The 46,277-nt window shown below is 40.9% G+C and carries 51 protein-coding genes; 19 read left to right on the top strand and 32 right to left on the bottom strand.

The features are described from left to right. The first annotated feature begins 703 nt into the window (after nucleotides 1-703). Complete coding sequence (locus tag H6G69_RS30260) at nucleotides 704-883, top strand: hypothetical protein (protein WP_206757655.1); 180 nt, start codon at nucleotides 704-706, stop codon at nucleotides 881-883. Between the two features lie 579 nt (nucleotides 884-1,462). Here the strand turns inward: H6G69_RS30260 and H6G69_RS30255 are convergent. Together H6G69_RS30255 and H6G69_RS30250 are read right to left on the bottom strand one after the other, a co-directional pair. Continuing rightward, the gene (locus tag H6G69_RS30255) at nucleotides 1,463-1,606 is read right to left on the bottom strand and encodes a hypothetical protein (protein WP_190692797.1); all 144 of its coding nucleotides are present in this window, start codon (nucleotides 1,604-1,606) and stop codon (nucleotides 1,463-1,465) included. Between the two features lie 1,037 nt (nucleotides 1,607-2,643). After that, the gene (locus tag H6G69_RS30250; protein ID WP_190692798.1) at nucleotides 2,644-3,036 is read right to left on the bottom strand and encodes a hypothetical protein; all 393 of its coding nucleotides are present in this window, start codon (nucleotides 3,034-3,036) and stop codon (nucleotides 2,644-2,646) included. Nucleotides 3,037-3,916: 880 nt separating this feature from the next. Between H6G69_RS30250 and H6G69_RS34580 the strand changes: the two genes are divergently transcribed. The 3 genes from H6G69_RS34580 (at nucleotide 3,917) to H6G69_RS30240 (ending at nucleotide 5,182) form a co-directional block, all read left to right on the top strand. Next, a complete protein-coding gene (locus H6G69_RS34580) occupies nucleotides 3,917-4,045 on the top strand; it encodes a hypothetical protein (protein WP_277883501.1) in 129 nt (42 codons plus the stop codon). 286 nt (nucleotides 4,046-4,331) lie between these two features. Then, a complete protein-coding gene (parA, locus tag H6G69_RS30245; RefSeq protein WP_190692799.1) occupies nucleotides 4,332-4,964 on the top strand; it encodes a ParA family partition ATPase in 633 nt (210 codons plus the stop codon). After that, nucleotides 4,964-5,182: a hypothetical protein gene (locus H6G69_RS30240; protein WP_190692873.1), complete on the top strand. Its 219-nt coding sequence runs from the start codon at nucleotides 4,964-4,966 to the stop codon at nucleotides 5,180-5,182. The genes parA (H6G69_RS30245) and H6G69_RS30240 overlap by 1 nt, the downstream gene beginning before the upstream one ends. Before the next feature lie 162 nt (nucleotides 5,183-5,344). On the opposite strand, the gene H6G69_RS30235 is transcribed toward H6G69_RS30240, so the two are convergent. The 5 genes from H6G69_RS30235 to H6G69_RS30215 form a co-directional block, all read right to left on the bottom strand. Then, nucleotides 5,345-7,741, bottom strand: a complete 2,397-nt coding sequence (locus H6G69_RS30235) for a caspase, EACC1-associated type (RefSeq protein WP_190692871.1) — start codon at nucleotides 7,739-7,741, stop codon at nucleotides 5,345-5,347. Between the two features lie 9 nt (nucleotides 7,742-7,750). After that, nucleotides 7,751-8,128 (bottom strand): hypothetical protein, encoded by a 378-nt coding sequence (locus H6G69_RS30230; protein ID WP_190692869.1) that lies wholly within the window; start codon nucleotides 8,126-8,128, stop codon nucleotides 7,751-7,753. Nucleotides 8,129-8,723: 595 nt separating this feature from the next. Then, nucleotides 8,724-9,161, bottom strand: a complete 438-nt coding sequence (locus H6G69_RS30225; RefSeq protein ID WP_190692867.1) for a polysaccharide lyase family protein — start codon at nucleotides 9,159-9,161, stop codon at nucleotides 8,724-8,726. A 465-nt stretch (nucleotides 9,162-9,626) separates the two neighbouring features. Beyond that, nucleotides 9,627-10,598 carry a hypothetical protein gene (locus tag H6G69_RS30220; protein WP_190692865.1) on the bottom strand — a complete coding sequence of 324 codons (972 nt, stop codon included), beginning with the start codon at nucleotides 10,596-10,598 and terminating at the stop codon, nucleotides 9,627-9,629. An 82-nt stretch (nucleotides 10,599-10,680) separates the two neighbouring features. Continuing rightward, nucleotides 10,681-11,700 carry a protelomerase family protein gene (locus tag H6G69_RS30215; RefSeq protein WP_190692864.1) on the bottom strand — a complete coding sequence of 340 codons (1,020 nt, stop codon included), beginning with the start codon at nucleotides 11,698-11,700 and terminating at the stop codon, nucleotides 10,681-10,683. Between the two features lie 223 nt (nucleotides 11,701-11,923). On the opposite strand from H6G69_RS30215, the gene H6G69_RS30210 reads away from it, so the two are divergent. Continuing rightward, the gene (locus H6G69_RS30210) at nucleotides 11,924-12,091 is read left to right on the top strand and encodes a hypothetical protein (RefSeq protein ID WP_190692861.1); all 168 of its coding nucleotides are present in this window, start codon (nucleotides 11,924-11,926) and stop codon (nucleotides 12,089-12,091) included. Between the two features lie 107 nt (nucleotides 12,092-12,198). On the opposite strand, the gene H6G69_RS30205 is transcribed toward H6G69_RS30210, so the two are convergent. The 10 genes from H6G69_RS30205 to H6G69_RS30165 all read right to left on the bottom strand — a co-directional run bounded on the left by H6G69_RS30205 (nucleotide 12,199) and on the right by H6G69_RS30165 (nucleotide 17,611). Beyond that, entirely contained in the window at nucleotides 12,199-12,408 is a 210-nt protein-coding gene (locus tag H6G69_RS30205; RefSeq protein ID WP_190692860.1) for a hypothetical protein, read from the bottom strand. Nucleotides 12,409-12,419: 11 nt separating this feature from the next. Next, the gene (locus H6G69_RS30200; RefSeq protein WP_242072241.1) at nucleotides 12,420-12,920 is read right to left on the bottom strand and encodes a GIY-YIG nuclease family protein; all 501 of its coding nucleotides are present in this window, start codon (nucleotides 12,918-12,920) and stop codon (nucleotides 12,420-12,422) included. A 2-nt stretch (nucleotides 12,921-12,922) separates the two neighbouring features. Then, nucleotides 12,923-14,905: a hypothetical protein gene (locus H6G69_RS30195; RefSeq protein WP_190692857.1), complete on the bottom strand. Its 1,983-nt coding sequence runs from the start codon at nucleotides 14,903-14,905 to the stop codon at nucleotides 12,923-12,925. Next, nucleotides 14,902-15,138 carry a hypothetical protein gene (locus tag H6G69_RS30190; protein WP_190692855.1) on the bottom strand — a complete coding sequence of 79 codons (237 nt, stop codon included), beginning with the start codon at nucleotides 15,136-15,138 and terminating at the stop codon, nucleotides 14,902-14,904. Before H6G69_RS30190 ends, H6G69_RS30195 begins: the two co-directional genes overlap by 4 nt. Then, nucleotides 15,135-15,800: a hypothetical protein gene (locus tag H6G69_RS30185; RefSeq protein WP_190692853.1), complete on the bottom strand. Its 666-nt coding sequence runs from the start codon at nucleotides 15,798-15,800 to the stop codon at nucleotides 15,135-15,137. The genes H6G69_RS30190 and H6G69_RS30185 overlap by 4 nt, the downstream gene beginning before the upstream one ends. After that, nucleotides 15,793-15,984 carry a hypothetical protein gene (locus H6G69_RS30180; RefSeq protein WP_190692852.1) on the bottom strand — a complete coding sequence of 64 codons (192 nt, stop codon included), beginning with the start codon at nucleotides 15,982-15,984 and terminating at the stop codon, nucleotides 15,793-15,795. Before H6G69_RS30180 ends, H6G69_RS30185 begins: the two co-directional genes overlap by 8 nt. 109 nt (nucleotides 15,985-16,093) lie before the next feature. Then, complete coding sequence (locus tag H6G69_RS34575) at nucleotides 16,094-16,216, bottom strand: hypothetical protein (protein WP_277883502.1); 123 nt, start codon at nucleotides 16,214-16,216, stop codon at nucleotides 16,094-16,096. Nucleotides 16,217-16,284: 68 nt separating this feature from the next. After that, nucleotides 16,285-16,482 (bottom strand): hypothetical protein, encoded by a 198-nt coding sequence (locus tag H6G69_RS30175; RefSeq protein WP_190692851.1) that lies wholly within the window; start codon nucleotides 16,480-16,482, stop codon nucleotides 16,285-16,287. A 79-nt stretch (nucleotides 16,483-16,561) separates the two neighbouring features. After that, a complete protein-coding gene (locus tag H6G69_RS30170) occupies nucleotides 16,562-17,245 on the bottom strand; it encodes a hypothetical protein (protein ID WP_190692849.1) in 684 nt (227 codons plus the stop codon). Between the two features lie 3 nt (nucleotides 17,246-17,248). Beyond that, on the bottom strand, nucleotides 17,249-17,611 hold the full coding sequence (locus H6G69_RS30165; protein ID WP_190692847.1) for a hypothetical protein: 363 nt from the start codon (nucleotides 17,609-17,611) through the stop codon (nucleotides 17,249-17,251). Between the two features lie 296 nt (nucleotides 17,612-17,907). On the opposite strand from H6G69_RS30165, the gene H6G69_RS30160 reads away from it, so the two are divergent. From H6G69_RS30160 to H6G69_RS30125, 9 genes are all read left to right on the top strand, one after another. Next, entirely contained in the window at nucleotides 17,908-18,096 is a 189-nt protein-coding gene (locus H6G69_RS30160; RefSeq protein WP_190692846.1) for a hypothetical protein, read from the top strand. Nucleotides 18,097-18,142: 46 nt separating this feature from the next. Then, nucleotides 18,143-18,319 carry a DUF6888 family protein gene (locus H6G69_RS34900; protein ID WP_397327040.1) on the top strand — a complete coding sequence of 59 codons (177 nt, stop codon included), beginning with the start codon at nucleotides 18,143-18,145 and terminating at the stop codon, nucleotides 18,317-18,319. Continuing rightward, nucleotides 18,316-18,492, top strand: a complete 177-nt coding sequence (locus H6G69_RS30155; RefSeq protein WP_190692844.1) for a DUF6887 family protein — start codon at nucleotides 18,316-18,318, stop codon at nucleotides 18,490-18,492. The genes H6G69_RS34900 and H6G69_RS30155 overlap by 4 nt, the downstream gene beginning before the upstream one ends. Nucleotides 18,493-18,706: 214 nt before the next feature. Next, a complete protein-coding gene (locus H6G69_RS30150; protein WP_190692842.1) occupies nucleotides 18,707-19,327 on the top strand; it encodes a Uma2 family endonuclease in 621 nt (206 codons plus the stop codon). A gap of 162 nt (nucleotides 19,328-19,489) precedes the next feature. Beyond that, on the top strand, nucleotides 19,490-20,164 hold the full coding sequence (locus tag H6G69_RS30145) for a Uma2 family endonuclease (protein ID WP_190692840.1): 675 nt from the start codon (nucleotides 19,490-19,492) through the stop codon (nucleotides 20,162-20,164). Nucleotides 20,165-20,308: 144 nt separating this feature from the next. After that, nucleotides 20,309-20,584: a hypothetical protein gene (locus H6G69_RS30140; RefSeq protein ID WP_190692838.1), complete on the top strand. Its 276-nt coding sequence runs from the start codon at nucleotides 20,309-20,311 to the stop codon at nucleotides 20,582-20,584. A 472-nt stretch (nucleotides 20,585-21,056) separates the two neighbouring features. After that, nucleotides 21,057-21,278 (top strand): hypothetical protein, encoded by a 222-nt coding sequence (locus H6G69_RS30135; RefSeq protein ID WP_190692836.1) that lies wholly within the window; start codon nucleotides 21,057-21,059, stop codon nucleotides 21,276-21,278. Beyond that, on the top strand, nucleotides 21,271-25,032 hold the full coding sequence (locus tag H6G69_RS30130; protein WP_190692834.1) for a plasmid replication protein, CyRepA1 family: 3,762 nt from the start codon (nucleotides 21,271-21,273) through the stop codon (nucleotides 25,030-25,032). The genes H6G69_RS30135 and H6G69_RS30130 overlap by 8 nt, the downstream gene beginning before the upstream one ends. A 677-nt stretch (nucleotides 25,033-25,709) precedes the next feature. Next, complete coding sequence (locus H6G69_RS30125) at nucleotides 25,710-25,880, top strand: hypothetical protein (RefSeq protein WP_190692833.1); 171 nt, start codon at nucleotides 25,710-25,712, stop codon at nucleotides 25,878-25,880. 285 nt (nucleotides 25,881-26,165) lie between these two features. Here H6G69_RS30125 and H6G69_RS30120 read toward each other — a convergent pair whose 3' ends face one another. From H6G69_RS30120 to H6G69_RS30095, 6 genes are all read right to left on the bottom strand, one after another. Beyond that, nucleotides 26,166-26,471 carry an RNA polymerase sigma factor gene (locus H6G69_RS30120; protein WP_190692831.1) on the bottom strand — a complete coding sequence of 102 codons (306 nt, stop codon included), beginning with the start codon at nucleotides 26,469-26,471 and terminating at the stop codon, nucleotides 26,166-26,168. 8 nt (nucleotides 26,472-26,479) lie between these two features. Beyond that, on the bottom strand, nucleotides 26,480-27,526 hold the full coding sequence (locus H6G69_RS30115; RefSeq protein ID WP_190692829.1) for a caspase family protein: 1,047 nt from the start codon (nucleotides 27,524-27,526) through the stop codon (nucleotides 26,480-26,482). Between the two features lie 367 nt (nucleotides 27,527-27,893). After that, nucleotides 27,894-29,432 (bottom strand): formylglycine-generating enzyme family protein, encoded by a 1,539-nt coding sequence (locus H6G69_RS30110; protein ID WP_190692827.1) that lies wholly within the window; start codon nucleotides 29,430-29,432, stop codon nucleotides 27,894-27,896. Then, the gene (locus H6G69_RS30105) at nucleotides 29,429-30,763 is read right to left on the bottom strand and encodes a hypothetical protein (protein ID WP_190692825.1); all 1,335 of its coding nucleotides are present in this window, start codon (nucleotides 30,761-30,763) and stop codon (nucleotides 29,429-29,431) included. The genes H6G69_RS30110 and H6G69_RS30105 overlap by 4 nt, the downstream gene beginning before the upstream one ends. Beyond that, nucleotides 30,750-31,685, bottom strand: a complete 936-nt coding sequence (locus tag H6G69_RS30100; protein WP_190692823.1) for a MoxR family ATPase — start codon at nucleotides 31,683-31,685, stop codon at nucleotides 30,750-30,752. Before H6G69_RS30100 ends, H6G69_RS30105 begins: the two co-directional genes overlap by 14 nt. Then, entirely contained in the window at nucleotides 31,670-32,656 is a 987-nt protein-coding gene (locus H6G69_RS30095) for a hypothetical protein (protein ID WP_190692821.1), read from the bottom strand. Before H6G69_RS30095 ends, H6G69_RS30100 begins: the two co-directional genes overlap by 16 nt. 536 nt (nucleotides 32,657-33,192) lie before the next feature. Between H6G69_RS30095 and H6G69_RS30090 the strand changes: the two genes are divergently transcribed. The 3 genes from H6G69_RS30090 to H6G69_RS30080 all read left to right on the top strand — a co-directional run bounded on the left by H6G69_RS30090 (nucleotide 33,193) and on the right by H6G69_RS30080 (nucleotide 35,050). Next, nucleotides 33,193-34,125 (top strand): tyrosine-type recombinase/integrase, encoded by a 933-nt coding sequence (locus H6G69_RS30090; protein WP_190692820.1) that lies wholly within the window; start codon nucleotides 33,193-33,195, stop codon nucleotides 34,123-34,125. A 201-nt stretch (nucleotides 34,126-34,326) separates the two neighbouring features. Next, nucleotides 34,327-34,524: a hypothetical protein gene (locus H6G69_RS30085; protein ID WP_190692813.1), complete on the top strand. Its 198-nt coding sequence runs from the start codon at nucleotides 34,327-34,329 to the stop codon at nucleotides 34,522-34,524. Further along, nucleotides 34,505-35,050 (top strand): transposase, encoded by a 546-nt coding sequence (locus H6G69_RS30080; protein WP_190692812.1) that lies wholly within the window; start codon nucleotides 34,505-34,507, stop codon nucleotides 35,048-35,050. Before H6G69_RS30085 ends, H6G69_RS30080 begins: the two co-directional genes overlap by 20 nt. A gap of 259 nt (nucleotides 35,051-35,309) precedes the next feature. Here the strand turns inward: H6G69_RS30080 and H6G69_RS30075 are convergent, their stop codons facing one another. The 8 genes from H6G69_RS30075 to H6G69_RS34570 form a co-directional block, all read right to left on the bottom strand. Continuing rightward, nucleotides 35,310-35,666, bottom strand: a complete 357-nt coding sequence (locus H6G69_RS30075; protein WP_190692810.1) for a hypothetical protein — start codon at nucleotides 35,664-35,666, stop codon at nucleotides 35,310-35,312. 339 nt (nucleotides 35,667-36,005) lie between these two features. Next, nucleotides 36,006-37,274, bottom strand: coding sequence for an urea ABC transporter substrate-binding protein (gene urtA, locus H6G69_RS30070; protein WP_190692809.1), 1,269 nt, complete (start codon nucleotides 37,272-37,274; stop codon nucleotides 36,006-36,008). A gap of 305 nt (nucleotides 37,275-37,579) precedes the next feature. Beyond that, nucleotides 37,580-40,183, bottom strand: coding sequence for a caspase, EACC1-associated type (locus H6G69_RS30065; RefSeq protein ID WP_190692807.1), 2,604 nt, complete (start codon nucleotides 40,181-40,183; stop codon nucleotides 37,580-37,582). A 12-nt stretch (nucleotides 40,184-40,195) separates the two neighbouring features. Further along, nucleotides 40,196-40,576: a hypothetical protein gene (locus tag H6G69_RS30060; protein ID WP_190692803.1), complete on the bottom strand. Its 381-nt coding sequence runs from the start codon at nucleotides 40,574-40,576 to the stop codon at nucleotides 40,196-40,198. 133 nt (nucleotides 40,577-40,709) lie between these two features. After that, a complete protein-coding gene (locus tag H6G69_RS30055) occupies nucleotides 40,710-40,952 on the bottom strand; it encodes a site-specific integrase (RefSeq protein WP_313952438.1) in 243 nt (80 codons plus the stop codon). Between the two features lie 107 nt (nucleotides 40,953-41,059). After that, nucleotides 41,060-41,314 (bottom strand): hypothetical protein, encoded by a 255-nt coding sequence (locus H6G69_RS30050; RefSeq protein WP_190692801.1) that lies wholly within the window; start codon nucleotides 41,312-41,314, stop codon nucleotides 41,060-41,062. After that, nucleotides 41,314-41,946, bottom strand: coding sequence for a ParA family partition ATPase (parA, locus tag H6G69_RS30045; RefSeq protein WP_190692799.1), 633 nt, complete (start codon nucleotides 41,944-41,946; stop codon nucleotides 41,314-41,316). Before parA (H6G69_RS30045) ends, H6G69_RS30050 begins: the two co-directional genes overlap by 1 nt. A 286-nt stretch (nucleotides 41,947-42,232) precedes the next feature. Further along, entirely contained in the window at nucleotides 42,233-42,361 is a 129-nt protein-coding gene (locus tag H6G69_RS34570; RefSeq protein WP_277883501.1) for a hypothetical protein, read from the bottom strand. Nucleotides 42,362-43,241: 880 nt separating this feature from the next. Between H6G69_RS34570 and H6G69_RS30040 the strand changes: the two genes are divergently transcribed. After that, a complete protein-coding gene (locus H6G69_RS30040; protein ID WP_190692798.1) occupies nucleotides 43,242-43,634 on the top strand; it encodes a hypothetical protein in 393 nt (130 codons plus the stop codon). A 1,037-nt stretch (nucleotides 43,635-44,671) separates the two neighbouring features. Then, nucleotides 44,672-44,815 carry a hypothetical protein gene (locus H6G69_RS30035; RefSeq protein ID WP_190692797.1) on the top strand — a complete coding sequence of 48 codons (144 nt, stop codon included), beginning with the start codon at nucleotides 44,672-44,674 and terminating at the stop codon, nucleotides 44,813-44,815. 579 nt (nucleotides 44,816-45,394) lie between these two features. Here H6G69_RS30035 and H6G69_RS30030 read toward each other — a convergent pair. After that, nucleotides 45,395-45,574 carry a hypothetical protein gene (locus H6G69_RS30030; protein ID WP_206757655.1) on the bottom strand — a complete coding sequence of 60 codons (180 nt, stop codon included), beginning with the start codon at nucleotides 45,572-45,574 and terminating at the stop codon, nucleotides 45,395-45,397. Between the last annotated feature and the right edge of the window lie 703 nt (nucleotides 45,575-46,277).

Genomic DNA, 46,277 nt, shown 5'->3' with positions numbered 1-46,277 from the left:
CTTTCATTCCTTGTTCTCTAGAGAACAAGGAATGAAAGCAAGGACTATATTAATACTCTTGTATATGGATGTAGACGGAGCCGCCTTCTTTAACCTTCTTGTATAGGGATAACTAGGACATCCACCATGTCTGTACTTACCCTGATGTATAAGCATGACTTCACCGTTTTGTATAGGGATATCTGCATTCATACCCTTTTGTACTGGTATACTTGGCAGGCGTTGGCTATACCCGTCGCAGGCATCGCTATCCTTGTTTGCTTTAACTTAACCTCTTGTATAGGCATAATGAGGCTAACAAGTAGTATCACTATTTAAATTGTCTTGTACAGGTATGCTTAGACAGGCGATCGCTCTCACTTCTTTTACCTTCTTGTACACCCATGCTTAGGCTAATATCTGGCATCCATATACATTTCTTTTAGTACAGCTATGGCATAACGGCGATCGCGTTCATTCTCTTTACCTCTTGTACACCCATAGTTAGGTTCATCACTTGTATGGCTATACATTTCCCCTAGTACAGTAATAGCGGAGTAGACGAGTGCCTCCAATAGCCTGACCCTCTTGTATAGTTATGTTCTCCAATTCTTCGCCTTAAATTCTCATAACCATCCCCAACGTATTTTCCCAACTAATTTCCCACAAATAAAGAAACATCCAGGTTGACTAAATCTGGATGTCCATTTACTCATCCAAAGCTATGATTCATAGTTTCTCCCTTAAAAAAGCTGTTGCTTGCTTCGCTGTTTCAACTATCGCCTGGGCTGGTTACAACAGTGACTATATCCCTTTGGCGCAAGCTGTTGCACCTCCAGCAATCGCTTATTTGCTCAATAGCAGTCAAGACACATCCACTAAACCTGAAAGTAAAGATAAGTAGCACTATTGGGGCATCTACAATGTCCCACACAGCAACATCCGCTATGTTCAAAGTAGGCGATCACTATCTTTCTGCTATACCCTTTTGTACATAGATGAGCAGCATCACAGATAGTTAGTCAATTTTCAGCTACACCCTCTTGTACATAGATACCAAGGTAGGCGAGCGCGCGTTTCTCCTCTGGACTGCCCCAAATTTTGTTTAGACAGGAAAAAACAGTGCTTGCTTGTTTACTTATTTTTTGACTGTTTTTATTGACAGCAAAAAGTTAGCGCATTTCTAGCACTTTCTTTCACATTTATTTTTCTGTTAGCCGTTACTCCCAAGTCGATCTAGCCTGCCTACCAACACTGAGAAAAACTCAGATATGCGACATCCAGAGTTGAGGCCTTTACAGTTTGTTGACGACGCTTTGAGCTTGTCTCAACCGCCTTGATGGTTACTAGACCGTTCGAGGTTTTGCATTCCCCTTTACTGTGGGCAGTTACACAGTCAGTCATTGGCTCACTGTACGCATTGAGGGCATTTAAACACCGACCACACTTAGCTTTTAGCAGTGGTTGCCTTGCTAAAGGCATTTTACAACGAATGGCGATCGCTTCTCGCCTGCGTCCACACACCACTGTTTTTATATAAATTAGATTGTCTGTGGACGTAAACTAATCCTTTGGCTATTAACTTAATTACTGAAAGTTCACCCCACTGCCAATACGGTTCGCTCACAAGTTGCTTACCTCAGTAAGCCGAAAATCGGGTATCAAACCATATCAGTGCGCTACGGCAGATTTATGGTAAATCCCTGGTAGTTTTATGGCAGTTTTATGTGAAATCTATGGCACTTTTATGGCAAGCAGAGGTTTAGCAAGGCTGAAGCAACGGCAATTTTATGGCAGTTCTATGGCAGTTTTATGGTAAATCTCTGGTAGTTTTATGGCAATTAAAAGCGAAAATTGGCCGCACAGTACGCCTAAATTTTTTCGCAAGTTTTTTCCACTTTAAATTTGATTGAAGGCGAGCGCTCACAACAAATACTACTTAAATACTACTTCTGTCATATAAAATCTGCTTTCGCTACTCCAGCGCAATCGCCTCTGCTGCTATTTGTCGTGCTTTTGTAGTTTTTATGTAGTCGATTTGGGGGAGTAAACATGATTTTTACCCAAAAAAACTTTCCGTCAAAGATGGCGTACTGTGCCGCACAACCCAAAATCAAAACCCCACAAATTCACCACACTTAACCCACAAATAACCCATCAATTTCCCGTTAAACTACCGCAATTTACCCTGACCAGTTTGCTGAAGTTCCACTGATTTACCACAGTTAACCCATAGATTAACCATCAATTACACACAAAACTGCCCTAAAATTGCATCAAATCCGCATTTGCTCACTGGTGTGTTTTGCTACTAATTTTTGACAATACTGAGACAGGAAGAGAATTAGGGCGATCACTCCCCCTGACAACGCTACAACACGCTTAAACCAGATGCCACAACCTCAACTAAACCGATGGCCTCATCAATTCACACCAGTCAATCACATCCCCTACTCAAAGGCTGCGTCCACACGTCACTGTTTTTATATAAATTAGGATGTCTGTGGACGTAACCTAAATCCTCATACTGACCTTTTGGCTATTCACTTAATTATTTCAACCCTGAGCAGAATACTGCACAATGGCATTGACTCATCAATGGGTAGTTGAACAACTTTAGATTTGTGGAGTGGCTTTTTACTTGAGCAAGCGCACTCCCAGCAATTACGGCTGGTGAAATCGGAGGTGTTGGGAAAATTTTTTCGATAATTGGATACTTTCGCTTTTGACAGGTTCGCCAAACACATTGAGCTGGTAATCAGTCATGGTTAATGGTGTGGACAGCCAAAGCTCCCAATTAAGAGCATTAATACCGATCACCAAATGGTTGAGCCACCGCACTCTAGAGTCACTGTTCATATCCTCTAATTGCGTCTGGATGAGGCGTTGCCTCAACAAGTGCGAAAAATCTTCCGGTATTTCAATGTAGGTTTGTATCCACTGAGATACCTGATGAGAAAATAACCACTCGTTGAGCATTTGTGCTGTCGGTATCCGCCTGTGCTGTTTGTTAATAGACTTTGAGCCAATCGCTTTGCGTTTGCTAGCTCTTCCCATCGCTGTTTACTCTTTGCCAATGCTTGCGCTTGAAGTTTGCTTTTGGTGTAACTGCTGTGCTGAACTTCTTTTTACATCATACTTTTCCTCACTAGCCTACTGCCGCATAATACACCTTAATTTTGAAGCAACTTTTTTCCACCTCACACAGCACAAGCGGCGATCACTCACTTCCAATACTACTTAAATACTACATTCACAACACAAAATCTGCTTTCACCACTCCCTAGCGATCGCCTCTGCCACTATTTGTTGTGCTTCTGTAGTTTTTATGTAGTTAACTGGCGGCTAGGGATGATTTTTACCCAAAAAAACTTTCAAAACTTTTTGGCGTACTGTGCTGCACGAAAGCCTTTAATTGCATTCAACCATATTAGAATCATCTGCTCACTAGCACACAACTATTAGCGAACTATCTTAGAACTATGAGGAAGCCAAATTTTTTTGAGCAGTTTAAAAACTGTGATTTTAGAACCATTCGTGAAGTATTTTAGAACTATTTAGGTACTAAATTTAGAGCATCATAGAACTATAAAAGAACTATTTGCCAACCATTTACGAACTAATTTATAAATTCTTTTTTAAGATAATTATCAAAATTAAAATGTAAATTTATTCTTCAAAAACCTTGATGCGAATGTATCAGACTACAAAACTATTTTGAAGTCACTCAAAAAAGAACAAGCAATGAATTGCAATTAGCCGCAATCAAGCCGAACTTATGTACTGAATAAAAGTTGGTCAACGGGTATGTCGCATTGTTCTTTATTACCCCAGCACTTTTTAACGACGGCAATACCGCCGTTGACCATTTGCACGATGTAGCTTCTAAAATAGTTCAGCCCAAAACCTTTTTCTTTGACTCGTGCTTGAGTAATAATTGCTTACTGTAATCTTTACTAAAGTGGCGATTGCTGCTGATATTGTTGATAAAGTTGCCACAGCCGCGCTTGCTCAGTTTGAGTTAGCAACGGCCAAGCCTGATCAATCTTTGACTGACTTAAATTGATTTGTACACATATAAAAATACCCCTCCTTAGCTATTCTGGAAGCTTTGAAAGCTTGGAAGGCTCGGAAGGGTTGCGGATATGTCAAGTTAAATAACTAATAGCTTTAACAGCTTTGGGCATTAAACCACACTTAAACCGTCTGGAACAAGCTCAACCAAATTAATTGCCTCATCAAGCTTTTCTGACAAACTCAGCTAGTGACATCCCAAAATAGGCGATCGCTACCCCTACCCAAATAACAAATTTTCTGTAAATGTATAAGCACGATTCTCTTTATTTACAGAAATGATTATTTCAGTACAAAACCAGAAAGGGGGCGTGGGCAAGACAACACTAGCAATTCATATTAGTCATGGGCTGGTGTTGAAAGGTCACAACGTTTTGTTAGTCGATGCTGACCCACAAGGGTCGTCACGAGATTGGGCAGCAGCACGCGGAGAAAAGCCGCCATTTCCAGTCATAGGATTAGACCGTCCTACTATTCATCGTGACTTAACAACCCTTGCAAAAGACTATGACGATGTAGTGATCGATGGGCCGCCGCGAGTCTCAGAATTAGCCAGAAGTGCAATTATTGCAGCCGATTTAGTTGTAATTCCCATTCAGCCCAGTCCTTATGACATTTGGGCAGCAGATGAAGTTGTTAAACTTATCAAGGAAGCTTCTGTATTTAAAGAAAACATTAAAGCCGTATTTGTAATTAATCGCAAAATAGTAAATACTGCAATTGGGCGAGATGTAGTGGAAGCACTTGAGCAGTACCCTTTCCCAGTATTAAAGTCAGCCATCAGCCAGCGAGTTGTGTTCGCGGAATCGGCAGCATCAGGCAATACAGTGCTTGAAACTGATAAAAGTGGTTCTGCTGCCAAGGAAGTAAAAGCATTAGTCAGTGAGTTATTAAAGCTAGGGGTTAAATAATGTCACCGAAAAAGGTCAATTTTGGCAAAAAACCTGAAACTCAAGAACCCGTAGATTTAGACAAATGGGTTAGCGAGCGCCCCTCTGCTGTGTCCCAATCGGAGCAAGAACAACCCGAAAAGATGAAACGCTTAACTCTGGATATTCCTGAGTCATTACATAAAGCCATTAAACGTCAAGCAGTAGATGCAGGGGGAGCAAGCCGTTTCCAAAAATAGGCTAGAAGCAGAAGTAACTGAACAATAAAATTTTGATTAGGAATTTTTACCAACTTTTAATGATTGAATAGTTTCTTTCTTCATCCCAAAACTCTTAAAATAAATGTTACTCTGCTCGTTGTTCAAAAATACTTAGTAGAAAAATAAAAATAAATTTAAAAGTTATCTGTTGTTACCATTAGATTTACATAACCAATATATAAGACCCATTAAACTCCACCATAAAGCCATTAAAAATAGCAAACTATTACTATTATACTTGTCATATATATCAGAGGATATACAGCTATTAATCCACATAAAAGTAAATATTATGCCTCCTAGTAACCCAGCAAATAGACTGACATATCTAGTTTTATATTTTCTAAAAATTGTTGAAAATAACCAGAATAAAAACCAACATATATTCGTTAGAAAAACTCGTAGTTTATAGGATTCAGGAGATGTATATATAGAAAATACAAGCCATAATTGAAATGAACTGCCTAATAATGTGCCTAATCTTGTATTAAAATCATATTTGTTATAATTAATTACTTCAATTGATTTTGGTACAACTTCTTGTCTTCCAACCTGATGGTCTTGTTTAATTTCACTTTCTGAAGACAAAACTTCTATGATAGTTTCACTCTTTTCAATTAATTTCGCTTCAATTTGCGTTACTTCCTGAACAGAAAGCTCTAAAATATCCTGAAATCGCTGTAGTTCTTCACGGGTAGCATCACTAAGAGGATATTCAAACTGAATCGACTCTCTAAAAACCTGTTCATACTGCTGAAGCTTTTGTCGATGTTCCTCTAGAGCAGTAATAATTGGATTTTCAATTGCAGAAACATCCTTAAAAGTCAAATTTAACACTTGATAACGTTGGCTTAGTTGAGAGCGGTTGAAAGCACTGAGCGGATATTCTTGCTGAATAGCTTCTGTAAATTCCTGCTCGTATTGCCGTAAGTTTGCTTGATGCGTTTCAATCTCCGCATTAATCCGCCTCTCGATCGCCTTCACATCTCCATCACTCAACCCCAATGTCTGCCACGTCTGCTGCAACTGCTTGCAAGTCACCTCATCTGGATAATGCTTACGCTGCGTTGCCTTCACAAATGCCTGCTCGTACTGCTGGAGTTTCTGATGATAGGTTTCGATCTGCGTTGTGATTTGTGCTTCGATTGGCGCAACATCTACATCTGTCAGTCCTAATCGCTGCTGTTGTTGACGTAAGTCATTCCGGGTTGCCTCGCTGAGGGGATATTCTTGTTGCGTAGCAGTAAAAAACAGCCGTTCGTAGTCCTGGAGTTTCTGATGATATGCCTCTACCTCAGCCATAATCTGAGATTCAATCGCGGCAATATCCCTATTCGCAAGATCTAATTGCTGCTGGGTTTGCCGTAAGCGTTCGCGGCTTACCGTACTCAGCGGATACTCCTGCCGTAGTGCCGCCTTCAACGCTTGCTCATAGGTTTGTAGGTTTTGCTGATGCGTCTTAAACCGTGCAGTCACCTGTGCCTCAATCGGCATCGTGTCCTCATTCCGCAGCCCCAAAATTTGCTGGAGATTTTGCAAATCGTGGCGATCAGCATCTGTAATTGTCTCGTCCCGCTCTAGTAGCTCAGTGAACACCTGCTGATACTGCTGGAGTTTTTCGCGGAACTCCTTACGGTAAGGTTCTAACACCTCATCTTCAATTGCTTTCGCCTCAGTTGTCTCCAATCCTAAGCGAGTTCTCAGTACATCTAATGTACGACGACCAACAAAGGAAATTTCGCCTCTATGAATAAATCGCGCTACCTCTTTACGGTATCGCTGTCTGGGATCACCCGGAGCTACCTTCATCAGTCGAATCTTAAAACCTTCTCGAATTGCATAGATTTCCGGCTTCATTGCAGGCTGAAGTTCTCGCACCTTCTGACTGGCGTACTCGTGGAGTTCATCAATTGAGATGAACTCATCCTGATCGCGATCTGCTTCTCCTGACTTGATACCTTCAATCAAAAAATGAGTGTAAATCGATAGATTTTGCCCCTGTTGCTCAAAGGAATATTGAGTCGAACTAGAAGAAGTCAATATAGCTCGTCCTTCACCGCCTAACTGCTGCCGGATGTCAATCGTACCGTCATCTTTGGCAGACAGCCCCTCAGCAAACGCGCCACTAAAGCAGCTATCTAAGATTACCACTTGCCGCCGGGAGCGGCTTTCGCTCATACGGTCGTGGACAAAATTGGCAGACACCGCCGTTGAGCGAATTAATTCACCCTGCTGCGTCTTACTGGTGTTGCGAGTCGCCAGATACAACCTACCGCGATCATCTTTAATGCCGTGTCCTGAAAAGTAAAGCAACACTAAATCATCTTTATGTCGACCAGAGAACAGCGTTTCAATCGCCATTTCCACAGCTTGTCGTTCAGGATTTTTAAGCAGGATAATATCTGACGCGGCAAACCCACCCATATCCGGATGCAGCAGTACCTCACGCACTGCTTCTACATCTCTGACCGCACCGGGCAATGGGTTCAGCCCTGGCTCATACTCACTCACCCCAACCAGCAACGCTACCTTCGCCATTTAACTCACCTATGTTGCTATAAAATCTTGAGCTGCTTTAATGGCAGCTTCCAGTTCTTCTCGACTGTGGGCTTTTACCATCAGTTTTTTGCCGTTAGCTTCTACCGAGAGTTCAATCGGCTTACCACCGAGGCGATCACCTAAAAACCCTATGAACTTCTTAGCATTGGCTGTATTTACCTCAGCCATCAGCAAGCCGACCAAGAAACCGCCTAATGACTTATTATCCGCTGGTGGGTTGGGGTCAAGGACACGATTAACTGACTCTACCTCGTCCATATAATTAAGTTCAGCAATCAGCCGTTGAACCTGCTCATCTTGTTCTTCTGGTTCTAAATCGGGGTCATTAAAGTGAATCGTCAGTTTGATGCTGGAAGTAACGGTCATGTTTGCTTATGCTGGTGTTGAGTCTCAAATTCTATGTACCCAATTCTCTCATGTATATTCGGTTAATACTGGCATCCTCAATTCAAAAAACAAGCTTCTGTATAAATCTTCACAAAAGCTTAATCAGGTAGATTATATACAAGGAATGCAACTGAGGAAGGAGCGTGGGAGAGGCGTGCATACCGTAGCGGAGTGTCTGCCGCTGCCTACAACAAACTGGGTGGCTCAACGAATGGATTTGTGGCAGTGGCAGACACCGCCTATTTAAGCGAAGCGGTTAAGAGTTGCGCCGCCATATAGGTTTGAATCGTAGGTGCAGCCAATCCCCGGTTATGCAAATGCTCAGAAAACTCCACCATATCCTCAAAAGTTGTGTGGGAGATCGCTCCTCACTTCCTGGTTGCGTCCACACCTTCAAATGTTAGCTGACTCCCACCTGTGGACATAAAACCCCACTGACTCACCCCCTATCTTGCCTCTAAGCACAAAAATAACCCCACTCAGTCTATCTACTGGTAGGGTGTTGGAATATTGTCTTTGAAAATCACTGATTGTGCTGATTATTTACTACTAGATACACCCGACTAAACTTTTTCTAGGCATTTTGGTGAAAGAAACAGATTACATTTTTAATTACAAAATCATCAAACTTATTGCTGTTATTAGCACCAGGAAAACCTACTGCTTCAATCTGAATTTCGTTTTCTCCATCCTTAAGAACCTTACCAGGTATTCCAATCATTTGGGTATACCAATGTTTCTTAATTTGTTGTTTGCTCGCTTCACTTAAGCCAGGATAAGGGGTAATTGTACCGATGGTTTCGTTGTTAATTTTGACTTTGACTTCTGATTCTGTATCAGTCAATCCTCTAATGTTAAAAATTAGAAATGCTGTACGATTACTCTTGCGTGAAGGAGTATTGAATCTTCTTTCCCAAACTAGTCTGTCATCACCAATAGTAATTTCTTCTTGTTTATTAGTATTAGGATCGGTATCAGTAATCTCAATGAAATCGCTTACTTCTGCCACCATTTAAGGTCTCCTTTAGGTCTATACCCTATAGCTCTAGATAATCAACTGTGATATCGTATGAAGATGCACCTTAGTTATAAAAATAAAGCTTTCAAAAAAATAAAATCTTTATTTTTATTTATTAGTATAAATTTTTTAGCTCTTAAGCGAATTAATATCAAAATAACAGGTCTATCAACTTATAAAATGTAATTTTAATAACAAAAACTTAATTTATTAAACATACAATTATTTGCTGCATTTTAATATCACTTTAGGAAAAATTATAAAGAATATATAATAATATTTCTTTAATTAATTTTTCCCTAAGTAAAAAAAACATAAATATTTTTAGTAAATTAAAAATATTTATGATATGTAGTCTTCACTGTTCGGAAAGGCGAGCGCACAATAAAACGCATCTCTGGGTATGGGTAACTACGTTGTATTGATATAGCAAAATTTTTAAATACGGTTAGGCGATCGCTAAACAACATCAAGCCCATTAGGAACAAGTTCATTCAGTTTGATTGCTTCCTCAATTTTTATTCCTGGCTTGCGATTGTCGTATGGGTTTAACTCATGCTTGGTGTTGTGGTCATCTAGTCGAGTTTGGTAATTCTCCAAAATTTTCTTGATGGTTGCTGGTTTGCTACCTGTGAGTGTTTGTATTGCAGTTTGGTTAATATGCCATTTCTGATTTCTTTGGGTGCAGTTGTTGTTGTGAACTTCTAAAGCATAAATAGCGCGTCTTGTTAGCTCATCGGCTCTGCCAGGATGCGTTTTATATTTTTCGCTCATCAGTTCTGCTGTAGGTACTGAGGTTAAGTCTTCATCAGCTAACTTGACTTTACCCGTTACGGTCTTGGCATAAACTTGGCAAGCTTTTCTCACAAACTCAGCCAGTGACATCCCAGAGTAGGCGATCGCAACTTCCACTACTTTTTGAGTATCCGCGTCTAATTCTAGTTGTGCAATATTCATAGTTTCTAATGAGGGTACTGTGATTTCTGGCTGTAAGCTTACTTGCTCTGTCTGTTGAGTCTGTTCTATCTGTACTGGCTGTTCTAGTTGTGTTGGTTGCTCAAAACTAGCTTTATAAGCAATTCTCGCTTCATCCCCTATAACATCCCATCTGTCACGGTTACTAGTTGCATACCATAGAGCTAAATGCTCCCAGTGAGGAACTTTACCGCGTGGCTTAGTGTGGTAATACCCTGGCTTTCGCTTTTGAGAATTAGGAAATTGTTCAGTAATAGCTTTTGCAAACGCTGTTCTAGGTCTTTTCAGGCTGTTATCACTGATAATAGCCTCTCTGATTGGTTCCCAGTATTTGAGTGTTATTTCTCTAATCACTGGCTCATCCTTGACACCTTTTAACTGGTGCGCGGCAATACTACCTAACCTAGATGCCCAAACCTCATTGCTTTCTTTAGCTAATCGCTCGATTTCACTCATAATATTGGCAATACTACTTATACTTATCCCTATACTATTCCTCTTGTTAAAATAAATCAAGACGATTTGTATAGGGATTTCTTTAGATTCTGGTAAGTGTTCCGGGCTTGATGACAAATCGCTGATAAGTTCTGATTGTGCTTTCGTCGTCGTCGCCTAAAATGCTGCTGGCATAGGCGATATAGTCAAAGGGGTCAACTCCAGCATTCACAATACTAGCTCTGAGATATGCTCCTCTAAATTTGTGGTAGGTCATATCTGGGATAATTGCCCAATCCTTAGCCGCTTCGCTCAAAACTTTAGACCAACGACGGTTAACTCGTTCTGTGTCTTCATGATGTGGAAATCTCTTGTCTTTATCGCCAAGCCACTGTAGAGCAAAACATATAAGTTTGGCAGATAACAAAGTAGGAATTTTAAACACTACATTTCTCAAGCTTGTGCCATCAATGCGGCGATTTTTCCCCTTTAATTGACCAGTGAAAGCAATCTCATATTCTCCCATGAGTTCAAACTTAGCTGATAGATGAACCTCTGCCATACGGCGGCCAGTAGCCAAGGCTAGAGCGCAACTAATATCTCTCCAGTCAATTCCTTCTTCATTTCCAGAAGCAATTCTGGTGAGTAAGTTGTTGGCTCTTTGCAGATATGAAGTAAGGTCTAGCTCAATTCTGGCTTCTGGCTCACTTCGCTCTTTTACCTGTTGGCGGTAGACTGTGTTTTGACGCTCTTTGTAACTAGCAAATTGATAAGAGAGTGCTTCACCAAAGTGAGTAATGATCGTCAACACCGGATGATAAAGGGCTTTATCGTTGAGGCCTGTTTTTGCAGATTTATGAAGTCCTTTCTTTAGTGCAGTAATCTGTCTTAAACAAGTTCCATAGGTTTTTTCGGCTTCTGGGCTTTCATCTGGATAAGTAACTTTAAGGTTTTTAGCTTCAATCGCTGCTAATTTTTCCCATCCTAGTAAATCGCCAGTTCCTTTTTTACGCTGAGTAATTTTATAAGGTGCTAAGGCTTCAAATTGGGGCAATAAGTAACTTACACGCTCATCTATGTAGCTATTCTCTAGCTCATCGCGTTGTTTTAACTCTCTACTCATTCCTTATTTACCTATATATTTAGCAAATTTCATTTATTTATATAGTAAGTAAGGAATAAACTAAGGTCAACATTTTATCTATCAATATTTGCCCTTGTACAGGGATGAAGTTAGCAAATATCCCTATACAAAACCTCTTGTAATAACTATACAAACCGTCTAATATAGAGATACGAAAGAGGGACGCGCCAACGTCCCCACAACATAAAAGGAATTTAATTTCATGACTACTCTAACAATTTCTCAAGTCTCAACCACAGCTAAGAATCAAAATGACCGTTATTCTGGAGAGTTTGACGCGGCTATCGGTCTGCCACCAAGAACAACCCAAGGTGAATACTGGCAAGGATATTTAGGCTACACGCTCAAAACTGGTAACGCACCATTCTAAAACCACAGGGTAGGCTCACAACCTACCCTTAATTTTTTGAGGATTACTTATGAGAATTGTATAAAGAACATTCTCATAAGTAATCCCTCATAGCTTAGTTTGCAGTTCTAACTTTTAATTCCCAAAGATGCCCTGATTTTTCTAGCCCACACCTCATGCTCGAATTTTTCGGCTAACGATGGAGTGTCCATATTGATGACTTTGCGCCAAGTTTCTTTCCTATTGAACGACCCAGCCTGACAAGCCAACTGCCAAGCTACAGCTTCCCCGTGTTTAGAAAATGCTTCCTCTTGCAAACTTTTGATTGTTTCTTTCATATTTTTATCTCTCAATTAACCTTTAATTTTTCCTGTAGCGGTGTTACTGGCTGAGTGGTCAATCTCCCTGCTATCACTCCTACACTCAGCAATCCTAAAAGGCATAACAGAATTAACTTAAATGGCAGCTCGCTGAAAGTAAAAATATGAATGTCATGTTTGGCGATCGCATATCGTACCATTGGCATTTGCAACGGGTTAAAGTCAAACCATTCACGGCTTTTGGCTAAACCTTTAACCTGACATTTTTTAAACTGCTGGTGCAATTGTGTTTCAACTTCTGCCATGTCTTGAACGTAAACAGTAGTGAGAATTTTAATGTTGCATGGCGGCTGATTGGAGTGAAAGTTTTCCAGCCTCAATTGCGGATTTCGAGATAAACCAATCTTGCAACGACGCAAATAACAACCAGGAATTAGCCCGTGATAACCTTCAGCTTCCATTAAATATATGTATCCGGGTTCATGGTCGTTTCTGGCTTGATATTCATTGGTCAAGTAGCGAGATTCCATGTTTAATCCCTCAGCCAGTTTTTACCGCAATCAAGACACTGTAACCTCTGCTTACCCTGAGATCGCCCATTCTTTTTGAAGTTTTGACTTTGGCATTGGGGACAAACCAAGGGTACATCAATTAAAAGATTCTTCCTAATAACTGCAATCTGGGCTAGTGATTCTTGATAGCCAGCTAAATCAATATCAATTCCATCGAAGTAAGGCAACTGGTAAAACACAGGTGAACGGTCAGCCGTCACCATTGCAATTCTGAATTCTCTGGCGGTATCACAGATAATTTCATTCTGTTCTTCCATCTCCAACTCTATTTGCTCCAGTGTGGCCAATGCTTTTTCTACTGCCGATTTACTGTAAAAGCGATCGCCATACTGGGTGAGAAATGTTCTAATACTCACAGGGTCGATGTAGACATTGGTTAACATCTTTTGATCATCAATGGTTAACCCTTTGGTAGTGCTGACCATACCAGATTGACCCATAATAATGACACCCATATTTATGTGGCCGCCGTCTTTAAGGACTTGCTTAAACTGCTTGCCGCCATCATTCCCAACAGTATCAATAGCGTTATCAAACTCGTCACAAACCCAGATATAACCTACCGAATCTTTGTAATTTGAGTTCGTAGAAGACTTACGAAATTGGTATTCATCAGCCAAACCTTGAAAGCCTCTACCAGCACTCTGCCATCGTAAACAAAAGTCCAAATCTGTGGAATTTTTCACGCTAATTCCTGCCAATGAATTACAGAATGCAATTTCTGTAAAGTCGAGTTTTTTACCATTGGGAGTATTGCCAGTGAGAAACCCACGCTTAAATATATGACTCATCAAAACTAAGACTGTAGGAGTTTTACCCGCGCCTGGCTCCCCAACAATTCGCCATCTAATCGGCTGACTTAATAGGTAATTGATAAAGTCTTGCTGGCTGCGATACAAACTACCTTTATCAGCTTTTCTGGCTGGTCTATCCTTGCGAAACTTCACCACAAGGCAATCAGTCACAGCTAGTTTTTTGGCAGACTCAACGCTGTAAATTCCTAAATTTCTGGTTATCTCTGGTGAGCAATCTTTGATTAATTTAGCGATCGCTTCTGGTGACATGGTGCGGCTATACCCATAACCAGCCGTTACTACTGAGTCAGTTTCTTCTATGCCTGTGACTTTCAAAGGTATTTGCTTTTGAAACCATAACCAAGAGGCGATCGCGTTTGCTATCCGTCCGTTGGCATCAAAACCAAATTCACCATAAACGGGTTCTAATAGATCCCCTTGCAGTTCTCGTTGCAGTTGGGCTATACGCTCGTTAAGTAGTTCGATTTGCTCTAGATAGTTTTGACGCTCAGAGGTGATCGCCTTGCTGACCTCATCTAAATTTTGGTTGTAGCCAGATGCTAAAGACTTAATAATTTCAGCTTTGGAAGCATGACCATGAGCCACCTTTTCACTCCAGTTTTGCAACCGTCTAAACAACTGCATTGCTTCAGTGGTAATTGAATCATGCTCAGAGTAAATCTTCTCTAACTCAGTTTGTTTGGCCAGTTGAAAGCGTTTGTTAGCTTCCGCGTCTACTGCTGATTTAAAGTTAAATTCCCATTGCTCAATCTCAGATTCTAAATACTCAATTTTTTGTTTATCTTTCTGGGATTGGGTAAAAATTTGAGTCAGTTTAGCTTGGTATTCATCCAATTTAGAATTTAGATGAGCAACCATTACACTATTCTCAATCTTGGTATGACCCAACGAATTGATAGTATTTCTGGCTTCCTTTAACTCATCTTTCAAGGCTGACAATTCGCTATTAAGCTTGGCTGTTTTAGCTTTGGAAGCCTCATATTTATTAATTACACTGTGAAGGTTATCGCTGGCACTTCTGGCAACCTTAGCAGCCTTTATAAGCTCTTTTTGTAGCTTGGCATCTGTGACTAAATAAGTTACAAAACCTCCGCAAATTGCACCTAAGCCAAAATATAGTTGAATCATTTAGATTGCTCCTCCGACTTTTTGAAGTAGTAAATTAAGCTACTTCCAATCTCAAAATACGTATCATAATCACTAGGGTAGCCATAACGTGAAACGTATAATTTACCTAACTCTGTTGCCCAATCTTCTGAATCACCCTCTACTTCATAATTAAGCTGATTCATTGAAGCTTTTAATGAATCAATTTCATCTGGTAATAAATTTTCCAGGTATTTGTTAGTAGTTTTCTTCATTTTTTTACCTCTATATAATCGCCTAACTGTGCTTTAAAACTGGATAATTTACCCTCAGTCTCAACAGTTTTTAGTCGCAATTCTTCGGCTTTTAATTCGGCTTGCTTTAGTTTCTGGGTAAGTTCATCCTTGCTATAAACTGCAATGTTTGTATCAGTGGTAGTTTTAGCTTGACTAACATCAAGAGTTACTGATTTCTGGGTGGTAATTTCTTTTTGATTTAGGTAGTCAAGGTAATTACCTCTGACCTTCTCAATTTCTGTAGCGGCTTGGATACCAGCACCAAAAGCTTTGGCGTGTTTACCCACTACTGTAAATTTTTCACGGGTTAGGTCTAATGCTGCACCTGTGAGTTTTAACGCTCTGGTAGCACCTTCATAGAGTTTCATCCCTTTATCTAATTGGGCTTCTGTAGCTTGGGGTAAGTTCTCAGGAGGATTGAGGGGATCAGCAATATGATATTTGTCAGGGTGAAACGCTGGAATCATTACTGGTAGCGTTTCAGGAGTGACATTTAATAAGCCAGGGACGCGCTTATCTATGGGATTAGTAGCAGTAGCGGCGGCGGGACTGGTAGTGGTTGAAGTAGTCGCGCCTTTACCTCTGGCCAGTTTTTCAGCTACGGCTTGAGCAGCTGCTTTAGTAGTATCGATTTTAGCCATTGTTTAAAAACTTACGAGCGTTGATTAAGGATTGATATCGAATTTCTAGTTGGCGAAATGCTTTGTCTATGTCGCTAAATTCCCGCGCTAATTGCTCATCTAGGTCGTATTTTTCTAAAACTTCGTTGAGTTCGCTTTCATCGGTTTTAGCGTTCTCAATTTGGCGATTTAAGTCATTGTCCATGTTGGTAGGATTGAAAAATACCTGATGCTTGCTATTGCATTTCTCGAAGCTGTTAAAGCCCTCAGACAATTTGAGGGCTTTTAATGTTGAGCTTTATCTACTACTACCTCTATGGAGCGGTTGCTGTGACTGCTATGGTGTCGCTGGTTTTGGCGTAATTACAGCAAGCAATAGAAGATTGAACAGTTGCCAAAGTGATGGCAACTGTTAAAAATGCAGCTACAATTTTCATTTGAAACAATCCTTTTTTGGTTTGTGGTTGATAAGCGATCGCACTTTCTTGGTCGGAGGGGCGATCGCTTATTCATTGTTGAAACTTTCGAGGCTAGATACATCCAAGCCAGTGCTTGAGTATTGGAGAGTGTTAAAAAATTGGCTCACGTCACCCACAGTTACGTCACAGTCAAAGCGCAAAATTTTAAACTGTGGATGCTGTCTAATTTGGGCTAATAGCTGTTGTGACTGTTCAACTAGCTCTGACAATGGTTGAGTATTCATAGCTAAGAGTCCTGAAATAGTTTGAAAATCTTCTCTAGCAATCGGTTGAGTAAATCGAAGGGTAAAACCAAAGCAGCTACTAGACAATTAGTTTCTTCCCCAGTTCATCAATGATCGCGTCGATTTCTTGGTGCAAGTCGGTTTCGTCGGGGGTAACTTCTACAGGTTGTTTACCGAGGCTTGCTAAATCTTTAATCGCTCCCAAATATTCATGCTTTTGATACTGCCAGTTTTGGTTGATAGCTTCTGTTAACTCAGTTTGGCGAATAGCCAAGTTATTCAAAATCAACTGGTTTTTAACTTGAGCGATGGCATCGACGGCGGCGATTTCTTCAGTTGCCTGTTTTGCTAACTGCTCAACTAGAGATAAGCCAGTATTGGGTGTTAGGGGCTGAGTAGGATTGGTTAACTGTTGCTGTGAAGTCTGGGGTACTATAGGGGCATTTTGTGGTTTTTCTGTGGCTGTTTGTGATGCTTGCAATGTGGGGGTTTCAGCGATTTCTAAATTTTCAGCGTGTGCTGGCAATTGTGGCTGTTTTGTGGCTGGCAATGCTGGCTGAATGCCCTCTGAAATTACCTGAAATTCTGCTTCTGAAATTGCTGATATGGTTTGGTAATTGGCGGGATAACGGTCTTTCAGGTATTTGATTCTAAAGTCGTCTGTTGCCATGTGCAGTTTAGCGGCGGCGGTGACAACTGTAATTGTGTCTACTTCTGGCATAGTTGCTGTGGTTGCAGTGGCTTTTGTGGACTTACGCGCCATGATTTAAGCTCCTATGGGATAAACTTTTTGCGCTTGTTTGCGATATTCGTATTTAGAAAATTCGTTCTTGTGACTGGCGATATAACGCTCTACTCGCTCTTTCTTACGAAAGATGGACATTACCTTACCAACACGCGCTACACACCAAGCTTGATAAGGGGTTAAAGGGCATTGTCTATCGCGCTCAGATTCGTTGATTAGTGGGTAATCTTGGCGGTAGTCGTCAATATTCCAGTAGGCTATATTGTCCCAACTGACTAAGGTGGTACGTGATACCTCCATCAAAATTGCAAGGTCTGTTTTGGTGCTGGGATACTCCAGAAAAATGGGAGCATCAAACGTTATTCCTGTGCTGGCAAGTTTCATTATTTGGGCATCTTTGACGGTCGTTAAACGTTGACAGGCGTTGAGCAATCACTGAACAGATAAATGCTGACGCGCATTGACGGATTATTTACGCAAATACCATGCAAAGATTAGCCAACTCACTAAGAACATTGTTTTAACTGCGCTTGCTCACTCGGCTGGATAGTCGTTGTATTGGTTTTGTGTTTAAACTCTGTTCACTTTGCTGTTCTAGCTGTTAATATAGTGTCTAAGAGGTTCACCTGTCAAGCAAGAGGTTCACTAAGTAGACACAAGTGTTTTCTGGTGGATAATAGATGCTAAGTAAATTACCTAGCGTCATGCCTTCTAGTAAGCCAAAAGTACAAATTAGGTTTGAGGATGAAGATTTCCGTTATTTAGAGGATTGGGCAAAATCTGAATTTATCCCTATTACCCAGCTATGCAGGCAGCTGATTTTAAAAGCAGCAGAACAAAGGAAATTAGAACAGGAGAGGTCAACATGACCAACACGCCAGAACAGTAACAAGCCAAAACACAGGCGATCGCCTTATGGAACCGACGATAGAACAACTAAAAGCATTTTTTCGGTTATGCGTTCGAGCTAGCAATCTGCTACGGAATATAGAATTAGTGAGATTCAATACCAGAACAAGCAGAATTGTAGTTTTGATAGGGGAAACAATCGAAGTAGAAATTCTGAGTAATGGAGAGGAGATAATCGGATGAGTGAATATTTAAATTTGTCTGAAAAAGAATTGCGGGAATATGTTAAAGCAAATCCCCAAGATGAAGAAGCATTTCAGCATTTTCTGAGCATCATTAGATCGAAACCGGGACGAGTAGTAGTAAATAATGATGAGCAACTTGAGGCAGAACTGAAAAAGCGGTTGGCATCGTGAAGGCTCGACCGAGCAACTATGGTGAACAGTAATGGCTCCCATAACCCTTAGTACAAGCCCATGTAACTAATTGTTAGGCACATTATTTCGTACTTTTTCTTTCTTCCGTAAACCATTGTGAAGTCAGGAGATTGCCAAAATAATTGAAGCGGGAATATGAAATAGGAGAACGAAAAGACGGCATGAGCGAAACGACTACTGAAGGCAATAAATTATGACTCAAGCCTTACGTAAACTAGTAACCTTTGAAGATTTTGCAGCGTGGCGGCCCGAAGGCGGAAGATACGAATTACATGATGGCGTAATTGTTGAAATGGCACAACCAGTGGGAGATCATGAAGACGTTGTTGGTTTTATAGCAAGAAAACTAACAGTAGAATTTGACCGATTAAATTTACCTTACATAATCCCCAAAACTGCGCTTGTTAAACCAACTCAGTCAGAATCTGCCTACTCCCCAGATGTCCTATTACTCAATCGCCCTAATTTAGTGAATGAGCCGCTATGGAAAAAAGAATCAACTGTAAGCCAAGCAGCATCAATTCCCTTAGTAGTTGAGGTAGTTAGTACCAACTGGGATGATGACTACTACACAAAACAGGGTAAGTATGAAAGTATTGGAATTCCTGAATACTGGGTTGTAGATTATCTCGGTCTAGGCGCTAAAAAGTTCACTGGCAACCCCAAACAGCCTACTATATCTATCTATGTATTAATCGATGCTGAATACCAAGTTACTCAATTTAGAGGCAGCGATCGCATTGTCTCGCCTGCTTTCCCGGAATTGAATTTAACCGCCAAGCAGATTTTTCAAGCCACCAGTCTCACATCATGACAATACAACGACTACTGATTGAATGGGCGGATGTTCTAAACTTCCGGATTATGCCGGCGCTGGAACCTGAAGCTAAAAGATGGTTGCTAGTTCAAAGATGTAACCAAGGCATTAAATCAGTAAAAGAGATTTTGTAAAGCCTTAACCAAAAGAGGTAGATGAATGGTTCAGTCGCTACCAACTACTGTTACTGTTGACCAGTTTCTAGACTGGTATCCTGCTAATTCAACACAGTTACGTTACGAACTGCATAATGGATTTATCAAGCAAATGCCACCACCAACAGGTGATCATGAATTACTGATTGCATTCTTAATCAAGCAAATTCTGCTGGAGTGCGCCCGTCTTTCAAAGCCCTATGACATTCCTAAAATGGGGTTTGTTCAATCAAATGAAGGTGAATCTGCTTTCTTGCCTGACGTACTGTTGTTGAATCGCCTCAACTTAGTCAATGAACCAAAATGGAGAAATAAATCAACAGTTAGTCAGTCATCATCAATCCCATTAGTTATAGAAGTTGTCAGCACGGCAGTTGCTTCAAGCCGGGAAACCCGTCCAACGCACTGCCTCACAAACTGGCGTGATGACTACTTCACCAAGCTTGGTCAGTATGAAGCTATTGGCATCCCTGAATACTGGATTGTAGATTATGCGGCTTTGGGTGGGAAAAAATTCATTGGTAATCCTAAACAACCAACTATCTCGATTTACTCGTTAATTGAAGGGGAATACCAAGTTAAGCAATTCCGAAACGGGGAGCGCATCGAATCGCTAACTTTTCCCGACTTGGCTTTGACTGCTGAACAGATTTTTCAATCTGCCAATCCAGTAACATAGGTGCGATAACGCATTGAGGATGAGCCAATCTGTCTCCTACACTCCGTACTGCGCTTACGTTTAACAGTATGTTACTCAATCGGTTTCTTATTTTTTCTTTTATTAGTTAATTGTTCTAACCTTAAGGCGATCGCATTTTTTAACATGGTTGCATCTCAAACATTAACCAAGGAGCAGTTTTTTCAAGCAATGGCCGCAATGATATCAGCCAGAGACTGGGCAGGATATCTTAACTTTCGCCGCCAATTTCGAGAAACTTACCCTACAGGCTTTACAGCCAGTCTTAGGGATTTTCATAAATCCCTACCCCCAGAGGATTTGTCAGCTTATATCAAATACTTTGGTGATTGGGAATTAATCAACAAAAATCAACGTAGAGCTAGAAAAAAGGAGGCGGTAACTAGAGAGCGCACTTCCTAACCCCAAGGAGCGATCGCAATTCTTAATGTTACAAAGTTGAAAAATTTAACTAGATGCCAACAAGACCTGAGCAACTAATCCCGTAGAATGCAAACAGCTAAGTATAACGACATACAAATATGGCACAAAACAGCATTTTAAGAGCTTACAAGCTGGCTCATCTTCTCAAAAAAAAATTAAGTCAAACATTCAGACCCTTGAATATTTGCCGCTCAGATATGATGCGTCGGGGACTTCCTAATATTTCAACAAGTTGACGAAAAATTGATAGAAAAAAGGGTGATTCCTCGACTTTCTGGTGTGACTGCCAGTTATTGCGAAGCCACAGAGCGTTTCTCAGGCGCTCCCAAAAAGCGGATTCTCACCGCTCACCAAATAAATTTCTATATTTGACTTCAACGTAACACATAAGGCATCTTCCACCAAATACTCAGCGAGGGATTACTCCAAATTTTTAAAGGAGTGATTCAGGATGCCAATAACTCAGAACGTCACCTGTGCATCGGTGGCGATCGCTCATAAAAAATCGAAAAATTTTCTAGCTCAAAGAATATATACCTATAAATATTTTTTAATTGAGCAGCATGAGCCTCGGCTGACATATAGGCTGAAAATCCAGGATAAGAAGGAATTTCAAGAAAATTCAGTAATTTTGATGCTGGGCTACTTCCAACAGGAGGTGGCAAATGCTTAATACTCGCCCTATCCCCACTAACAGAAATAATCCTTGCCCTATCTGCTTCAACATCAAGGGGGACTGCCGGGTTTTAGCAGATGATACAGTCTTTTGTCACGGACTAGTAGATGCCCAAAAGGGAGAAAAGGCTAATGGCTATGTATGTGTAAAACCCAGCAATGGGCATACAGCCACATTCAAACTCGACAACAGCCAAGAATGGACTCAAGAACAACGCCAACAATGGATCAATGAACAAAGACGACGGCGTGAGCAATCCGAGAGGGAACAACAGCACAAATTAGCGCGACTACTACCAATAGCTGACCGAGATGAACAATACCGCAGTATTGTTGCCGCCTTACCAGTGAATCAAAAACATCGTTGTGACCTATCCTCAGAACGCGGTTTAACCGACGATGAAATTGAATTTGCGCTCGCTCAAGGTTGGATTTGTAGTTGGCATCCGGGGAAGAAAGTTAACGCTTCATCCGCACTAGCTGGGGTCATACTGGCTGATGGAGGTATACAGTTAACGGGTGTTTTTGGGATTGGGATTGCAGCTGTAAATAACAGTGGTAAAATCACAGGGTTTCAGTTAGCTAGTGACAACCGTGTAAAGTATGGCAAGTACATTTGGTTATCATCTGCCACTAGAGGCGGCAATGGGCCACACCTGCCAAGCGGTGAATTACCTGTATTTGTTTGGCGGCATCCACAAGCAAACAACATAACCGAAACTTGGTTAGTAGAAGGCTGTTTAAAATCGCTAATTACTGCCCTGAAATTGTGGTTTAGGCATGGACGCAAAGACATTCAAATCATCGGTGCTGCTGGGGCAAACTGGCTAGGTTCAATCAATACTGTCACAGAATCATTAGCCGAAGTTACCAAGATTGTTTTGTGTCCAGATGCTGGGAGTTTAAACAACCCTCTGATTTTAGGGAATTACAAAAAAATTATTCAGGAGTTGACCAGCATTGCTTACTCAGTCAGCGTTGCTTGGTGGGGTCAAATATATAAAGAAAAAAGCCCTGATATCGATGAATTAGATAACACATTCTTGTTTGATTTAATTACACCAGGGGAATTTTTCTCACTGGCTGATGAGTCACAATTACAAGATGAATCTCAGGATTGGGCTTGGCGTAAATGGCTAAAAAATCGGCGTTACACAGCCGATATTGTGCTGAATCAGCCTAAGTTTAGATTCCCGACTATTCCTGAACGTGGTGTAGTAATCGGGGTGAAATCTGGATTGGGTAGCGGCAAAACAGAAGCGTTGATTGAGTTAATTAGGTTATCTTCTAATCGTGCTTTTTTGATTGGCTACCGCAATAATTTATTACTGCAAACTGGTAATAGAGGTAGTGAAGTAGGGTTAAATATTTACCATTTACAGCAGGATGATGGTATTGCTTTGGTGGCTGATACTAATACTCATCTAGCTCTATGTTTAGACAGTATTCACCACATTGACGGTTATTTTCAAGGTGTCGATATTTATTTAGATGAGACTGTTTCTGTATTGCTTCATGCCACTAACGGGGGAACACTCAAAGAAGAACAAGGCAGAGCAATAGCTATACTTTCTAAGGCTTTACAGGAGTGCAATAGAGTTATATTACTTGATGGTAACTTGGCTGATATTTATGTGGATTTTATAGCCAAGATAGCGCAGAAGAAAGCCATCAAAATTGAAAATACTGCTGCTATTGCACCACATACTTTTAAATTTATTGTCGGCGTTGATGAAGATGGCGAAATTAAAAAACGGGATAAGTCACCATTAATTAAAGCCTTGCTTTGTGATGATGTAATACCTTGGATTGCCAGCGATTCTAAAGACTTCACAGATAGGCTTAATGAAATTCTCCGGCAAGCTGGTAAACGTGGGTACGTTTTGAACAAAGATACCTCTGGTGAAGCTTGGGCTAAAGAATTTTTAGTTAACCCAAACACATTTATTCAAAAGTACAAGCCAGAATACTTTATAATCTCTCCCACTGCTGAATCTGGGGTAAGTGTCACAGTCAAAAATTATTTTACCGATAAGTTTACTTTTTTCACTGGTGTACAAGGCACTAACAGCCAGCATCAAATGTTGTTTAGGCTCAGAGATGACAGCATCCCTCACTATGTTTTCTGTCCCGAAAAATCAACCATTAGAGACAGAAATAACCCGAAAAATTATTCCCAAAAAGCATTCTCAGAATTACTGAATGAAAAAATTCTCCTATCAGCAATACTGGCGGCTGATGGAAATACTAGCAGAATGCTGGAAATAATTGGTCAAGCGATTAGCCGTAGTAATAATGATTGGTGGGCTTTATCTTGCCAGCTAGGTGCGCTCGATAATATCGAGATGAATAACCTGCGAAAATGTTTGATTTATGCCCTCAAAGAAACAGGGCATAGTGTTGAGGTTTGTGAGTGGGATAGCGATAATGAAGCTCAAGCTATAGAAAAAGCAGCCAAGGAAGTTGTCATCATGCGCTACGCTTTAGAACTTCATCAGGCAGTTGAGTTTAATTCATTAGAAGAAGCTAATCAAGTCGCCAAAAGTAATCCTCCTAAGTCAGTTCAACGCCGAATTGAAAAGACACGTTTACTTGATAGAATTCCCGGAATTAAAGAATCCTCTGTATGGGATGTCAACTTTATTGCTGACTACTATTTGAAAGACAAAGAATTTATCAGCAAACAACAGAGATTTTATTTACTAAATAACTTGGAAATTTCCAAAAAACGTAGTGAGGTTAACTGGTATTATTTAGCGACTAACCAAAATTTCTTTTTATCTCAAGCCAAGGGTGATAGCCATTTAAAAATTTGGGCATTACAACAGCTAAATATTCTTCAGTTTTTAGATGGGGAGTTTCACAAAAATTCTCCGGCAGTGGTTAATCTAATTAATACAGTCAGAAACAGAGATGATATTGCCTTAGCTCTCAACACTGTACCGAAACCAGAAACCGCGTCAAAAAAAGAGAACATCGAGTTTTTGCGCTTCTTACTCGATAGCATAGGCATTAAGTTAACCAAACCCACCAGAAAGCTGGTCGAGGGAGTACGTGAGCGTGTCTACTGTGTCGATAAACAAGCAATGCAAATCCCTGTCAGGGTACAAGTCTTGCAAGCTCTCGCGCGAAAATTTGATAATTATTTAGAATCATCAGCAGTGGCTAAGGTTGACTGGGAGCAAGTGGCGATAGTTGAGGTAGGAGAAGTTACTGTGACTGATAAGGCGGCGACAATAGAAGACGAAACTCAACACCAGCCAGCAGTAATAGCTCAACAGCCAACACTCAATAGTCAGCAGTGCGACATAGCACAAGAAAAAGCAACGACCCACCAAGTGGCAGTGGATGAGGAAATCAGCATACTGCCCACACTGCAAGATGGATTAACCGCAGCAGCAAAAGTTATTAGTCATCAGTCAACAGTTAACACTCAACAGTTAACAACAGTTGAATCATTGCCACAAGTCAAAAGGGATGAGATTGACACTCATAATCTAGAGTCAACTGAACAAGCTCAAACACAATCACAGTGGACTGGGTTAAAACTGCGATTGCGGCAAGGGCTAGAGGTGACGGGTTTAATCTGGGGTAACTTATATCGAGAATTTTTTGAGAAATTTGGACAGGCGATCGGCATAGCAGAGGGTGAACCAATTTTCAATCACTACCATGATTGCTGGCATATCCCGATGATTTTTTCTACTGGATTCAGATCGGTTCCCCATGAATGGCTAGAGATAGTCACTTGAATTGATCATGACTTATAAACTCCCCTAACCCACTAGTGTTAGTGGATTTTTAAGTGTGTTTTTAGTAACAAATATTACTTAAAAACTGGACGGCCAAAAGTACAAAAAACCTCCATTTTTAGCTTTTTGGCCGTCCAGAAACAAGGTCAATCTCAAAATATAGAGATTTCATGACTTTTTCTTGGACGGCCAAAAGTACATAAAACCCCATTTTTTGGCTTTTTGGCCGTCCATGATTTTTGAAAATTTTCTCTTGAAAGCCTTATCCCAACTAAGTTTAAGCCACTTTTTTACCTAATTTTTATTCTCAATAAGCTTGGGTCTTATTGAGAACGCATAATACCGCGATGTTACACACATACTGCAAAAAATCCTTTTTAGTTTATTTATTGTCAGTAATTGAGGCTTATTGATAATAAATGTGCTTGAAAGCCTTGATATTACGTACTTTTTTGCTCAATTACCTAAAAACTGCCATTTTTGTACTTAATCAAGTTTTGTGCTAATGATTACTGTTGATAAGCGTATGATTGGGGAGGGGCTGACGATGTGCTTCAGAATTGCTGTGGGATGTCTTAAAATAACCGTACCTACTACGCTTATTTTGCCTTTTTTGCATTTGGGCGATTTGACTTTCAAGCCAGAAATACAGGGATTGAGAGCATTATATTGATAAGGTGGCAATTATTACCGAGCTAAAACTGAATTTCGCCTTAACTTCTGTTTTTGTCTTTTTTGAAAAAGATAGCATGGGTGGCGATCACTCTCATCACGCCATCACCATCACTAAACTTTTTTCTTTAGAATTGTCTGTGGACATCTCGCGCTATGAGCATATCGCTTGTTAACTAAGTTCTATGCTTTGAGACTTTGAACCTTAAAGGAATGCAGCGTCTTTATTTGGTAAGGTATGCGTTCGCCTCTTGCTGGTCTGTGTCAAAAATTTTAGAATTTGTCCGAGGCTCTTGAAGCGATTAAGCCGTCTAGACTTAGTTTTCCACAGAACCAAAGCAGGAATAATACTTTCAAAGTGTAGTGAAGAAGCAAGAGGGGTGCGTTCACGCTCACGTAAGGTTGTTGGAATATCTAAAGCAAAACTAGGAGATATCAGCACAGCATCAGTCAAAGTAAAGCTACTGCCTAACCATCTGTAAAAGAGCTTCTCGTAGTTCCTCTAATGCTCGCTCTCCTCGTTTACGGAGTGTAGCGACTTTGACATTTTTTCCTTGTGCGGCATAACGGCTAGAGACTTCGTTCCAAGATAACTCTTCTATAATACGAAGCTCCAAAAGCTCTCGTTTATCTTCAGGCAGCTTACTCATAACTTCTCGAATTTGCTGCCATCTATCTTCGTTTTCATCTTCTGTGCTAGTTTCACTAGCAGCTATCACTGCTTGAAGTAAAGAAGGGTTGGTTTCAAACGTGGAAGGGTCGTGCAAATTGACCCTTATAGATGTTGCAATGCCGACTCAATTTTCTCTAGTTCATTACTAAGATGCGCCAGTTTTGCTTCTTCATCAAGCAATTGCTGTTCTAATTGAAACTTAACTGCGGTTCCAGCCTCAATCGCCAAATCTGCCCGCATCCTTTTAATTTTTTGGCTGCGGATGCCCCATTCTGTTTGAAGTACATCTAGTTTCTGCTGTAGTCGCCGTTGCTGTCCAGTAGTTAAGCTACTAGAAATTGGACTACTTTCAATAGTTGCTACTTCACCAGGCAAGAATTTACTCCCACCTGCGTAATAGCAAAGGGGGAAGTTATCACCCAAATCCAGCACTTTATTCACAAACGGGTGCTGCGGCCCCGAAGCCCTTTTTGGTACTTGGTCAAATAAATACACTAAAATATCAAGAATTCGAGCATAGCTATCTTTATTGACTGCTGCTTTCCCTTGCAAGGCTTCCAGCAAGCAATCGGTAAAAGCACTATAAGGCTGACCCGTGTAAGAATATTCATCTTCCCTGGACGAAGCAACCACAACTCTACCGCTTCCCGTTTCCAGCACATTTAATAATTCTGGCGGTAAAGGTGATTTTACAAAGGTTTCCCCAGGTTCCTTCAAAGCTGGAACACCCCCAGCATGACAACAATCTAATAAAACTACCAGTTTCCGCACTATAATTGCTTCAATTTTTTGGGTAAATTCTAAACCTGATATAGCAGTATTTGTTCGTTGGCTGGGGTCGTAACCATAAGGTACAAGGAAGTATTCATTGGTGCGCTTGATGCGTCCACCGTGACCAGAGTAGTAAATGATAACAGTTGCATCAGGGTTTTGATTTACTTCGGAGATAATTTGGTCAAAAGCTGCAAGGATATTTTGCCGAGTTGCTGCGGTTTCGGTTAGCAGCGTCACCTGTGCTGGCGGATAGGCAGCGCAATTGGGATCAATCAGTACATCTTTTAGAGCAGTTGCATCTTTGACAGTAACAGGTAAATCTGCACCTACGCCAATGAGTAATGCATAACCTTTAGTAAAAGTTGCGTTTGTCATGCCCTGTTTTGTGGTGGTGTTGAAAACCTAGCTGTCGTTAGACATCGCCCTTTATACTCTATATCTTATGTCGAACTGCGCTCGCCTTTGAATATCTTGTCAGGAAGTGTGTAAACGTGAAGCGGCTTAACTTTCACAACAATAATCTGTGTAGCGGCCGTCTTAAAATTCAAGCGTTCGCAAATCACAGCAAATTATTTTAGATACTATAGTTGAGTTAGACAAATCTTTGGCCTCTTGCAACCTACCAAGCTATCCGACTCTGTTTTATATTCCGATAGAGTCACCTCTCTGTCCGTAACAGATCTACACTCCCTAATCTAGTCCCAATAAATTCCCGTTTATCAGTTGTGACTTTTGGGACTGCTCACACAACCGCACACACCAACCGAAAACCAACATCGTTGCCACGATCCGCGCGCGCGTTCCTAACGCGATAGGCACAACGACACTTCCTCGGATAGCTGTCCCAAGATCCACCCCGCATTATGCGAGAATCATGATCATTTTCACTCACCCATGCACTGCCGTCTGTTGGTACTCTGTTGTAATTATTGTTATATATATCTAGACACCATTCCCATACATTACCATGCATATCATATAAACCAAAAGAGTTAGGCGGAAATTGTCCTATATTTGTTGTTTGCTGACGATATTGACCTTTTGGGGCAGAAGCGTAAGTGTAATGTCCGTAGTAATTAGCTAAATCAGTGATAATCGTTTCACCAAAATAAAACGGTGTAGTCGTTCCAGCACGACAAGCGTATTCCCATTCAGCTTCGCTAGGTAGTCGATAGGTGCGTCCTGTTTTCTGGCTTAACTTTTTACAAAATTCTATTGCTTCATCCCAACTAACTTGTTCTACAGGTCTTGTTTCTCCTTTGAAACAGGAAGGATTATTCCCCATAATTGCTTGATATTGCGCCTGGGTGACTTCATATTTACCCATAAAGAACATAGGGACTGTTACCTGATGCTGTGGCCCCTCATTATCCAATCTTTGTGCTTCCGTTGTTGGCGAACCCATTGTAAAGGTTCCCCCTGGTATCTGCACCATTTCCAAGGTGGCACCATTCCCCACATTTTCTACAAAGTAATTCGCCTGACAGTTGCGGCGTTTGGTAATTGTACCCCTCACATTAACTGTCACAACTTCAAATTGAAAAGTTTGTAATGGTTTTGGTGTTGTAGGACTTGATCTAATTTGTTCGGGAAGAAGTAAACTTACTCCAGCGACCTGTATCTGCTTTCCTCCTTCAACTAGTTCATCAAACTGAGGCTCTGCATCTGTCAAATTACCAGCACGGGCAAATTTTGCCATTCCACGAGCATAAATCAACAAGGGCTGAAATTCAGCCAATGGCTCTGCAAAGGTTTCTGTTAATGAAGCTAGTCGCACCAGATTAGCTTTATCTTTCAAATCCAATTTCGAGAAAGCTAAAGCTAGTTCATGAGCAACTTGAGTAGGTCGTGTATATGCTAAAGCTATCCAGTGTTGAGCCTGGGCAAATTCCTGAGTATCAGGATCATCACTTTTAAGTTTCTGCCGTACATAATCAAGCAAAAACTCCGATAGCTCATTTATCCTTTGTTGACCGAAGTTTTTATCTTCCTGCAATCGACTTAACAGCACATTTCGTAATGCTAAATCCATTTCATAGAGTTCATGTCCTACTTCATCACACAGGCTAGAAAGCAGTAGATCAGCTACAGCTATCCAAGGAATATTTAGTACTGCGCCGTGAATATCCCGTTGGAAGTTAGCCCACAAACGATATAACAAATCCGGTGTGAGTGCTATGGGGAACGCTGCATGATACGCCAAATACAAGTGTGCTTGACCGAAGCGTTTTTCAAAAGACTCAATGCGTCGGTTAACAACTTCTGGTCTAATTTTGGTCATATTCTCCGCCCCTCAAAGTTAGTTGGCCGTCCGCGTAGCACACCAATAGCATCAAGCACACCTCGGCGGCTAACTTCAAACATAGGGACAAGACCAGTTATATGGTCTGCGGTTGTACCAAACCAACGTTTTCTGGGCATAGGATTAAGCCAAGCAATGTAATGCACCCGTTTTTTCAGCTTTTCTAGAAATTCTTTAGTAAAAACGTAGCGTTCCTCGCTATATCTACCACGGGCAGCACCAGCATCACTAAAAATCAATATAGTAGTTCTTTTTGTGCAAACATGGGTAACAATATCACTGACTAACTCCGCTTGCTGATGATAAGGGTCGTGGTAAAGATATTCGATAGGGCAATTGTGAAAGTAGTAAACTCCAGATTTGCCCAAACGACCACCATGCAAAGCTGTTTCTACTAACCGCCGTGATAGTGCATGAAAAGGTACCATTGAACCATCTTGGTCAATAAGTAATAGCAACTCCGCTTTATTTACCCGACTTGGAACTAAGACAGGTTCAAGCAATAAACCTTGGCTGACAATCTGGTTAACAGTTGCTTCTACATCCAACTCTGTGCGTGAACCTTCGCGTACTGGACGGCGTAAATAGCGCCAAATCTGTTTCATTTGCCGTTCAGTTACAGGAAAATACTCAGTGGTTAGTATGAAACGACTGTAAGAGATGTCCTCACCTCTGCTGGTAGCTTGCAGCACTGCTTGAGCTACTTGTACCTCATCTTCAATTATCTGGGTCAATTCTGTAGGACTCGTAATTACTTCAGGAAGGGAGGCACTTTGATCAATTTGCTGTTCGCTGTTTCGCCTAGCTAACCATTGGAAAAGTACATACCCACCACTCAAAGCTATGACTAATAACAAACTCCAAAACATCCAATTTGGCTTCTCTGTTGTGGGCTGTGTTGTGGGCTGTGTTGTGGGCTGTACTGTTGAGACTGGGTTTGGAGTTGAGGATTGCTTATTTAACATTAATCCAACACCCAAGCTCATACCAATACCTAAAATCACCAAAATCAAGTAGCGCGTTTTTGGAGAAATCTGAAACTTTCTATATGGTGCGGGCAATAGCTTCGCAGTTTGTGTTGCTGCTTCAGTATCCATCACTTGTTGAAAGTGATGCTCAAAGAGCCACTTTTCTTCAGCAGATTTAACCCACAGGGTCTGACACAAACGCTTCAAAGCAGCCGTGTCAGTAATCCCAAAACCAGCTTGCATAGCTTCCAAAACCAACTGATACTCATCAATGCCAAGTGGTAAGCCTGCTTCGCGCAGCCTGGTGAACAATTCCAGTAAAGGTAAATCATTCCCTTCCACTGTTTTGACTCAAATAACGTACATGATCATCCCAACTTTTCAGCAATACACCAGCATAAGGAATCTTACCTTCCAATTTTGCCAGCACTTCATCTTGGGGATAGCGACGTAGAACGCGAAACCAGTCAATTAATTCGCTGGTGCTTACCTTTTTACTGGACTCCCCTTTATATTTCCCCATTTCCTGCCGTAAAAATAAGAAGCGAGCCACAGCTTTATCTAGCAAAACTGGCGGTGCAGCAGGAAAATGAGAATTGATAATTTCTCTTAACCGTTCACGGCTGGGAAATTCAACATAGTGAAACAAGCATCGCCGCAAAAATGCATCTGGTAACTCTTTTTCATCATTGCTGGTAATCAAAACAATCGGTGCGGCTTTGGCTTCAATCTCCTGACCTGTTTCCTCGACAATAAATCGTTTTTGATCTAGTTCCAGCAGCAAGTCGTTGGGAAAGTCAATGTCAGCTTTGTCAATCTCGTCAATTAGCACCACTATACGCTGTTCTTGCTGAAATGCTCGTCCTAGAGGCCCCCAGCGCACATAAGCAGTTGGGTCATCAATTCGCTGGATTTGTTCTGCTGTCAGGCGACCAGAAGCAGCAAGCTGGGCATCGCGCAACCGTCCTACAGCATCGTAAGTATACAAGCCATCCCGTGCGCGACTGGTAGATTTAACATACCACGTTTCCAAATTTAGACCCAATTCGTAGGCTACCGCACTTGCTAACAGCGTCTTCCCACACCCTGGTTCTCCTTTCAGCAGTAACGGTCGTTCTAAGTAAATCGCTAGGTTAACCGCTTCCACCAGTTCAGGACTAGGCAAATAGGGATATAAAAGCTGTCCGTTCGTCCCCCTTTCTCCTAGCTGTGGCTGAACTTTACCTGTATATTCCAGAAATTGTCTACTTACAGCCTCAACCATTTTTCCTCTTGTTCATACCAATTACAATCAGAAAGGCGGCAAATTTCTCCCAAAGTGGGTTCTGGAATTCCATTATCACTATTTTTAAGTATAATTTGTATCGTTTCATCTACTTGTTCTACCAGTTTAATTGGCAGTTCGTCTGCTGTAAACTCTAGCCAGTTAGACAGTTCATCTTCAGAAAATTCAAAAATTTCAGGCAGTTTAACAGGTTGCTCCGGCTGCCATGTTGTGTCGAGCTTTTCTGTAAAAGGAACATTCCAACTAGCTACACAACCGTCATAATCTACTAGAAACATTAATAATTTGAAATCGCTGGTTTGTGAAACAGCTTTTTTTGCCCTAATCGTTAATGGTAGCCAGAAATTACGGATTAGATCCTTGAGAGAAATTTCTGACAGAAAATCAACATCATAAAATATTAAAAGAACATTTTGAGTCTGCCACCATTGATAGACTCGTTCGACAATTTCAACAATGGGGCTTTGTCTATCTAGACCAACTCGACCTCCCAATTCACGCCATAAGGCATTAGTATCACTTCGCCGAGCAATACGACTGAGATTAATTCGCACAATCTTACCTGTAATTACGCTAGGAACATATTGAACGACTAATCTATTTAATAACCAGCGTTGTCCGTAGTCTGGCGAACCGTGAATAAGGAAAGCTGCTATCGAGTGAGCTTCAATAAATTTCCGAAAAGCTAGTGTATGCTTTTGATAACCTAATCTCAGCAAAGCGCGGTACAGTTTGCCATCAGATAAAACTTGTTCTAGCTTCTGAAGTTGCTCATCTAATGAGTTCAGTTCTGCTTCAGTTTGTTCAATTTGCTTTTCCAGTTGAAAGCGAACAAGAGTATCTGCCATGATCGCGTAATCACAGCGTAACCGTTTTAACTTCTCGGCTACTAGGTCATACTGTTGTTGTAATGCCTGACGTTTGTGGTGTAGGTTCTGGTCGGCGTACATCCAGTTATTTTTTTAGCCAAAAATGTTGTCTCAATACTCCAGATAATCGCAGTGAAATTTGGTTGATTGTGTTCCGTTTCAATAGCTGAAATAGTTGAAACATATTTTTGTTAGTTGATGCAAATTATACAATTAAGGTTTTCTATCTTTTTAGCGATTTTATATTTAATCAGATTTAAACAAAACAATAAATATACAAATGATATTAGACGGATTCCAGTCATAAATCATCTTTACAGCCGTCCCCCAATCCCGGCACGGGACGAACAACTCATGAAACAGAGATAGCCAGATGACTGCTAGGGGAGATCCAAAAAATAAAATGCCTAGCTTGGTGATATCAAGATATTTAAGACACTGGTGCAGGCAGTAGAAATATTGAAATGATGGCTGTGGTAGTTGAAAAGCGGTGTGTTGAATTGATATCGCCCAGTAGGTAAAGAAATGATGCTAAAGGGATCTGGGAGTACGAAACAGCTGTATGGGTAAGAAAAAGACAAAAGTTACATTTTGTCTGTTTGAGATATCGGTTGATTATGACACCAGTAGTAGCAGTTAAGCCCAGGGGTAAGCAATTATCTAAGTTAGCTCCGGTTAATGCCCAGCAAAGGTTAATTCAACTGTGGCTGCACGACAAGCCCAACTCGACACAAAAGTGTTATCTGCGGTATGCGGCGCAGTTCACCGCATTTTTGGGGGGAGTCTCTAAGGCGATCCGAGACACAACTTTTGAGGATTTGGTGGAGTTTTCTGAGCATTTGCACCAACGCGGCTTGGCAGCACCTACGATTCAAACCTATATGGCGGCAGTCAAAAGTTTGTTGTCCTTTGCTTACAAAACTGGCTACATTAAGCAAAATCCCGGTGCTGCTATCAGCTTAAAAAAGGTTGACCAGCGTCTGCATGAGAAGGTGCTGACGGAAACTGATATCGCGCTGATGATTCGGCTGACCGAACGAGCCGAGTATCGTTATCAAGCTCAACAAATTCGGGATGTGTTGATATTGAAGCTGTTATATGTGGCTGGTTTACGGGTGTCAGAGTTGGTAGGGCTGAGGTGGAAGGACTTCACCCAACGCGATTTCTCTGGGCAAGTGACGGTGGTGGGCAAGGGGGACAAGTCGCGTCACATTTTACTACCAGAATATCTGTGGCAGGAGTTGATGAGCTACCGGGGTGATGCTGCCAAAGATGCCTATGTCTTTCCCAGTCGCAAGGGTAAAGGCATGAAGCCATTGCAAAGGCAAAATGTTGACCCTATCATCAAGGATGCGGCCCAACGGGCAGGACTAACAGAAAAGGTTAGTTGTCACTGGCTTAGGCATAGCCACGCTACCCATAATGCTGAGAGAGGTACACCTGTGCCGTTGCTTCAGCAAACATTAGGTCATGCAGATATCGCTACAACATCAGGTTATATTCACATTCGACCGGGAGATAGTAGTGCTTTGCATTTGCCAAGGGTTTAACATCACTGCTTAACCCTCATTTGTCACTTTTTCCAGAGAATAATCTAAGATGCTTACAGCATAAGACTTTTGCCAAAAAAGCTTGATTCCAGCCATTCTATTAGAAAATAAGCGTTCAAATGCTCGTTATATCTACAGTTGAAAAATTGGCTTTGATTTTTATTTTCTCAGAGTGACAGAACAGGGTTAAGATGTCGGTTAATGCTCATATCACGAGAAGAAATTATCCTGGTTAGTCCGGCTGGATGGACTCATGATGAAGCTAAAGCATTAGTGTTAATCGCGCAAAATAAACTGGCATCCAGGCAGGAACAACCAGAACAGCAACTCTACGATAAACAGCAGTTGGAGTCAGAATATTTAGCTATAGCTGTACCTGTTGCTGACTTTTCCCGTTAAGTCTCGTTGGCAAGCGCGTAATCACTCGAAGTTTGCTGCTGACCAGTTTAAGTTTGATTGGGACAACCAAGTAGCCACTTGTCCTATGGGGCAGCAGAGTGTGACTTGGCTACCTCAAATCGACAAGCGCGGACAGCCAATTATTGACATTCGATTTCCTACTGCCGCTTGTCGAGCTTGCCGAGTTCGTCGCCGTTGCACACGTTCAAAAAAAGATCCTCGTGGGCTGACTATCCGCGCTCAAGCCTTTCACACAGCACTGCAAACTCGTCGTCAATCTCAAGAAACACCTGAATTTCTCAAAATTTACCACCAACGTGCAGGAATAGAAGCTACTTTGTCTCAAGGAACCAGACGTACAGGTTTGCGACGCTCTCGTTACAAGGGATTGGCAAAAACTCATCTTCAACACATTCTAATTGCTACTGCTCTTAACTTTTTACGCTTGGATGCTTGGTTTAACGAAGTACCAATTGCTAAAACTCGTATTTCTCGCTTCAAACAATTACAGCCCAAACCCGCTTGAGCAATACTTAGAGTCCCTTATCCATGTAACACACGGTTGATTAGTCAATCATTTTCTTTTTCCGTGTATTACATGGTTAGTTTTTAGAAAACAAAATATTTCAGTTCGGTTGACATTCAAAAATTTGGCAGCAATTTCATGGAGCATTTTTGGTTATGTAATACATGGCAGATGGTCATACAAATTCATCGCTTTACTCCTCAGTCCATCCGCTCTACATAAGCATTTCCCGAATTCGCCAACAGTGTCTTCGCTATATCTACGCCTTCATTTCAAAAATTATTACTATTATCGAAATTAGTGTAAATAGACCACCAGCTATAATATTTAAATGAAAAAATATCAAGCATAATCCAATAATAGTAATTAGACTACTTGCTATAAGTAGAATACCGTATATAGGTCTTATATCTTTTGTTTGAGGAACTATAGAAAATTTACTAAAGCAAAATACAAGTAAAGGTATTGAAGTTGCAAAACAAAATAGCGCAAATGTAAGATACGAACTTAGAGACTGTGATTGTAATAACTGGATAACAATTGTAATAGCTATAACAGCCAGACTTCCAGAGATTATACGTCCACTGTCTAAAAGTTCTTTTTGTTTGTCGTTCATGGGGTTATCCTGCCAAAAAAGGTTTTTTCTACCTAAGTGATTTAAATAAACGTCCAAAGCTCTGCCCAGACTTAGTTACAGCTTGTTTAATTTGAAAATTTTTGTTTTTTAGGTTTGAGGTCAGAAAGGCGACTTCCTGGCTTAGGCATCCATCTATACTTCTATAAAATCTTGAATTGCTTTAACAGCAACTTCCAATTCTTCTCGACTGTGGGCTGTTACAGTCAGTTTCTTTCCATTAACTTCCACCGAGACGTTAACATTTTTCTCTACCAGCTATCAGCGTGTTGTTTAGTAATGAGTCAACAGTCTAAAATCATAAATTTAACTATTGACCAATTAGGCTTTTTTGTACTTACCACCCTTAGCTGGATCTGACCAATCACAAGCAAATCCCTTAGTCTCTTGCACAAATTGATTCCAAGGAACTGGCTCAACTGGCGCAGGTGTAGCATAGACAATATCAAACAAACCATCATCTCTGACTTGACCAATCCGCACAATTTTGGATATGTGATGATTAGCATTTACTGTCACTTTTCCTTCAGGTGCATCTATGGTTTGACCATAGGCCGCAGCACGCACTTTAGCTAACTCAGGAGTACCTGCTTTTTCTACTGCTTGCTTCCACAAATAAACGGCGATATATGCGGCTTCAATTGGGTCATTTGTTACCCGGTCAGCACCATACTCTTTTTTAAAAGCTTCGACAAATTTTTTATTAGCAGGAGTGTCTACTGTTTGGAAGTAGTTCCAAGCAGCATAGTGACCTTTGAGATACTCAACACCAATCGCCTTAACCTCTTCTTCGGCAATACTAACAGACATAGAAGGATATTTGTCTGGTGTTAATCCAGCACCTTTCAACTGTTTGAAGAAAGCTACATTGCTATCACCATTCAAAGTATTATAAATTATGCCTCCGTTGGGCAAAGTTTGTTTGATTTTTGTGATTATTGGTGTGGCTTCTGTATTACCTAAAGGTAAGTAATCTTCACCAACTATTTTTCCTCCTAGAGCTTGTAATTGGGCTTTTATAATTGTGTTAGCAGTCCGAGGAAAAATGTAGTCTGACCCTATTAAAAAGAATTCTTTACCTTTATTTTTTAACAACCAATCAATAGAAGGTTCAATTTGTTGGTTAGGCGTTGCACCTGTATAAAAAATGTTTTTAGAACACTCTTGACCTTCATACTGGACGGGATACCACAACATATGGTCTCTATCTTCAAAGATTGGCTTAACATTTTTGCGACTGGCTGAAGTCCAACAGCCAAAAACTACAGCTACTTTATCTTGATCAATCAACTTGATCGCTTTTTCTCTAAATGTATCCCAGTCAGAAGCACCATCTTCAATAATAGCTTCAATTTGTTTATTTAAAATACCACCAGCCGCGTTAATTTCCTTGATGGCTAATTTTTCAGCATCGACGACACTTTTTTCACTAATAGCCAGTGTGCCACTCAGTGAGTGCAATATACCTACTTTGATGGTATTGCCACCATTTGTATTTGAACTGTTATTAGCACAAGCCTTGAGAAAAATGCTACTCCCGATAGTTGCAAAACTATAAATTAAAAACTTACGTCGGATAAGTCTACTCATATATTTGTTAATTTTCCTTCATGAATCAGCTAGATCCTAGACAGTTTACAAACTCAAGTTTCAAACTGTGATATTAGTTTCAATACAGTTCGGTTAAAGAGGAAAGAGAAAAGGAGAAAAGAATTGAATTCACCCTTACCCCTTTCCCATTACCCTTTTCCCAAATCACAAGGGAGATGCAAAGTACTTATCCGAACCGTATTGATATTAGTTTGATATTGAACTATTTAATTGTTATTTTTGATACTAAACTTAGTTTCTTCAATAACGGGAGTTAAACAAAAATGAAGGACAAGGACAGAGGACTAAAGAATCCTTCCAACCTCGCAGACAACACGAAAACCAATACGGTTATAGCGGTTGTCGGGGCTGTAAGAGAAGCGAAATGCAGACCGGCAATCTTTAGGCTTGTTGAACCAGGAACCGCCACGCAGACAACGACGTTGATCCTCATTATTTATCCATGCACTTCCATCATTAGGCGCTCCTTTATAGCTGTCATGCCAAGTATCTTGACACCACTCCCAGACATTCCCGTGCATATCGTATAGTCCAAAGGCGTTGGAAAAACGAAAACTTCCTACTTCTGTTGTGTGTTGAGGATTTTTGCCCTTCAGCTCAGAAGCGTAGGTAAAATCCCCATTGTAATTGGCTAACTCAGTTGTAATCGTATCGCCAAAGTGAAATGGTGTCGTTGTTCCTGCACGACAGGCGTATTCCCACTCTGCTTCACTAGGTAGGCGATATTTACGCCCAACCTTTTGACTCAGCTTTTTGCAAAATTCTACTGCATCATTCCAGGACACTTGTTCTACAGGATGTTTTGGCTCGATGACCCCTTTTTCTCCCTTAAATCCGGACGGAGTGGTACCCATTATTTGTTTGTACTGTTCCTGAGTCACTGCAAACTTGCCTATAAAAAAAGTAGGCACATTCACAATGTGCATTGGTTCTTCATTTTGGGTTCGACCAGTTTCACTAGGTGGTGAACCCATATTGAAAGAGCCTCCAATAATCTCAACCATATCTAAAGTTATCCCATTGCCTAAGTCTTGCTTAAATAACTTAGCTTGCTTGTTAGCTTGTGTAACTATATCTCCCTTGTTATCTACCGTTACTGTTGCAAACTGAATGGGAATTAATGGTGTTGGTGATTGACCCTTGAAAATTTCATGGGCTACCACTACTGTCCCCAAACCTACACCTCCGAAGCCAACCCACTTCAAAACTTTTCGCCGGGTAATTTTTTGACGAATGGTTGATTTAGTAGAAGTTTGTTGCTGATTGGTTGGTTCAGTTCTTTCTTCTAAAGATGAAATAATACTTGCTTCAAGTGCAGATATTTCCTCATCATTTAGTCCTAAAATTTTCTGAAGTCGCTTAAGTTCTTTACGACCGTCATCACTAAGAGGATGTTCAAACTTAATTAATTCGCTAAAGGCCTGTTTATACTCACCAAGTTTGTGATACTGTGTTTCTCTTTCAGTCGTGATTTCTTCTTCGATTCGTGTAACATCTTCACTCGTTAATCCTAAACGCTCCCGCTCTTGGTATAAAGCAGCCCGTTTTTCCTGTGTGAGTGGATATTCCTGCTTTATGCTAGTTATAAACAGCTGTTTGTACTCTTGGAGTTTCTGGTGATATGCTTTTACCTCAGCCGTAATCGTGTCTTCAATCATCACAATATCTTCATCCACAAGCTTTAATTGCTTCTGAAGTTCCCCTAAGCGCTCACGGCTTGCTGGAGTCAGAGGGTATTCTTGCCGCAGTGTTATTGTAAAGTCCTGCTTATATATTTCCAGTTTTTCCTGATAGTCTTTAAGCTGTGCATTCACTTCGTCCTCAATCAGTCTCGTGTCCTCATTCCTCAACCTCAAATATTGCTGTAGATTTTGTAGTTCTTGGCGAGCCTTCGGCGTAATTGTCTTGTCGCGTCTCAGTTGGTCTATAAATCCCTGCTTATACTCGTCAATTTTTTTACGAAATTCTTTGCGGCAAGGCTCTAATACCTCATCTTCAATTTGTTGCGCCTCAAAATTGTCTAACCTCAAAGTATCCCTGAGACGGTTCAGTATTATACGACCAATAATGGAAGTTTCACCTCGATCAACATATTGCATTACTTCTCTACGATATACCTCTCCTGGGGGAGGTGGAAGCACTTGTGTTAGTCTAATCTTATAACCTTGTCGAGCTACATAGATTTCCGGGTTCATCTCAGGGCGAAGTTGCCGCACTTTTCTACTTGCATATTCATGAATTTCATCAGTTGAGATATAACCATCCTGATCAAAATCAGCTTCTCCCGACTTGATCCCTTCAATAAAGAAACGAGTATAAATGGATAAATCTTCGCCCTCTTGCTCAAAGGAATATTGAGTTGAACTAGAGGAAGTCAGTACTACTCGTCCTTCAGCACCGAACTGTTGTTCAATGTCACCTCTAATATCATCATTACCTTTGATAGGTAACCCTGTAGCAAAGGCACCACTAAAGCAGCTATCGAGAATGATTACCTGGTGTCGGCAACGACTTTCACTCATACGCTCATGAATAAATTTGGCAGACACCGCAGTTGCACGCATCAGTTCGCCCTTTTTTGGTTGCTTAATAGTGTCGCAAGCTGCCAGATACAACGTATTATTAAGATAATCTTTAATACTGTGTCCTGAAAAGTACAGCAACAGCAAATCATCTTTATCCCGGCTAGAGAACAGGTTTTCAATCGCTATTGCCAAACTTTTCTGCTCAGGATCTTTCAGTATGTGGATATTTGACTCGGCAAAACCACCTATATGTGGATGCACCAGTACGTCATACATTGCCTCCACATCCCTAATTGCACTAGGCAACGGGGTGAAATCAGTCCCATACTTACTTACTCCAATCAGCAATGCCACCTTGGCCATTTTACTCGCCCCCTATACTTCTATAAAATCTTGAATTGCTTTAACAGCAACTTCCAATTCTTCTCGACTTTGGGCTGTTACAGTCAGTTTCTTTCCATTAAATTCCACCGAGAGTTCAATTGGCGTACCACCCAGGCGATTACCCAGAAACGGTAGCAACTTCTTCTTAGCATTGCCTGTATTTACCTCAACCATCAACAAGCCAGCCAAGAAATTACGGAATGATTTACTGCGGTCTGGCGGATTAAGATCCAAAACCCGATTAACTGACTCTATCTCGTCCATATCATTAAGATCAGCAATCAGCCATTGAACCTGCTGGTCTTTTTCTTCTGGCTCCAAAACCGGGTCGTTAAAGTGAATCGTCAGCTTGGTATTGGAAGTAACAGTCATCTTTGCCTATGCTGGGATTGAATATTAAATTCTATGTACCCAATTCTCGCATAAGTATTCGGCTAATACTGACACTACTATTTTTTGGCATTCGCAAAACTTTTCGGTCTACTGAATGTTCATCCTAGTAAAACTAATGATTTTTTCGCCTACTATAAGGCACATTCAGCAAATCAATCGCCCGTTTTTTCGCCGCTTCCCCCCGCCGATCATATTTACTTGTTGTACTTGGCGACGCATGACCTGCAAGTTTCGCTACCGTGACGATATCTGCGCCAGCATCCAATAGATTACCGATAAAAGTTCTTCTAAAATCATGAGGTGTAAACGCATCCACATCAGCCTTTTCCCCACGTCGTTGCAATGCTCGTAACACCCATTACTCACTCATCCGCCGATGGATGATTTTATTTGCCTTGATGCGTGACATGATGGTTTTGAGTGCATCTATCTCAGTATTTCAGTATTTCTGTAAATGTGGTTTTACAGTTTAGCTCCATAGTGCTGTTCTAGCAAATCTCGTAGTAGGTCAGCCATTGTTACGCCTGTGTCTACTGCTTGGCGTTTAATTGCTTTATGTAATGACTCAGGAATATCAAGGGTTAAGCGTTTCATTTTTTCAGTTTGCTCTTGCTGTGGTTGCTCCCCAACAGAGTCGCGCTCGCTAACCCATTTTTCTAAATCTACAGGTTCTTGAGTTTCAGGTTTTTTGCCAAAATTGACCTTTTTCGGTGACATTATTTAACCCCTAGCTTTAATAACTCACTGACTAATGCTTTTACTTCCTTGGCAGCAGAACCACTTTTATCAGTTTCAAGCACTGTATTGCCTGATGCTGCCGATTCCGCGAACACAACTCGCTGGCTGATGGCTGACTTTAATACTGGGAAAGGGTACTGCTCAAGTGCTTCCACTACATCTCGCCCAATTGCAGTATTTACTATTTTGCGATTAATTACAAATACGGCTTTAATGTTTTCTTTAAATACAGAAGCTTCCTTGATAAGTTTAACAACTTCATCTGCTGCCCAAATGTCATAAGGACTGGGCTGAATGGGAATTACAACTAAATCGGCTGCAATAATTGCACTTCTGGCTAATTCTGAGACTCGCGGCGGCCCATCGATCACTACATCGTCATAGTCTTTTGCAAGGGTTGTTAAGTCACGATGAATAGTAGGACGGTCTAATCCTATGACTGGAAATGGCGGCTTTTCTCCGCGTGCTGCTGCCCAATCTCGTGACGACCCTTGTGGGTCAGCATCGACTAACAAAACGTTGTGACCTTTCAACACCAGCCCATGACTAATATGAATTGCTAGTGTTGTCTTGCCCACGCCCCCTTTCTGGTTTTGTACTGAAATAATCATTTCTGTAAATAAAGAGAATCGTGCTTATACATTTACAGAAAATTTGTTATTTGGGTAGGGGTAGCGATCGCCTATTTTGGGATGTCACTAGCTGAGTTTGTCAGAAAAGCTTGATGAGGCAATTAATTTGGTTGAGCTTGTTCCAGACGGTTTAAGTGTGGTTTAATGCCCAAAGCTGTTAAAGCTATTAGTTATTTAACTTGACATATCCGCAACCCTTCCGAGCCTTCCAAGCTTTCAAAGCTTCCAGAATAGCTAAGGAGGGGTATTTTTATATGTGTACAAATCAATTTAAGTCAGTCAAAGATTGATCAGGCTTGGCCGTTGCTAACTCAAACTGAGCAAGCGCGGCTGTGGCAACTTTATCAACAATATCAGCAGCAATCGCCACTTTAGTAAAGATTACAGTAAGCAATTATTACTCAAGCACGAGTCAAAGAAAAAGGTTTTGGGCTGAACTATTTTAGAAGCTACATCGTGCAAATGGTCAACGGCGGTATTGCCGTCGTTAAAAAGTGCTGGGGTAATAAAGAACAATGCGACATACCCGTTGACCAACTTTTATTCAGTACATAAGTTCGGCTTGATTGCGGCTAATTGCAATTCATTGCTTGTTCTTTTTTGAGTGACTTCAAAATAGTTTTGTAGTCTGATACATTCGCATCAAGGTTTTTGAAGAATAAATTTACATTTTAATTTTGATAATTATCTTAAAAAAGAATTTATAAATTAGTTCGTAAATGGTTGGCAAATAGTTCTTTTATAGTTCTATGATGCTCTAAATTTAGTACCTAAATAGTTCTAAAATACTTCACGAATGGTTCTAAAATCACAGTTTTTAAACTGCTCAAAAAAATTTGGCTTCCTCATAGTTCTAAGATAGTTCGCTAATAGTTGTGTGCTAGTGAGCAGATGATTCTAATATGGTTGAATGCAATTAAAGGCTTTCGTGCAGCACAGTACGCCAAAAAGTTTTGAAAGTTTTTTTGGGTAAAAATCATCCCTAGCCGCCAGTTAACTACATAAAAACTACAGAAGCACAACAAATAGTGGCAGAGGCGATCGCTAGGGAGTGGTGAAAGCAGATTTTGTGTTGTGAATGTAGTATTTAAGTAGTATTGGAAGTGAGTGATCGCCGCTTGTGCTGTGTGAGGTGGAAAAAAGTTGCTTCAAAATTAAGGTGTATTATGCGGCAGTAGGCTAGTGAGGAAAAGTATGATGTAAAAAGAAGTTCAGCACAGCAGTTACACCAAAAGCAAACTTCAAGCGCAAGCATTGGCAAAGAGTAAACAGCGATGGGAAGAGCTAGCAAACGCAAAGCGATTGGCTCAAAGTCTATTAACAAACAGCACAGGCGGATACCGACAGCACAAATGCTCAACGAGTGGTTATTTTCTCATCAGGTATCTCAGTGGATACAAACCTACATTGAAATACCGGAAGATTTTTCGCACTTGTTGAGGCAACGCCTCATCCAGACGCAATTAGAGGATATGAACAGTGACTCTAGAGTGCGGTGGCTCAACCATTTGGTGATCGGTATTAATGCTCTTAATTGGGAGCTTTGGCTGTCCACACCATTAACCATGACTGATTACCAGCTCAATGTGTTTGGCGAACCTGTCAAAAGCGAAAGTATCCAATTATCGAAAAAATTTTCCCAACACCTCCGATTTCACCAGCCGTAATTGCTGGGAGTGCGCTTGCTCAAGTAAAAAGCCACTCCACAAATCTAAAGTTGTTCAACTACCCATTGATGAGTCAATGCCATTGTGCAGTATTCTGCTCAGGGTTGAAATAATTAAGTGAATAGCCAAAAGGTCAGTATGAGGATTTAGGTTACGTCCACAGACATCCTAATTTATATAAAAACAGTGACGTGTGGACGCAGCCTTTGAGTAGGGGATGTGATTGACTGGTGTGAATTGATGAGGCCATCGGTTTAGTTGAGGTTGTGGCATCTGGTTTAAGCGTGTTGTAGCGTTGTCAGGGGGAGTGATCGCCCTAATTCTCTTCCTGTCTCAGTATTGTCAAAAATTAGTAGCAAAACACACCAGTGAGCAAATGCGGATTTGATGCAATTTTAGGGCAGTTTTGTGTGTAATTGATGGTTAATCTATGGGTTAACTGTGGTAAATCAGTGGAACTTCAGCAAACTGGTCAGGGTAAATTGCGGTAGTTTAACGGGAAATTGATGGGTTATTTGTGGGTTAAGTGTGGTGAATTTGTGGGGTTTTGATTTTGGGTTGTGCGGCACAGTACGCCATCTTTGACGGAAAGTTTTTTTGGGTAAAAATCATGTTTACTCCCCCAAATCGACTACATAAAAACTACAAAAGCACGACAAATAGCAGCAGAGGCGATTGCGCTGGAGTAGCGAAAGCAGATTTTATATGACAGAAGTAGTATTTAAGTAGTATTTGTTGTGAGCGCTCGCCTTCAATCAAATTTAAAGTGGAAAAAACTTGCGAAAAAATTTAGGCGTACTGTGCGGCCAATTTTCGCTTTTAATTGCCATAAAACTACCAGAGATTTACCATAAAACTGCCATAGAACTGCCATAAAATTGCCGTTGCTTCAGCCTTGCTAAACCTCTGCTTGCCATAAAAGTGCCATAGATTTCACATAAAACTGCCATAAAACTACCAGGGATTTACCATAAATCTGCCGTAGCGCACTGATATGGTTTGATACCCGATTTTCGGCTTACTGAGGTAAGCAACTTGTGAGCGAACCGTATTGGCAGTGGGGTGAACTTTCAGTAATTAAGTTAATAGCCAAAGGATTAGTTTACGTCCACAGACAATCTAATTTATATAAAAACAGTGGTGTGTGGACGCAGGCGAGAAGCGATCGCCATTCGTTGTAAAATGCCTTTAGCAAGGCAACCACTGCTAAAAGCTAAGTGTGGTCGGTGTTTAAATGCCCTCAATGCGTACAGTGAGCCAATGACTGACTGTGTAACTGCCCACAGTAAAGGGGAATGCAAAACCTCGAACGGTCTAGTAACCATCAAGGCGGTTGAGACAAGCTCAAAGCGTCGTCAACAAACTGTAAAGGCCTCAACTCTGGATGTCGCATATCTGAGTTTTTCTCAGTGTTGGTAGGCAGGCTAGATCGACTTGGGAGTAACGGCTAACAGAAAAATAAATGTGAAAGAAAGTGCTAGAAATGCGCTAACTTTTTGCTGTCAATAAAAACAGTCAAAAAATAAGTAAACAAGCAAGCACTGTTTTTTCCTGTCTAAACAAAATTTGGGGCAGTCCAGAGGAGAAACGCGCGCTCGCCTACCTTGGTATCTATGTACAAGAGGGTGTAGCTGAAAATTGACTAACTATCTGTGATGCTGCTCATCTATGTACAAAAGGGTATAGCAGAAAGATAGTGATCGCCTACTTTGAACATAGCGGATGTTGCTGTGTGGGACATTGTAGATGCCCCAATAGTGCTACTTATCTTTACTTTCAGGTTTAGTGGATGTGTCTTGACTGCTATTGAGCAAATAAGCGATTGCTGGAGGTGCAACAGCTTGCGCCAAAGGGATATAGTCACTGTTGTAACCAGCCCAGGCGATAGTTGAAACAGCGAAGCAAGCAACAGCTTTTTTAAGGGAGAAACTATGAATCATAGCTTTGGATGAGTAAATGGACATCCAGATTTAGTCAACCTGGATGTTTCTTTATTTGTGGGAAATTAGTTGGGAAAATACGTTGGGGATGGTTATGAGAATTTAAGGCGAAGAATTGGAGAACATAACTATACAAGAGGGTCAGGCTATTGGAGGCACTCGTCTACTCCGCTATTACTGTACTAGGGGAAATGTATAGCCATACAAGTGATGAACCTAACTATGGGTGTACAAGAGGTAAAGAGAATGAACGCGATCGCCGTTATGCCATAGCTGTACTAAAAGAAATGTATATGGATGCCAGATATTAGCCTAAGCATGGGTGTACAAGAAGGTAAAAGAAGTGAGAGCGATCGCCTGTCTAAGCATACCTGTACAAGACAATTTAAATAGTGATACTACTTGTTAGCCTCATTATGCCTATACAAGAGGTTAAGTTAAAGCAAACAAGGATAGCGATGCCTGCGACGGGTATAGCCAACGCCTGCCAAGTATACCAGTACAAAAGGGTATGAATGCAGATATCCCTATACAAAACGGTGAAGTCATGCTTATACATCAGGGTAAGTACAGACATGGTGGATGTCCTAGTTATCCCTATACAAGAAGGTTAAAGAAGGCGGCTCCGTCTACATCCATATACAAGAGTATTAATATAGTCCTTGCTTTCATTCCTTGTTCTCTAGAGAACAAGGAATGAAAG

This window comes from Nostoc sp. FACHB-110 (assembly GCF_014697425.1).
In the GTDB taxonomy this organism is placed as follows: Bacteria; Cyanobacteriota; Cyanobacteriia; order Cyanobacteriales; family Nostocaceae; genus Nostoc_B.
This window is presented reverse-complemented; position numbering and strand designations above follow the sequence as displayed.

Bases quoted from the DNA above. Each gene is read 5' to 3' on its own strand.
- H6G69_RS30260 (WP_206757655.1), top strand. From the start codon at position 704: ATGATTCATAGTTTCTCCCTTAAAAAAGCTGTTGCTTGCTTCGCTGTT.
- H6G69_RS30250 (WP_190692798.1), bottom strand. From the start codon at position 3,036: ATGGGAAGAGCTAGCAAACGCAAAGCGATTGGCTCAAAGTCTATTAAC.
- parA (WP_190692799.1), top strand. From the start codon at position 4,332: ATGATTATTTCAGTACAAAACCAGAAAGGGGGCGTGGGCAAGACAACA.
- H6G69_RS30240 (WP_190692873.1), top strand. From the start codon at position 4,964: ATGTCACCGAAAAAGGTCAATTTTGGCAAAAAACCTGAAACTCAAGAA.
- H6G69_RS30235 (WP_190692871.1), bottom strand. From the start codon at position 7,741: ATGGCGAAGGTAGCGTTGCTGGTTGGGGTGAGTGAGTATGAGCCAGGG.
- H6G69_RS30230 (WP_190692869.1), bottom strand. From the start codon at position 8,128: ATGACCGTTACTTCCAGCATCAAACTGACGATTCACTTTAATGACCCC.
- H6G69_RS30225 (WP_190692867.1), bottom strand. From the start codon at position 9,161: ATGGTGGCAGAAGTAAGCGATTTCATTGAGATTACTGATACCGATCCT.
- H6G69_RS30220 (WP_190692865.1), bottom strand. From the start codon at position 10,598: ATGAGTGAAATCGAGCGATTAGCTAAAGAAAGCAATGAGGTTTGGGCA.
- H6G69_RS30215 (WP_190692864.1), bottom strand. From the start codon at position 11,700: ATGAGTAGAGAGTTAAAACAACGCGATGAGCTAGAGAATAGCTACATA.
- H6G69_RS30210 (WP_190692861.1), top strand. From the start codon at position 11,924: ATGACTACTCTAACAATTTCTCAAGTCTCAACCACAGCTAAGAATCAA.
- H6G69_RS30205 (WP_190692860.1), bottom strand. From the start codon at position 12,408: ATGAAAGAAACAATCAAAAGTTTGCAAGAGGAAGCATTTTCTAAACAC.
- H6G69_RS30200 (WP_242072241.1), bottom strand. From the start codon at position 12,920: ATGGAATCTCGCTACTTGACCAATGAATATCAAGCCAGAAACGACCAT.
- H6G69_RS30195 (WP_190692857.1), bottom strand. From the start codon at position 14,905: ATGATTCAACTATATTTTGGCTTAGGTGCAATTTGCGGAGGTTTTGTA.
- H6G69_RS30190 (WP_190692855.1), bottom strand. From the start codon at position 15,138: ATGAAGAAAACTACTAACAAATACCTGGAAAATTTATTACCAGATGAA.
- H6G69_RS30185 (WP_190692853.1), bottom strand. From the start codon at position 15,800: ATGGCTAAAATCGATACTACTAAAGCAGCTGCTCAAGCCGTAGCTGAA.
- H6G69_RS30180 (WP_190692852.1), bottom strand. From the start codon at position 15,984: ATGGACAATGACTTAAATCGCCAAATTGAGAACGCTAAAACCGATGAA.
- H6G69_RS34575 (WP_277883502.1), bottom strand. From the start codon at position 16,216: ATGAAAATTGTAGCTGCATTTTTAACAGTTGCCATCACTTTGGCAACT.
- H6G69_RS30175 (WP_190692851.1), bottom strand. From the start codon at position 16,482: ATGAATACTCAACCATTGTCAGAGCTAGTTGAACAGTCACAACAGCTA.
- H6G69_RS30170 (WP_190692849.1), bottom strand. From the start codon at position 17,245: ATGGCGCGTAAGTCCACAAAAGCCACTGCAACCACAGCAACTATGCCA.
- H6G69_RS30165 (WP_190692847.1), bottom strand. From the start codon at position 17,611: ATGAAACTTGCCAGCACAGGAATAACGTTTGATGCTCCCATTTTTCTG.
- H6G69_RS30160 (WP_190692846.1), top strand. From the start codon at position 17,908: ATGCTAAGTAAATTACCTAGCGTCATGCCTTCTAGTAAGCCAAAAGTA.
- H6G69_RS34900 (WP_397327040.1), top strand. From the start codon at position 18,143: ATGGAACCGACGATAGAACAACTAAAAGCATTTTTTCGGTTATGCGTT.
- H6G69_RS30155 (WP_190692844.1), top strand. From the start codon at position 18,316: ATGAGTGAATATTTAAATTTGTCTGAAAAAGAATTGCGGGAATATGTT.
- H6G69_RS30150 (WP_190692842.1), top strand. From the start codon at position 18,707: ATGACTCAAGCCTTACGTAAACTAGTAACCTTTGAAGATTTTGCAGCG.
- H6G69_RS30145 (WP_190692840.1), top strand. From the start codon at position 19,490: ATGGTTCAGTCGCTACCAACTACTGTTACTGTTGACCAGTTTCTAGAC.
- H6G69_RS30140 (WP_190692838.1), top strand. From the start codon at position 20,309: ATGGTTGCATCTCAAACATTAACCAAGGAGCAGTTTTTTCAAGCAATG.
- H6G69_RS30135 (WP_190692836.1), top strand. From the start codon at position 21,057: ATGCCAATAACTCAGAACGTCACCTGTGCATCGGTGGCGATCGCTCAT.
- H6G69_RS30130 (WP_190692834.1), top strand. From the start codon at position 21,271: ATGCTTAATACTCGCCCTATCCCCACTAACAGAAATAATCCTTGCCCT.
- H6G69_RS30115 (WP_190692829.1), bottom strand. From the start codon at position 27,526: ATGACAAACGCAACTTTTACTAAAGGTTATGCATTACTCATTGGCGTA.
- H6G69_RS30110 (WP_190692827.1), bottom strand. From the start codon at position 29,432: ATGACCAAAATTAGACCAGAAGTTGTTAACCGACGCATTGAGTCTTTT.
- H6G69_RS30100 (WP_190692823.1), bottom strand. From the start codon at position 31,685: ATGGTTGAGGCTGTAAGTAGACAATTTCTGGAATATACAGGTAAAGTT.
- H6G69_RS30095 (WP_190692821.1), bottom strand. From the start codon at position 32,656: ATGTACGCCGACCAGAACCTACACCACAAACGTCAGGCATTACAACAA.
- H6G69_RS30090 (WP_190692820.1), top strand. From the start codon at position 33,193: ATGACACCAGTAGTAGCAGTTAAGCCCAGGGGTAAGCAATTATCTAAG.
- H6G69_RS30085 (WP_190692813.1), top strand. From the start codon at position 34,327: ATGCTCATATCACGAGAAGAAATTATCCTGGTTAGTCCGGCTGGATGG.
- H6G69_RS30075 (WP_190692810.1), bottom strand. From the start codon at position 35,666: ATGAACGACAAACAAAAAGAACTTTTAGACAGTGGACGTATAATCTCT.
- urtA (WP_190692809.1), bottom strand. From the start codon at position 37,274: ATGAGTAGACTTATCCGACGTAAGTTTTTAATTTATAGTTTTGCAACT.
- H6G69_RS30065 (WP_190692807.1), bottom strand. From the start codon at position 40,183: ATGGCCAAGGTGGCATTGCTGATTGGAGTAAGTAAGTATGGGACTGAT.
- H6G69_RS30060 (WP_190692803.1), bottom strand. From the start codon at position 40,576: ATGACTGTTACTTCCAATACCAAGCTGACGATTCACTTTAACGACCCG.
- H6G69_RS30050 (WP_190692801.1), bottom strand. From the start codon at position 41,314: ATGTCACCGAAAAAGGTCAATTTTGGCAAAAAACCTGAAACTCAAGAA.
- parA (WP_190692799.1), bottom strand. From the start codon at position 41,946: ATGATTATTTCAGTACAAAACCAGAAAGGGGGCGTGGGCAAGACAACA.
- H6G69_RS30040 (WP_190692798.1), top strand. From the start codon at position 43,242: ATGGGAAGAGCTAGCAAACGCAAAGCGATTGGCTCAAAGTCTATTAAC.
- H6G69_RS30030 (WP_206757655.1), bottom strand. From the start codon at position 45,574: ATGATTCATAGTTTCTCCCTTAAAAAAGCTGTTGCTTGCTTCGCTGTT.